Origin of the sequence: Soonwooa sp. (assembly GCF_032062245.1) — a bacterium.
Taxonomy (GTDB): Bacteria; Bacteroidota; Bacteroidia; order Flavobacteriales; family Weeksellaceae; genus Soonwooa.
Genome location: NZ_DAMBQF010000004.1, coordinates 1 through 57,671, shown reverse-complemented (window position 1 = coordinate 57,671; position 57,671 = coordinate 1). Strand labels below are relative to the sequence as shown.

The following is a 57,671-nucleotide window of genomic DNA, read 5'->3' as shown; positions in this document are numbered from 1 at the left end:
TTTTAGTCAACTTATCAATATCGAGCGACTACTCAACAGTACTGGGCGTTCGGTTTACTTGGAAGATGAAGAGCAATTGGACGCTGTGACCGCGCTTTCAGGAAGTGGACCTGCTTATTTTTATTACATTATCGATGCGATGATAAAAGCAGGAATGGAAATGGGCATCGAAGAAAATCTTTCGAAACTTTTTGTTAAACAAACGATGTTGGGCGCTTATCACCTTATCAACACTTCGGACAGAAGTTTGGAAGATTTAATAAAAGATGTAGCATCCAAAGGCGGTACGACAGAAGCTGCACTCAAAAGCTTTAACGAAAATGAATTAAAATCTAGTATTGAAAAAGGAATTTTAGCCGCCAAAAAACGCTCGAAAGAACTTAATGCTTAACAACAAAAATCCGCTCAAGAAAATTCATTAATAAAAATCCAAGACTCATCCCAATTGAGTTAAGGATAATATCATCGATATCAAAAACACCGAGCCTTGTAAAATATTGCAAGGCTTCAACAATGATTAAAACGAATAAAAAACTAAGAATCAAGGTTTTGAAATCGTAAAATTTTGGGAAAATCCAAGCTAAAAATCCGAAGGGTAAAAACATCAAAAAATTCCCGAGGATGTTGATGAGAATATCTTTTAAAAAAAATGAATTCTCAACAAATTGTATCGTCGACGCCAGCGGTGTTAATCTTACAATGTTAATCGACATCACTTCTCGACCAAAGCCCAAAAACATAAAGTACAACAACAAAATCGTGTACGGAATGATGAGAATTCGATAAGTTGTTTTTAAAAGTTTGAGCATTACTTTTTAAAGATAAAATAAACTGCGAGAATCAAAAAACCAAAACCGATAAGATGATTCGTGCGAAGTGTTTCATTTTTAAAAACGAAAATAGCAAATACTGTAAAAACACTTAACGAGATAACTTCCTGTATTACTTTCAGTTGCCAAAGATTAAAAGGACCGCCATTTTCTTTAAAACCCATTCTGTTTGCAGGAACTTGTAAAACATATTCGAAAAAAGCAATGCCCCAACTTATCAAAATAATGCTGATAAGACCGAGGTTTTGAGACCAATTCATGTCTTTAAATTTGAGATGTCCGTACCACGCCAAAGTCATGAAAGTGTTGGACAAAATCAAAAGTCCAATTGTTAAGATTACTTTTCCCATAAACGTTTAAATATCATTGCAAAAATAAAGTTTAGAAGATTATATTATCGTATTTTTGAGTCAAATTTTAGCAATGAAGTATATCATCCTAAGTTTAATTTCCGCGTTATTATTTTGTGTATCTTGGCCAACTTACGGCGTACCTTATTTTATATTTTTCGCATTTGTACCTTTACTTCTTGTCGAACATGAGATTTCAAAATTTAGTAAAATAAAACATAAATCTTGGGCAGTTTTCGGCTTATCCTATTTGGTATTCATCATTTGGAATATCGTCACAACTGGTTGGCTGTACAACTCACTAAATCCCGATGGGAGCCATTCTATGATGGCTGTTGTTTTCCCAGTTGTTGTCAATTCTTTGTTGATGTCGTTGACGTTTCAGTTTTATCATTGGTATAAAAAAAGTCAAGGGACTTATTTTGGATTGGTATTTTTCGTGGCGATTTGGATGGTTTTTGAAAAATTCCATTTGAGTTGGGAATTGACTTGGCCTTGGTTAAATCTCGGAAATGTTTTTGCTGATCAACATCAATTTATCCAATGGTATGACACTTTAGGCGCAACTGGCGGCAGTCTTTGGATTTTGCTAATTAACGTTTTAGCCTTTTACACCATCAGAATTTGGGAAGCTGGTAGACAACGAAAATCTTTAATTATTAATAGTTCTTTGGTTGTTGGATTGACGGTTTTCCCGATGTTGATTTCGTACTTGATGTATATTAATTACGAAGAAAAACCTGTCGGAAGCGTTAATGTAGCGATGTTGCAGCCCGACCTCGATCCGTACCACGAAAAATATGAAAAAGATAGCGTTGCGATTGTGTCTGAATTGTTGAGTATTGCAGGACAACATTCGGTGCTGAAGGATAGTCGCGATCCAGATAAAATCGATATTTATCTCGCTCCCGAAACGTCATTTCCTGGCTACGGAAGCATCAGCGAACGTGGCTTTCATAATAGTTTGTTGATTAATGACATCAAATCATTTTTAGCACAACATCCCAAAACTTTGTTTATGGGAGGCGCTTCGACTTATTATATTTATCAAAACGAAGAAGAAAAAAATCAAAAATCGAAAACTGCAAGTTTCGTTGAAGGACGTAATTTTTGGGTTGATGATTATAATTCGGCGGTGCAAATTATCCCAAATCAAAATGTTGAAGTCTACCATAAAGGCAAATTAGTGCCCGGTGTCGAGATTTTCCCTTACATAAATGTCTTAAAACCAGTTCTCGGTAATGCGATGTTAAATATGGGTGGAACTGTTAGCTCTCTTGGTATTGATAAAGAACGAAAAGTATTTGCAAATCCTTTTAACAAAGCGAAATTAGGGCCTGTTATTTGTTATGAAAGCATCTATGGCGAATTCACTAATGATTACATTAAAAAAGGCGCAAACCTACTAGCCATCGTTACCAACGACTCTTGGTGGGGTTATTCACAAGGTCATAAGCAGTTGTTGGCTTATGCTAAACTTCGTGCTATTGAGACACGTCGAGAGATTGTCCGTTCTGCAAACAGCGGAACTAGTGCCCATATCAACGCACGCGGTGACATTGTTGACGAACTTCCGTATGGTGCGCAAGGCGCTTTAACTGCGCAAGCAAATCTTTTGGAAGGCGAAACTTTCTATGTGAGAACAGGCGATTTGTGGTCGCGAATTTGCATGTTTGTTGTTGGGTTTTTGATTTGTTTTATTCCTGGAAGAAAATATCTGAATCGTAAATAAAACACCTTGGCCATTCAAGATTTTATCACACAAATTTGGGCTAAATCGACTGGTCGACAACTCAGTTCTCCAGAAGATGATTGGTTGCCTGGACCGACTGGCGATTCGGAGTTCCAAATAAATTATGCTGACAAAATGGCAAAAGAAGACAATTTGTATTTGGACGAAAACAGTCTAGAATCAGGATTATTGGAAGATGATCTCTTTTTTAAAACAGAATCTGATTTAAAAATTGATCCTAAGATTTTAGATTTTTACCAAAAAACATCCAATTATAATTTTGGAATCGAAGCTAGCTGGAATCCTTTTTTTAAAGTCTTTTCGAATCTACTTCAACAGCTTTTTAGCAATCGATTGCAACAGCTTAATTTGCCATCAAAATCTGCTGACCTCAACACCAGTTTTATTAGTAGCATTTTGAAACTTAAAAACGATTCCGACGACAGAACGGTTTGGACCATTTGGAATCGTAAATCCGCAAAAACCAAAAAGTTAATTTTTTCTGGAATTTATACGTTTTGTAAAATTAAAAACAAGGATTTTTTCAAAATCATTTTTCCGTTACCGCATGGTAATGTAAGTGTTCTTTTGGAAAAAGAAATTTTAAAAGATGGAAGTTTGGTTTTAAAATCGAATGGAAAATAATTTGGAGAGTCTGGTTTTTATTTTGTTTTAAAAGATAAAAAAGACCATTTCTATGGACTATTTGTAAAGACGATGCACGAGCGATTAGATTTAAAATTTAATAAAGACAAACTGCAAATCGACGCTTTACAACAATTTTCTATTTGGGGAATTACTTTTTTAAAACTGAAATATACGATTGAGGAGAAAGTGAATAAGTCTTGTTTTTAACCAAAAAAGTTTTGATTTAATAAAAAAAATAAAATAAAACCACAAAAGTTTTTTAAAATTCAGAAAAAATATAGAAAAATTTAAGACTAAAATTTACTTAAAAGTGTTCCAACGTGGGATAATTGCTAATAATCCTAATCCAACGAAGAAAAATAATACACTGACATCCGAATATAAAAATGTTGACAAAAAGTAATTGTGTATTAAAAAATGGGCAACCATGAATATCGGAAACGCATAAACGCCAATCTTTTTCCACATCGCGATAAGCACCAGACTAAGCAATACCAATGCATCTACAACTAAAACGATATAAAAATACCAAGTCGGGATATTAATGTCTTTATGTTGGGTAAACTCGGCTAAGTCGGTATTAATAGACAAATAAAAATGTAACGCAAGGAATATTAAAATTCCGTAAAAAAATCTGTTTGAAGCCCAGCTTTTATCGTATGTTGTCGTCGTCTCGTTCATGCTATAAAGATAAAAAGGGCATTTGAATAAACAAAGCCCTTTTCATTAAGTTTTGGATGATAAAAATTATATCGATACTGCGTTGATCAATCTGTTTTTGTCACTTAGGTATTCTTCCATCGAAATCATACTTTCAGTTCTCATAACATCTTGGATATCATCAATTTGATATATAATACGCTTAGCATCTTCCGTATTTTTTGCTCTTACTTTACAAAAGATATTGTATTTTCCAGAGATAACACTTGCTTCAACAACATTCGGAATTAAAGAAAGTTCTTTAAGAACATCTTGCGTTCTGTTAGATTTTGTTAAAAGGATACCTATAAAAGCTGTAAAGTGGTAATCTAATTTGCCGTAATCGATATTAAGAGACGAACCCAAAATAATCCCTGCATCTTCCATCTTCTTCACTCTCACGTGGATTGTACCCGCAGAAACGTCCATTTGCTTAGCAATTTCCGTAAACGGCATTCTCGTGTTTTCTACCAAAAAATCTAATATTTTTTTATCGATCTCGTCTAGTTGGTAATTCATAACTATTTAAATATTGTATTGTTAAAAATTCTAAGAATCTTTTGCAAATTTATAAAAAATCATTAAAATAAAAAAAACACGAAATAACATTAACAAGATTTAACGCACTTTCACAATTTTTCTACTAAAAATTTATTTAATCGTATCTTTTTTTAAAGAATCAATTTTAATGACTTGATTTTTATCATCTTTTTTGTTTGCATTTTTTTCTTTTCTTTCATTCTTAAATAAGTATTTGAAAGAATCGAAACTCTTACTATACACTACCCCAACACCATAACTTTGGTTAAGTCCCGCCGAAGCGACACCAACGCCAATATTTGATGGTTTAGAATAGGCTCTTAACAATCGCGAACCGTTATTACTTTTACTCCAGTCATATTCGATAATACCTTCCCCCGAAAGGAAGTTATTGGTAGAAGCATTGTCTGATCTAGCCACAGGAATCCCCAGACCAGTTTTTATTTTAACCCTTGGTGAAAGTGCAAAACTCACACTTGTATTAACACGGTCACCAGTATTAGATCCTGCATCACCTTGGATGTATCCTAAGTCAATTTGGTAGACATTACTAATGGTGTTAAGTACAGAACCCAATTGTTTGAACAACATATTGTAACCTGCATTTTCCCCTATTCTGCCTATATTGATATCAAAACCTGCAGCATTAGAAACGTTAAAACTATTCATAGCAAGGATAGATCCGAACTGAACAATCTTTTCGCTTTCGTCAGACATCTTGCTTGCTAAAGCTTCTTTAACTTGCGAGGAAACATCTGGCGCACCAACCCCGAAAGCAATTTGTGGCTTGGTTAGCGTACCTGTGATATCGGCGGTCAACTGTACATTAATCGGTTGAAGACTTAATCCCAGATATTCACCAGCATTGGTCACGGTTCTCATATAATTGGCCGTAATTCCTAAATCTGGCGTCATCGGATTACCATCCCAACGGATGCTACTACCTTTTGCAATTTGGAAGGTTCTACTAAGAATCGCTTTTGATACGAAAGTTCCGTTGTCTACGATGTAGGTTCCGTTGATACCTACGTTTCCGTTACGCTCCATTCGGAAACGTAAAGGATTTGCGTCACCACGAACGCTGATATCACCAACGTCATCACCAACCAACACATTAACTGTTGTGCCTTTATCTACAACAAGGTTAAAATCGATTAGCATATTAGCGCCACTTTTTTTCTTTTCTTCAACGGCAATTACCCCAGCTTCGTCACGTTTCAAAAATCTTAACATTTTGAATTCTTCAACATGAGAAGTAGAATTACTATTAAATGTAAAATTACTCATGTTAAGCGCTTTCATCCTTGGTGTTGTAATCTCCAAGCCAGAAACTGGTCCTGACACATACAAGTCACCTTGCGCATAGACTCTTCCCCAGAAAAGATCGTTATCATCTTGCGTACTATTTAACACTAAAAGATTATCTGCTTCCAAGATTAAGTTGATCGCCATCGAAGATAAAGTCTCAAACTGGATCATCCCCGAGATACGTCCTTTAGAATTGGCGCGACCATCGTTAACTTCAACACTGTTGATAAGCGCTTGTCCACGCGATAGGTTGATAACTGTATCCGCAAATTTATAATCTACACCAGTAAACAAAAGCTTAAGCCCGAAACCTTTTAAAGCAATATCGCCACTATAATCTAAATCTGCCAAAGTCCCAGAAATTTTAAGATCTCCCGACGCTTTTCCTCGGAAATTTCCAAAAATTGATTTTACAAATTGTTGTGCAAAACGAAGATCAAAGTCGTTCATCTCGGCAGTCATATCTAGCGTTGGTGATTTGGTATTATTGTCTACAGTACCTGTTACATGTAAATTATTACTACCAAACAATTCGCTAGATTTTGCTTGTATATCGATATCCAAAACATTAGGACGAGTGCTCTTGGTCGCATTAATAACGAAATTACCCATCGCTTCACCATTCATAAAGATATCTTCAACTTTAAGATCTATTAAAGGCTCAAGGTTTTTATCATTCATTTTGATCTTGATAGATCCGTTAGCTGTCCCTTTAATATCAAGATTATTATCGCTGTCGCCAGATGACGTTAGCGCCAGAATTTTACCAATGTCAAAATTGCTAACCTCAGCATCAGCATCGAAATCTTTAGCTGATCTAAAAATAGCATCTTTCACCAACAACGAGCTGTCATCGGAATAAACCCTCAGATTATGAACCTGAAAATCTTTCTCCTTCAATCGATAAGTTATCGAATGGTCTAACTCTGGACTGGTATCAATACTCCAAGCGACATTATTAATTTTAACCTCAGTCGGCTCAAATCTAAAGACATAATCGCCACGAGGATTGGTCGTTTGGTTAAGATTGACTGCGTACTCCTTTAATTTATCATCTGCTTCTTCATCCAAAGTCCCTAACTTGAAATGAGTTGCAATATGAAGTTTTTGATTATTCTCGTTATTGGCTTTTAATTGTAAATCCTTAATAACATTTTTATTGTATTCAGCTCTTTTAACAGAAGCCAAAACTTGTTGTTCAAGATTTGCGGTATTAACTCGAAGTCGAAGGCTGTCGACCATCGCGCTATCAATTGTTTTTTTAAGTTCGGGTTTGTAATGTTCGTCGGTTTCAGCTAAGAATTTTTCAGCTTCGGTAAGCTCTTCTTGCTTGGTCATTATGTATTTGATGTACGGCGCATCAGCATCCAATACCAAATCATTAGTTGAACCTTGGTAATTCCCTTTAACTATAGCACCTTGCGGAATTTTCAGTTCGGGCATAAAGAATGCAACCAAACCTTGTTTAACATCGAAATCAAAATTAAAATATTGACCGTTGTAAGTCTTACGTGGTGGATTACCAACCAAAATTTTATTAATACTATTGGTCACCATCTTGCCAATATCCTCAAGGTTGAAACGCCCTTCTACTCTACCATTAACAGCTCCTGGAGCATCCACAGAGACAATGCGATTCCCGTTTTCGAAAAAGGCTTTGATATCCGACGTTGGTAATACCAATTTTTGTTTTGATGATACTAAAGTCAAATTTTTAACATTAGCATCTAGGTTAAGATCATTAAGATCTGTCATGGCAATTTTTCCATCGATATAACCGCTGACACTATTCATATCACCAGCCGCAACACCAAAATGTTTAAGATCTACATATTGTAAATCTGCGATGATATCCGCTTTTAACCGTTTGGTAGAAAAATCAACTAGACCTTTAACTTTAGCTTTCGCATGTGGATCATTAACGTTTACCAAGCCGTTGTATGTTTTACGATCTAGAACACCGTCCAGCACAACATTTGTGATATTTTTCCCCATCAACTCAATACGAGCAATCTCGGATTTAGTACGCAAATGCATGGTGTTGATATCAAAACTTCGTCCATCCACATTGAATTTCCCAGTCACTAAACCAACTTGTTTATTCTTTGTAAATGCTGTAACATTAAGATCTTTGACATCGAAGTAACCACTATAACGAGGTGTTTTTGTGCTATAATCTGTTAAATAAAAATTCTTGATTTTCGCTTGTCCAATTCCTGTAATCGCTTCACCATTAGCATAGATTTCTTCAGGTTTTGCACTTATTGCGCCTTTGTATTTTAAACGTCCAAAATCGTCAGCAATATTTCCTAAACTTTTAGCAATAAAACTCGGCAACATCGCTTTAAGACCTTTATAAGTCATATCTGCGTCGAGTTGATCACTTTCTACAAGAAATTTCTTATTAAGAACTTCAGATATTTTTAAACTTTTAGAATGTAAATTGACATCCTGTGAGCGCACTTGGAAGTTTTGCAAATGCATCTTATTAAGCGGTCCAGTCATTGTCCCCGACATATTAATCGGTGTATAATTATCCCAATTGGTAACAAAATAACTCAGGTCATAACCACTCAATTGACTTCCTGGTTTAAACTCTAAGTCCCAATTAACTTTATCGCCAAAGTCTGCAAAACCTGTTTTGGGATCAAGATTAAGCGTTACGCCACCCATTAATAAAGAATGATCGGTATTAAAAACTAAATCAGCTAATTTTAAATGTTTTTTTGTGATTTCGAAATTGGTTGAAAATTGATCAATAATATGCTCTTTCCCCCAACGTTTAGTAATTAAAGAGAACTTTCCAATATCGGCTTTAACATCCGAACCATCAATGTTCACCTCTTTAGAATGAAGATAAATATTACGAGCATCTAACCAACGACCTTCTTCACCAGGATGATTTTCGTTAACGATACTTGCCTTACCGTTGATGATATCGATCACCATTTTCATCTTGAACTTTTTGTTCGGATTAGATGGCTTATCACTACTAAAATTATCTACATAACGTATAAAATTACTAATGCTATCGCCTTTGTAAGTGATAACCTTGATGTCAGGTTCGACTAAAGATACTTTATTAAACTTCAGATCGCTTGTATTAAACGCCAAAGCAAACCAATCCGAATTCGCTTGAATTTCTTTAGCTTTCACGAATTCAAAATCCTTGTAATCGTTCATTCTAACGCCCTTCAATCGGACATCACCAAAGAAGTTAACGTCTACATCATCGATTTTAAGTTTCATTTTAAAATCGTTGTTCAGAAGTTCTATTGCTTGACTAGCAATATAACGTTTGGTAACAGGAAGATTAATTGCGATAAAAATCAACAGTACAAGTCCGAGTATCGTTAAAATAAGGTAAAGAGGAATTCTTACCCAAAGCGAACTTTTATGCTTCTTGATAACCTGCTCCGTTTTTTCCGGATTTGGTTGATTTGTGTTTTGTTTATTTTCTAACTTTGCCATTCTTATGAGCGAAACAATTATTTTAGGAATTGAGTCATCTTGCGACGACACTTCTGCTGCAATTATCAAAGGAAATCAAATTTTATCCAACATTGCTGCCAACCAAACTATTCATAATGAATATGGTGGCGTTGTGCCGGAGTTGGCTTCCAGAGCGCATCAGCAAAACATAATTCCAGTGGTTACAAAGTCTTTTTCAAAAGCAAATATACAACAAAATGATATTTGCGCCATAGGTTTTACACGAGGACCAGGACTTTTGGGTTCACTTTTGGTCGGAACGTCCTTTGCTAAGTCTTTAGCAATGAGTCTTAATGTGCCTTTAATAGAGGTTAACCACCTACAAGCGCACATCTTGGCGCACTTTATCGAAGATGCCAATCCACAACCGCCGAAATTTCCATTTTTGTGTTTGACGGTTAGTGGCGGACATACGATGATCGTTTTGGTGAAGGATTATTTCGATATGGAAATCATCGGAAAAACTATTGACGATGCGGCTGGCGAAGCTTTTGATAAAATCGGAAAAATATTTGATCTCGATTATCCTGCAGGACCAATTATTGATAAACTTGCAAAAGAGGGAAATCCCAATGCTTTCCAATTTAACAAGCCAAAACTAGAGAATTACGATTATTCTTTTAGCGGTATTAAAACTTCGGTTTTATATTTTATTCAAAAAGAGGTTAACAAAAACCCGAATTTTATTCAAGATAATTTAAAAGATCTTTGTGCATCGATTCAAAAAGCGATTATTGAAATCTTAATGAAGAAATTGGAGAAAGCAGCAAAAGACCTTAACATCACAGAAGTTGCGATTGCTGGTGGCGTATCTGCAAATTCGGCTTTGCGCGAAGCAATGCAAGCGAATCATGAAAGACTAGGTTGGAACATCTACATCCCAAAATTTGAATACACAACGGACAACGCTGCGATGATCGCGATGGTTGCTAAGCTCAAATACGAACGTGGCGAATTCACGGATCTTCGTACAACCGCAACGTCAAAGTATGATTTGTAAGATTTTAGAAATTTGATTAAATAAAAAACACCATAAAATGAAACTTTTCTACGGCGACATATTTCCTAAAATAAAAATCAACGAAGAAGAACAGCAACACATCACAAAAGTGCTTCGTATAAAAGAAGGTGAAGAAATCTACTTGACGGATGGATTGGGAAATTTAGCTTTTGGAACTTTAAAAGTAGAAGGTAAAAAAGCCAGTTTGGATGTTATCGAAATTAAAGAAAAACAAACCGAGTTTTCGCCGAAACTTCATATTGCCATTGCACCAACTAAAAATATTGACCGCATCGAATTCTTTATTGAAAAGGCGACGGAAATGGGCATTTCGGAGATTACACTCATCAACACTGAAAAAACTGAGCGTAAAAATCTTAATATCGACAAACTTAGAAAGCAAAGTATTGCAGCGTCTAAACAGAGTTTGAGATTTCACTTCCCAATTGTAAATGATTTGACGAAGTTTTCTGATTTTATAAAAACTTTAAATCCTGAAACAACTTTCGTTGCCCATTGTCACGAAAATTTAGAAAGAATGGATTTAACGACAATCCAAAATTCTAATTTACAAGAACTTACATTTCTTATTGGTCCAGAAGGTGACTTCTCGGAAAGAGAAATCCAAATGCTGGCTGACAACAACATCAAAGCGGTTAGCCTTGGTCAACAAAGACTTCGAACCGAAACTGCTGGTGTTTTCGTTGCCGCTTGGAATTACTCTCTTATGTAATTTACAAGTTATTTTTAAGATATTGTTCTAAAATCTGTGGTCCGCTTTTAATAGAATTAACCGCCCAATTAATCTTAGTTTCGAGAAGTTTATCACCTGTCAATTTGTAGTCAATATTAGACTTTATTAATTTTTGTTTTAGATCGTACATACAGATTGCAGCAGCAACAGACACATTAAAACTTTGTGTAAAACCATACATTGGGATGGCTAAAGTTTCGTCTGAAAAATCCAAAAGTTCGTCTGTGGTGCCTTGCCATTCTGTCCCGAAAACCAAAGCCAAAGGCTCGTTAGGTTGATAATCGGGAAGCATCGTCGCATTACGCTCCGGCGACACCGCTACGATCTTATAACCGCGATCTCTGACTTTCTCTAATGATGAAATTTCGCGAGGCATTTTTTCAACTTGCACCCAAGTGTCTGCGCCTTTTGTAACACGAAGATTGGGATCAAAGATATTTTCTTTTTCTAAAGCGACAACTTTATGAAATCCACACGCCTCCACCGAACGAAGAATTGCAGCGGCATTCCTGAACTGATAAACATCCTCAACAACTGGCAAAATAAAATCGGAACTTTCGGCTGAAAAGTGCTCAATTTTTTGAAGGCGTTCGTCTGTTAAAAACCGTTGTAAATACTGATAAGTCGCTTCTAAATTCATCATGCAAAAATAGGATTTTTTAATATTAAAATTAAACCAAAAAAAAGCGAAACCTTTCGATTTCGCTTTTAATATAAATAGTTAAGACTATTTCTTATTTTTTTGTTGTTGCTTTTGTTGCTCTTGCGCTTGCTCCATCATCTCTCTCATACGTTTTTGGAAACGGCCTTCAGGTTTTGGTGCTTTTTGCTTGTTCTCTTGGATCTGAGCATGAATTTTCTTCTCATCCAAAATCACATATTTAATCACCAAAATGATAATGATGTTAATCGCGTTTGATACAAAATAATACCAAGAAAGACCAGATGCAGATGTATTCAAGAAGAATAAGAATGTAACTGGGAAAATGTACATTAACACCTTCATATTCGGCATCCCTTCTTGTTGTGGTTGTTGCATGTTACCAGCTGTCATCATCGTATAGATCAAAATAACAATTGTACACGCCAATGCGAAAATACTTAAATGATCTCCTAAGAAAGGAATACTAAATGGTAATTTAATTAAATCATCATAAGCTGTTAAATCTTCCGCAAACCAGAAACTTTTCCCACGAAGATCAATCATATTCGGGAAGAAACGGAACAAAGCATAGAACAACGGAACCTGCACCAAGGCTGGAAGACATCCCGCCAATTGGTTAACGCCGGCTTTTCGATAGACCGCCATTGTCTCTTGCTGTTTCTTCATTGGGTCAGCATCTTTGTACTTTTTATTAACCTCGTCAATCTCTGGACGAATCACTTTCATCATTGCACTCAACTTATGCTGCTTGTACATAACTGGCGAAAGTATTAATTTAACAATAATCGTCATGATAAAAATCGCCCAACCTGCTGCAATTCCCCAAGATGAAATTAAGTTATACATCGGCATGAAAACATGTCTGTTAAGTGATCCAATAAATGACCAACCTAATGGCAAAATTTCATCAAAGTTTTTATTGTAAGATTTTAATAAAGGTAAATCTAATGGCATAAAATACCACGCGAAATCTTGATTAAATTCACCACCTGTAAAGGCAACTTGACCATCGTAATTGAATTTTTTAAGATATTCACCCGTTTCGATGTTGTCTTGATAACCTTTGGATTGCGTAAAACCATGTTGCGCTTCGATAACCGCTGCGAAGAATTGTTGTTTAACACCAATCCAGTTAAGCGTTTCTTTAGTTTCGTCCATTTCAGAACGTGCATCGTAATCATAAGCTTTATAATTGTCAAAAGCATAAGCAAATTCTGTATGTGTTTGCTCCTGGGCACGACCTTTTTCAGACTCTCTAATGTTGTAATTCCATTTGAAAGTCGCATTTTTATCCGAAGTTAAATTCGCTAAACCTTGTGTTCTTACTTTAAAATCTAAAGTATATTTTGGACTTAATGTATAGATAAACTGAATCGTCGCACCACTAAGTTGGCTTGTCAATGTTACAGTATTTCCTGCTACGCTTGGTGTAAATACTAGATCTTTTGTATTAACAATTTTGCCAGATTTATCTTTAAACTCAAAACCATATTCAGCATTTTTGTTACTGAAAAGGTAAAGAGGTTTGTTTTTATTTTTGCCGTCGTAAGCGTGGTACTGGTTAAGTCTAACAGAAGACACTTGTCCACCGAGGCTAGAAAACTCTAGGCTAAGCTCATCATTTTTAAGATTAACTTTTTGTATAGCGTTGGGCGTAACATTTGCGTTAAGCTCGGTTGCAGCATTAGCTTTAGCCGCCGTTGTTTGCTCAGTTTTTTTAGCTTGATTGGCGATGTTCTCCTGTTCTGTTGAGGCTTGTCTATTTTGGAAATAGAGCATAAAACCTATCAAAAGTAGAGAGAGTACACCGAAGCTAATTAGCTGATTTTTGTCCAGTCCGTTGTTCTGTTGCATTAGTAATAATTTGAAAATTCTGAATTCGAAATCCGAAAATTTCTAGCTCTTTTTAATTAAATTTTAAGAGGACAAAAATAAGATTTATTTTTCAGATAACTACTTTTAGCTGACTAATCTTTATCATCCTGATAATAAGACGAATGACCTAAAAAAAATACTTTAGGTCACTCGTTAATTTTATTTCTTTTTCTTGCTTGCTGCTGTTATCAGCGCTTTGAATAATGGATGCGGTGTTGCGACCGTCGACTTATATTCTGGATGATATTGGACACCAACATAGAAAGGATGCTCTTTTAACTCGATGGTTTCGGCAAGTCCCGTTTCAGGATTTTGACCAGAGATGATCATATCTTTATCCTCGAATTCTTTTTTGTAATCAGAATTGAATTCATAACGGTGTCTGTGTCTTTCAAAAATTGTTTTAGCACCGTAGATTTCAGCTAATTTAGAATTCGGTTTCAAGGCACACTTCCAAGCGCCAAGACGCATTGTTCCGCCTTTGTCAACAACATTTTTCTGTTCTTCCATAATCGAAATAACCGGATCAACTGTCGCTGTATCAAATTCTGTACTATTAGCTTTTGCATGTCCAAGAACGTTACGAGCAAATTCAATAGTCATAATCTGCATTCCCAAACAAATTCCTAAAGTCGGAATATTGTTAACACGTGCATATTCTGCTGCTAAAATCTTCCCTTCGATGCCGCGATCGCCAAAACCTGGAGCAATCAACACACCATCGATATCTTTAAAAGCTTCTTGTAAATTGTCTTCCGTTAAGTCGCCACTGTAGACCCACTTAACATTAACATCGGTTTCCAAATCTGCACCAGCGTGGATAAAAGCTTCTGCAATTGATTTGTAAGAATCTTGAAGTGATACATACTTCCCAACCAAAGCAATGTTAACGCTTCGTTTTGGGTTTTTATATTTTTTAAGGAAAGTTTTCCAATCCTTAAGGTCTGCTTCTTTATTATAAGGAAGATTTAATTCTTTTAGAACAACCTCATCGAAGTTTTGTTTTTGTAAATCGACTGGCACTTCATAAATCGTGTCCATATCTTTACATTCGATAACATTTTCTAAAGCAACGTTACAGAATTGCGCCAACTTTGCACGCAAATCTTTCGGGATTTTGTGCTCTGTACGACATACCAAAACATCTGCCTGGATGCCGCTTTCCATCAATTGACGAACAGAATGCTGCGATGGTTTTGTTTTTAACTCACCACTGGCAGCCAAATAAGGTAACAATGTTAAATGAATCACCATCGAATTGTTTTTGCCCAACTCCCATTGCAATTGTCGCACACTTTCGATGTATGGCAAAGATTCGATATCTCCTACTGTTCCACCAATTTCAGTGATGATGATATCGTAATTTTTCTTTGCTAAAATTTTAACACGACGTTTAATCTCGTTGGTGATGTGCGGAATAACTTGCACCGTTTTACCAAGAAACTCGCCACGACGTTCTTTTTCTATAACAGTTTGATAGATTTTACCTGTTGTCACCGAGTTGTTTTGACTTGTTTGGCTATCAAGAAAACGCTCGTAGTGACCAAGGTCAAGATCGGTTTCGGCACCGTCTTCCGTCACATAACATTCGCCATGCTCATACGGATTAAGTGTTCCGGGATCTATATTAATGTAAGGATCAAGTTTTTGGATAGTAACGCTAAAACCTCGTGATTTCAACAAAAGTCCCAAAGAAGCAGAGACAATTCCTTTACCCAGTGAAGAAGTAACACCGCCTGTTACAAAGATGTACTTCGTTTCTTTTTTACTCATTAGATTAGGTTTGTGCAAAGTTAAAGCATACGGACTAGAAAAGCAATTTTAGACTTCTTAAATATTTAATAATTTTAGAGTCAGTTTAGAATTTTAATGAAGTTTTTTAGTCTTACTTCTAAACAGTCTTTGCTAAATTTTGATGCTCTTTCACTCTAATTTTTCATTTCATATTTTTGATTTAGCCCGCTAAACCTTTAAATATGAATCAAAAAATATATCTCAAAATAGCTATGAAAATTTTAGCAATAAAATTTAAACAGACTCTTTGTAATGTCTTACTTTAGCCACAAATTTTAAAAGATGAATTTTGACATCCAATCGGACAAAATAATTTCCGAAAGCTTTCTTAATATTGGAAAAATGACTTTTCTAGAAGCTGCACATTTTGTTCAAAATATGGATTATAAAAGGAATCTTGACAAAAATAATATGCTTGCAGTTCTTAATGATAATTTTGGAACTTGTAGCACTAAACATGCTTTGTTAAAACGTTTGGCGGACGAAAATCAAAAATTCGACTTTCAATTAATTTTAGGAATTTTTAAAATGAACGCTGACAATGCGCCACAAATTAAAGAAGTCTTGGAGCAACATCAACTCGATTACATTCCTGAAGCGCACAATTATCTAAAATTGAATCATCAAATTCTTGACTTTACAAGTCGAACTTGGCGTAAAGAAAACTTTGAATCTCAACTTTTAAAAGAAATCGAAATTCAGCCTGAGCAAATCACACATTTTAAAGTTAAATACCATCAAAACTTCCTAAAAGATTGGCTCGACCAACATCCCGAAATCCCCTATTCTATGGACGAAATTTGGAAAATTCGCGAAGATTGTATTTTGGCTTTATCAAAATAAAGAAACCTGCCAACTAGCAGGTTTTATATTTTAATGAATATGTTTTTCAGCATGGTAAGAACTGCGCACCAGTGGCGAGCTTTCTACATGGCGGAAGCCTAATTCTTTTGCAAAAGCACCAAACTCATCAAACTCTGCTGGCGTGATAAATCTTTTTACTGGCAAATGCTTTTTAGTAGGTTGCAAATATTGTCCCAAAGTAATCACATCAACATTAGCGTTTCTGATGTCTTCAATGGTTTGGAAAACTTCATCTTTAGTTTCGCCAAGACCAAGCATAACACCTGTTTTGGTGCGGCGTTGTCCAGCTTCTTTCAGATAATGCAAAACATCCAAACTTCTCTCATATTTCGCTTGGATACGCACTTCGCGCGTTAGACGTTTCACGGTTTCCATATTGTGCGAAATAACTTCGGGCGCAACCTCCACCAATCTGTCCAAATGTTTTGTAATCCCTTGAAAATCCGGAATCAAAGTCTCCATGGTAGTTCCGGGAGAAATACGACGAACAGCATTCACCGTTTCGCCCCAAAGAATTGAACCCATATCTTTAAGATCATCGCGATCAACAGACGTCAAAACCGCATGTTTAATCTTCATCAATTTGATAGAACGCGCAACTTTCTCAGGTTCGTCCCAGTTAACATCCAAAGGCTTTCCAGTTTTAACACCGCAAAAACCACAAGAACGTGTACAGATATTTCCTAAAATCATAAAAGTCGCCGTCCCTTCGCCCCAACATTCACCCATATTTGGGCAACTTCCACTTTGACAAATGGTATTCAATTTATATTTATCAACCAAGTTTCTTAGCTCGCGATAATTTTTACCAGTTGGCAATTTTACGCGAATCCATTTTGGTTTTTGTGTTGTGGTATCTGTCGTTAATACATCGTTACTCATTATACAACTCGTTACTTTTTAATAATTCTGCCAACACTTTTTTAGCCCGCATAATGCGCACTTTGGTGTTGGCAACTGATAGGTTAAGCTCTTCAGCTATTTCTTTAATACTTTTCTCCTCAAAAAATCGAAGTCTAATAATATCCTGATAATTGACATCCATCGAAGCCACAATTTTTAGAATCTCGTCATTTTCTTCCTCCGATATCAAAAGCTCTTCTGGTGATTTTGCAAAGTGATTTTTAACCTCATCCAAAGAGTCGCTAGCATCGGTATTTTCGCGACTTTTCTTTCTCCAAAAATCAATAACCGTATTTTGAGCAATGGTCAAAATCCAAGTTTTGAACTGAAAATTAGGATCGTACATATCCAACTTTGACAAGACTTTCGAAAAAACGTGAACGGTAATTTCGTCGGCGTCATTTTCGTCCTGAACTTTCTTCATCACAAAAGAAAAAACATCCACCCAAAAGAGATTAATCAAATGCGTTTGCGCTTTTTGATCTTTATCTTTGGCTTTCTTTACTAATTCTATTAATGCTTCTTTTTTCATTTAGAGATAAGCAAAGATACGAATTAATACTTCTAAAAAAATGATATGGTATTGATAGATTGAGACAATGATTCGACGTTTTTAATTGAGTTTTGAAATCAGAATTTATCTTAATTTAATAAATCATTTTTTCGTTTTTAATATATTGTTGATAAGCTTGCTCGTGGCGTTCTTTTTTGTTCCATTTGTATTGATGCGTCCAATAAGCAACTTTCATGGATAGAATTCCTAATCCTGCACCAAACAAAACATCAGAGATATAATGTTTGTTATTCACCATTCTAAAAACGCCAACTGTACTTGCAACGCCGTAAGCTGCATACGGCATCCACGGAAAACGACCTTTATATTCTTCGCTCAAAAAAGTCGCTGCTGCAAAAGCTTGCGCTGTATGGCCTGACGGAAAAGATTGACTGTTAGAACTGTCAGGTCGATTCTCGTGAATAAGACTTTTCATTACGAAAACGGAGCCTAAAGTGAGAACTTCTCCTTTCAAAAGAATTGCTGTTCGGTTACCCAAATCAGTTTTAGATTTAACACCGAAAGCATCCAAAGCATAAGCTGTAACAATCGGCGAAAATTGTAAAAAATCATCCAAGTGTGAGGTGAAATTTAATAAATGTTCATTCCGTTCTTCAACGATTTCACTATTGAGGGATTCTAAACCTTTACTACCAAAAGCAACACCAGCAAGCATCAAACCAGCTGGTACGTATAATTTTTTGATTTTTAAACTTTGTCTATCACTTGGTAACGAGTTCGTTTCTTTAGCAAAATCCAAACTATCAACTTGTTGTGCAAAAGCAAGATTAATACAACAAAAAATCAGTATTAAAATCTTAATTCTTCTTATCATCGGACGCATTAATTAATAAACAAATTTAGTTTTCATTTTTAAATAAAACTTTGAAACAATCATGAAAATTATTTTTGAAAATGAATTTTAATACTATTTTAATATAAGAAGATTTAAAATTAACAACTGTTTAATAATCATTATTTTACAAGAAATAAAACTATAGGAAATCATTTATTTTAAATCAAAAAATTCACAATTCTCAATAATAAATTCGAATAGGGCTTTTGGATGATTTAATTAGCTTTTTTTTAACACCAAATAGACATGAATTTCATTAATTTTGTAGGATTTTTAAATCACTAAAAAACGACTTATGAAATTTTATAAATATCAAGGAACCGGCAACGATTTTGTCATGATTGACAACCGTAACCTGAGTTTCCCAAAAGAAAACACAAAACTCGTTGAACAGCTGTGTGACAGACGTTTTGGGATCGGTGGCGACGGACTTATTTTGTTAGAAAATGATGAGCAATACGACTTCAAAATGGTGTATTACAACTCTGACGGTAACGAAAGCACAATGTGTGGTAACGGCGGAAGATGCATCGTGGCATTCGCGCATTTCTTGGATATTTTTGAAGATAAAACAAAATTTGACGCGATCGACGGCATGCACGAAGCGGAAATAAAAAACGGTGTTGTCAAACTAAAAATGATAGATGTCGAAAAAATTTTTGCTGACGAAGAGGATTTTGTGTTAAACACTGGATCTCCGCACTACATAAAATATGTTGACGATGTCGAAAATTATGATGTTTATCATAACGGTAACAAAATCAGAAATAATGAGACTTACCACAAAGAAGGCATCAATGTTAATTTCGTGACGGAACTTCCTGAAAACAAGTTATTTGTAAGAACTTATGAGCGCGGTGTTGAAGACGAAACTTTCAGCTGTGGAACGGGTGTTACCGCAGCGGCTTTAACTTTTATGAAAAAGAAACATCTAACCTCTGTGCCCGTTAAAGTGCTTGGCGGCAATTTGAAAATTTATGCCGAAGAAGACAATGGTGCTTTCAAAAATATTTGGTTAGAAGGTCCAGCAAAACAAGTTTTTATAGGAACAATAGAAATCTAAATTGTATATGAAAAAAATAGTAGCAATCATTTTCATCGCAATTCTTGCAATTGGTGCTTATTTTGGGTTTAGATTTTATTCCAAAAATTACGGTAACAACGTTGCTAAAGAAGGGTTTGTTTTAATCCCTCACAATGCACCGATGAAGCAAGTGATGGATTCTATTCGTCCGTATTTATCAAATGTTGAAAGTTTTGAAGCGGTTGCTAATGACAAAGCTTTAGCGGAAAACATCAAAGCTGGTCGCTACGAAATAAAATCTGGCACCAACAACTCTGACCTTGTCAATATGATTAAAGCTGGTAACCAAACACCAAATAATTTTAGAATTAAAGATTTTGATGACGTGTATCAAATGATTGGTCGCGTTAGCAGAAAAACGGAATTAGATTCTGCACGTTTTGCAAAAGACCTAAATGCAATAGCCGTTGAGAAAGGTTTTAACAATGCTGAAGATCTTAAGAAATTCTTTTTTAATGACACTTATCAATTCTTTTGGACAGTGACGCCTAAAGAGTTTTTTGACAAATTTAATACAGATTATAACGAATTTTGGAATGCCGATCGTGTTGCAAAAGAAAAACAATCGGGCTTGTCAAGAGACCAAATTTATGCTTTAGCTTCTATCGTTTATAAAGAATCTGGTGGTAAAAAAGATGAGCAAAAAACAATTGCTGGACTTTATCTTAACCGTTACAAAAAAGGCATGAAATTGCAAAGTGATCCAACCGTAATCTATGCGATTAACAAAGCGAGCAATTTTACAAAACAGATAAAACGCGTCTATTATAAAGATCTAAGAGCGCCATCGCCTTACAACACTTACGCCAATGCGGGAATTCCTCCAGGTCCGATTTGTATTGTTGACAAAAACTCTTTGGACGCGGTTCTTAATGCAGAACAAAATAATTACATCTATATGTGTGCGGATCCAGCGAAGTTTGGGTTTCACAAATTCACGGATAATGATGTAGAGCACGCTAAAAATGCAAAAGCCTACCAAGATTGGCTGAATGCAAAACAGATAAAATAATCCTTCTTGAGTCAAAATTTGATTCAGAAAAAAAAGAAATTATGATAAAAACAGAAATCAGAAACATTATTCAGAGAAGAACTTTAGGACTTGTGTTTGTCCTTGGAGCAGCCTCTATGGCATTTGCACAACAGCAACCAAGCGCAACGCAACAAAAATTTTCTGTCACGGGTAATGTCCAAGACAATGCGAAAAGCGGAATTGGCTACGCCTCGTTAACATTCAAAAACAAACAAACAACGCAACTAAGCGATGCAGTTCTGGCGGATGTGAATGGTAATTTTAAAATCGAATTAGCTGCAGGAAGTTACGACGTAACAATCGAAGCTATTGATTTTAAAACTAAAACACAAACAATTCAGATTGCTAAATCAGGTGCGATTCCTGCTTTTGTGATCCAAGGAAATGAAGTAGCAAATCTTGATCAAACAACGCAAATACAAGGTGTTGTTATTACTGCTGCTGCCCCAAAAGCTTACAAAGTTGAGCTTGATAAAAAGACGTACGATCCTTCGCAAGATATCGTTAGCAAAGGCGGAAACTTGCAAGATGTATTATCTAATGTACCTTCAGTTTCTGTAGATACGGACGGAACGGTATCAATGAGAGGAAATTCTAACGTTAAGTTTTTAATTAATGGTAAACCTTCTTCTCTTTTAGGAATTGATGATGGCGCCAATGCTTTGCAATCTATCCCAGCCGATCAAATCGAGAAAATTGAAGTGATCACCAACCCATCTTCAAAATTTGAAGCATCGGGAACTGCAGGTATCTTGAATATCATTCTTAAAAAAGATAAAAAAATAGGCTTCAATGGTACTGTAACTGGTACATTAGGTTATTTACCGAGAACCAATCTTAATGCTAACCTTAACTGGAGAAAAGGCAACTGGACTTGGTATGTTAATGGTGGCGGTGGTTATCAAAAAAATGAAAGTTCTAGTAAGAATTACATGACGAGAAAAGATAATCCTTCAACATGGGATTATACTAAAAACTCTTTCACACAAATTTCTAACCAAGATGGTGAAACCAAAAGAGAGGGCGACAACTACAATTTAACAGCTGGTGTTGTACATGATTTATCAGATAAAACGACGATTAACCTTTCTGGGATGATTAGAAGTTTTAATAATGATAGTAATACGTTAAATAATTACGCTGAAAAAACTTACTCTTCTGCAAGTAGCTTTGACAATTTTTTAAGAAATCGTAACAGCTTTGGAAATAACAAAAATTTTGCAACGCAGTTAGATTTCGGAGTTGATCAGAAACTTGATGATAACGGACAATTATTAACAGTTTCTGCTAGCTACCAAACCAACAAAAGTGACGGAACAAACCAAATTGTACAAAACACTTTTAAAAATCAAATTCTACAAACAACTGGTAACTCCATCAATAATGTAGATACAGATTCTAAATCTGACACCTTCATTGGTAAGTTAGATTACGAACTTCCAATTGGGGATCACTCTAAGTTAGAAGCGGGTGCGCGTTATGATTACAATAAAAACACTTACGATTATTTTGTTAATCAAAGTGATGATGGTGGCGCTTATTACACAAGATATGACTTCACGAGTAATACCGTTTACTCTGAAAATATTTTAGGAATTTACGCACAGTTCAAGAGTAAAATTGGTGAAAAATTTGGTTATCAATTAGGTTTAAGAAGCGAAACTTCAAAAATCGACATCAACTTTTTAAGTCATGATTTAATAACTGGTGCGCCAATCCAAAATCCTGAGGTTAAAAAAGATTACACGAAGTTATTCCCAAGTGTTTTCTTAAGTTATGATATCGCAAAAGGCAATCAGGTTTTATTAAATTATTCTAGAAGAATCCAGAGACCAAGGGCTTTCACGATGATTCCGTTCATGTCGTTTGACGATGACAGAAACTACTTCCGTGGTAACCCAAATCTTAACCCAACTTACGAAAACTCTTTCGAGCTAGGTTATGCAATTACTAAAAAGAAATTCACGATTAACCCAACTTTGTATTATAAAAAATCTGAGGATGAAGTTAACCGTTTCCAATATTTAGATGACAAAGGTGCGATTAACACAATGCCTTTCAACGTTGGTACAGAAACTAATTATGGTCTTGACCTTAACGGAACTTACGATCCATTCTCATGGTGGAAAATGATGTTGTCTGCAGATTTGTATGGTTACAATAATACGGGTAACATGAAACTTAACGGAAAGTACATGGACTTTTCGGGTGATGGCTTCTCTTACAGATTAAGATTAAACACAACATTTAGACCAACTAAAACTTTTAGTTTCCAAGTGCAATCGTTCTACAGAGGTGCTGAAAAAACTGTTATGAATAACCGTAAAGCAATGTATGGCGTTGACTTTGGAGCAACACAAACACTTTGGAAAGGTAATGGTACTTTAGCCTTCAACATTAGAGATATTTTCAATACGAGAAGAATGAAGAACTACACCAATACGGAGGATTTCGTAAGAGATATGGAAATGCAATGGCAACCAAGACAGTTTAGCTTATCATTGACTTACCGTTTCAAACAAGGAGAAAAGGTTGAACAACCTAAAAAGAAAAAAGACATCAACAGCAACTACGATGGTGGTGACGACCAAAGCCCAATGTAATATTTGTGGACTTTATATATAAATTAAAAACTGCTTTCGGGCAGTTTTTTTTTATGATTAAAACTAGGCTTTAGGCTTTAGGCTTTAGGCTTTAGGCTTTAGGCAAAATTAATTCATAATTCATAATTCATAATTCATAATTCATAACTAAAATTTAAAAACAAAAAAGCCACATCTTGCGACGTGGCTTTTATTGTCAGATAAAATCTGTGGATTATTTACCTCCGAAAGACTTATCTTTAATTCTTGCTTTTTTACCTCTAAGATTACGGAAGTAGTAGATTCTAGCTCTTCTAACTCTACCTTCTCTGTTAACTTCAATTTTTTGAAGTGCAGGCATGTTGATTGGGAAAACTCTCTCTACACCAACATCTCCACTCATTTTTCTGATAGTAAATGTTTTAGTAGCACCAGTTCCTCTCAATTGGATAACAACTCCTTTGAAGAACTGAGTTCTTGTTTTTTGACCTTCCTTAATTTCGTAATAAACAGTGATTGTATCACCAGCTTTGAAACTTGGGAAATCTTTTTTGTCAATGTACTTCTCTTGTACGTACTTAATTAAATCCATTATTTATAAAATAAAATAATTCAAAGTCAAGCAACTTACACGTCTATCGTCAGAGGTTGGTTAACAGATTGCAAAATTAGTAATTTTTATTAATCCCACAATAGTATTTTTAAAATTTTATTTAAGTTTAAACAACAAATTGTCAAGCACTTATCAAAGCTCGTATTTATACTTATTTTCCAAAATTTGATTTAATACCAACTAAAAGTCGAACAATTAAGAATTTTTTATATTTTATAATGTATAGTATCTAAAATCTTATCACTATTTTTGCCAGATGTTAAAAAAGCTATTAGAACTTACTGTTTTGGCAATGCTCGCTTCTTGTGGAAAAGAGGTTATGCCCAAGCCAAGCGGCGATTTGAGGTTAGAATATCCCAAACCTCGCTATCAGACCTTTAATAGTGCATGTCCATTTCAGTTTGATTATTCGGATTTTGCGGTGATACAAGATGCTAAAAAACCTTGTTGGTACAACATCAACTACAAAGGGATGAAGGCAAAAATCTTCATCACATATCTTCCGATAACCAGCGACTTCCAAACCCATCTAAAGGAAGCAGAAAGAATGGTGTACGAACATACAATAAAAGCTACAGCAATCAACACCAAAAGTTTTGCTTATCCAGAAAAGAAAGTTTATGGTAATTTTTACGAATTGCAAGGGCAGACGGCGTCTAACATTCAGTTTTATGTAACGGACAGCACGAAGCATTTTTTAACAGGAAATTTGTATTTCAACACTCGCCCAAAGCCAGATTCTTTGGCGCCAGCGATAGATTATATTAAAAAAGATATGCTCCATTTGATTGACACATTCGAGTGGAAAAAATAAAATTTAACTTAAAATAAAGACCTATAGATATGAAATTACTAGCAGTAGGAACAGTAGCATTTGATGCCATCGAAACACCATTTGGAAAAACAGACAAAATCCTAGGAGGAGCAGCAACTTACATTGGACTTGCAGCTTCAGCTTTGGAGGCAGAAGTTGGATTGGTTTCTGTAATTGGTGGCGACTTTCCGCAAGGCTATTTGGATATGTTAACATCAAAAAACATCAATATCGATGGTGTAGAAATCATTAAAGAAGGGAAAACTTTCTTCTGGAGCGGAAAATACCATAACGATCTTAACTCTCGTGACACCTTAGTGACAGAACTAAATGTTTTAGAAAATTTTGATCCAAAAATCCCTGCAAGTTTTGCTGATGCTGATGTTTTAATGTTAGGAAATCTTCATCCAGCGGTACAGTTAGCAGTTTTGGAAAGAATGAGCCAACGACCAAAAATGGTGATCCTAGACACAATGAATTTCTGGATGGATCTTACTTGGGATCTCTTGATGGAAGTTATTGCTAAAACGGATGTTATCACAATTAACGATGAAGAAGCTAGACAACTTTCGGGTGAATATTCTTTGGTAAAAGCAGCTCAAAAAATCCATGCTTTAGGTCCAAAATTCGTGATTATTAAAAAAGGTGAGCACGGCGCATTATTGTTCCACGAAGGGAAAATATTTGCAATTCCGGCTTTACCATTAGAAGAAGTTTTTGATCCAACAGGTGCTGGTGACACCTTCGCAGGTGGACTTGCAGCTTACATCACAAAAACTGGAGATTTCAGTTTTGCAAATCTTAAAAACGCCCTTATCGTAGGAAGTGCAATGGCATCCTTCACGGTAGAAAAATTCGGAACTGTACGTCTAGAAGATGTTACTAAAGAAGAGTTGAAAGGTCGTATCAACCAATTCCGTGAGTTAACAACTTTCGAATTGACAATGTAAAATGATTGTTTTCGAACATCAAAACAATATTTAATAATGAAGAAGAGCCTTTTTGTATTAGTAGCTTTGGCAACACAGCATGTATTTGGTCAAAGTCTTGTGGTTGGCGAACAAAGTATCACACTTAAAGATTTTAAAGAAAAGTATAAATACGGATTAGAAAACACAGGCGTTGATGCGACCATCAACTCAACGGTAGAATTCATGCTTTTGCAACAATTGGCAAAAGAGAAAAAAGCGGATACGATTACATCTTTTCGTAATGCTGTGGCGATGCGCGTTCGTGATCTTAAAGAGACCAAATTAATCCCAAGTGCGATTCTAGACCCAATCGTTGCTAACTATGTTAAAGCCAATCAAAACGAATATCGAATTTTGGTTTTCAATGTTATTAAAGAAGAAGGCGACACCAACAATTACGATCAAATTTATAAAGACGTAAAAGCGGGTACAACCAAAATGGAAGACGCGATTTTGACGTATGTTAAAAATCCAGTCCCAGCATCTTTCGTAAAAGCTGGTACACTTGACAACGAGCTTTTCAGCGAAATCGAAAAAACACCAATCGGTAGTTATACAAAGCTTTTCAGCGCAAACGGAAGTGTTGTTTTTGCTAAAGTTTTGGACAAAAGACCAAGTCTTGGCTATATTACTTTTGGGACTATCTCTTATCCAAATGATTTTAACACCGATGAGTCTAAGGCTAAAATATATTCAGCTTTAAAATCGGGTAAAAAATTCGAAGATGTTACTAAAGAATTAGGTTCTACCGACCACGAAAGAAAAGCGGGTGGACTTGTATTTGGCTCCCCTATTCTTCCTGACGAAGTTTATGCTCAGTTCAAAGGGAAAACAAAAGGTTATTACACCACAGAACCTGTTAAAATTGATAACAAATATTTTATTTTCAACATTTATAATATTGAACCTTATCAATTAACGGCTGACAATAAAGAGTTTTTTATACGTGAAGTTAAAAACAGTACATACGCAAATCAGGTGACTGACGAAGTCCTAAAAAGCATTATGGTGGCACCCAACTATAAAGAATATGCGGATCTTGCGACGATTAAGAAAAGTTATGCAGATTTCAAAGCTTTTAAAAACCAGTCGGCGCCACTTTTCCAGTACAAAACAAAAACAGAAAAATACTCTGACCTAAAGAATTTTATTGAGAAAAACTACAAAGATCTTGACAAAATAACACCTAAAGAATGGTCAGCATTAATCGATTATCACATCGACAATTCTGTGTACAGTGCATTTGCAGAAGAGTTTACAGAACGCCCTGAGATTAAAAAAGAACTTGATGATCTTCGTCAAAACTTATATTCGCAATGGATTTTTGATGATTATCTAAAAGCTGAAATCAACAAAGATGTTGCAAAACAAAAAGCTTACTACGAAAGCCATAAAGACCAATACAAATGGGAAAAAAGTGCTAAAAGTCGTGTAGCAATTATTTCGGATCCTAAGCTAGTTTCGGAGGTTAAAAAAGAAATGTCTGATACTAAAAAGTGGGAAGCTCTTAAAGCTAAATATGATAAAAAACTTAGTGATAAGAACAAAATATTAGTAAGCTTCGAAGAAGGAAAAGTACCATCAACAGCGGAAGTTTTCACAGAATATAAAGTGCCTTACGAAAAGGGAATTCATCAAACTAAAGTTAAAGACCGCGACGTTATTGTTGCAGTGGACGAACTTTTACCAGAAGAAACCATGACCTTCGAAGAAGCGCAAGACACTGTGAAAGATGCGATGACAGAGGCTATGTTGCAAGAGACGCTTGCCAATCAAAAAAAGAAAGTTAAAGTGGAGATTCAACCTGGTTTTGTTGAAGATTTAAAGAAGACTTTTAAGAAATAATTATAATAAAAGATTGACTACAATCCATTTATAATACTATTTTTGCAAACAAATTTTACACAAAAAATAATGTTAAATAATTTTAAAGCGGTTTTTATTTTGTTAGCCTTGGTTCTTTTCAGCACCAAAATTAATGCTCAAATAAAGCCTGGACAGTTCTTAGATGGTATTGCTGCGGTTATCGGTGACGAAATTGTATTAGAATCTGACATCGAAGAACAAGCCAACTACGCACAACAGCAAGGGACTAAAGTTGCAGATAAGTGTGAATTTTTATCCAGCATCGTTAATAACAAAATCATTATCTACGAAGCAAAAAGAGATACTGTTATCGAAAATCGTTCGGCGCAGATCAAAGATATGGCACTACAAAAGTATAACCAAATCTTGTCTCAGTTCCCAGATGAAAAGACGATGTTGGGCATGTACAAATTCCGTACAGGATATGAAATGCGTAACGCTATCGAAAAAATTGACTCTGACCAATATTACGGACAACAAAAATATGCGAGAATTACTGACAAAACAGACGTTACACCTAACGAAGTGACGGATTTTTTCAACCAATTCAAATTTCAATTACCGCAAGTTAAAGACGAAGTTGTATTGGGTAAAATCAGTATTTTCCCAAAGTTAACGGAAGCTCACAAGCAAGAATTAATTGATAAACTTAACAAGATCAAAAAAGATGTCGAAGCTGGTGAATCTTTCGAAACACAAGCAAGAATCTACTCCGAGGATGAAGGTTCGGCTTCTAACGGTGGACTTTACAAAGCCATTAACAAAGGTCAAATGGTAAAGCCTTTCGAAGCGGCTGCGCTTAACCTGCAAGATGGTGAACTGTCAGATCCAGTAGAATCAGAGTTTGGTTTCCATTTAATTCAATTGATTAAAAGAACTGGTAACAAATACGATGCGAGACATATTTTGTTAAAAGCAACGCCAACCAAGGAAGAAATTGCTGCAACTAAAAAACAGTTGGAAGATATTCGTCAGCAGATTTTGGATAAGAAAATGACTTTCAAAGATGCAGCTTACAAGTATTCTGACGATAAGTCAACCAAATTTAATGCAGGTGTTATGCAATCTCAAGATGGTGGTGACAAAATCGAAAAACTTCACCTAGATCCTACCATTTCTTATCAAATTGCAGGTCTTAACAAAGACGATATTACGGAGCCTTTCGAAGAAACTGTTAATAGAAAACAAGCTGTATCTATCGTAAGTGTTAATGACATTATCGACGCACATACTTTAGACCTTAATACGGATTACGAAAGAGTTAAAGACTATGCTCTTAACAAAAAGAAAGGCGAAATAGTTGACAAATGGGTGAAATCTAAAATCCCAAATATCTTTATTTCAATTGATGATAAATACAACGATTGCAAAATAAAAGATTCGCTTACTAAAAAGAAGTAATTTTTATTAAAAATATAAAACCTCACTAGCAACAGTGAGGTTTTTTTTGTTTAAAAGCGAAGTCTGTCCAAAAATAAATACTTATCTTTAATGCTATTAATTTCAAAAAATGAAGAAAATAACGATTGGTGTAATCGCATTCTGCGGATTGCTAGTTAGTAATCATGCAGTAGCGCAAACAAACGGAGCTGCAAAAACTCCCGTTTCTAATAGTCCAAAACAATATCAAGAAGCAGGCATCGACCTGTCGATGATGGACAAATCTGTCAGACCTCAAGATGATTTTTTCAGTTACGTTAATGGTAACTGGGTAAAAACTGCCAAAATCCCTGCGGATAAAGCTAGTTGGGGTTCTTTTAACGAACTTCGTGAGAAAACAGACGAAGCATCGTTAGACATTCTTAATCACATTTTAACAGACAAATTTACGACTGGTACCGAAGGTAAAAAAATCCAAGATCTTTACGCATCTTATATGGATCTAAAGAAAAGAGATGCTGACGGTCTTAAGCCTATCCAAGCAGATTTTAAGAAAATTGATGCCATCAAAAATCTTAAAGATTTGCAATCATATCTTGACCAAGCGACCAAATATGGAGACAATCCGTTATACGATTGGCGCGTTGGTCCAGACCTTAAAGATTCTAAAAACAATGCCATTTATCTTGGTGCTGCAGATCTTGGTTTAGGAAAAGATTATTATCAAAAAGAAAACGAAGCCAACACAAAAACCTTAGCAGAATATCAAAAACATGTTACTGCTTTATTAAATGTTTTAGGAAATAAAAACAGTTCTGAAGTTGCAAAAAATATCGTTGATTTCGAAAAATCTTTGGCTAAATCTTATTTAACTTTAGAACAAGGTCGCGATGCTAACAAGCGTTATAACCCAAAGACAACTGCCGAATTATCAGCAATGGTTAAGAATGTTAACTTGCCAGAATATTTAAAAAATGTTGGTGTTAACACAGACCGCGTTATCATCGGAGAATTGGCTTACTATGAGAAGTTGGATAGTTTTATTAATGAAAAAAATCTTCCTTTACTAAAAGATTATATGAAGGTGAGATTGCTTTCTGGCAACGCTGGTGTTCTTAACCAAAACATGGACAAACTGAATTTCGATTTCTATAGCAAATATCTACAAGGCCAAGAAGAGCAACGTGCGCTTAACAAGCGTGGTCTGCAAATGATAAATGGTGTATTGGGAGAAGCTTTCGGAAAGTTGTATGTAGAAAAATACTTCCCAGAAGAAGCAAAAACACAAATGGAAGAGTTGATTGGTTACCTTGTAAAAAGCTACCAAAAGCATATTTCTGAGCTAGAATGGATGTCTGCAACAACCAAACAAAAAGCTTTGGAGAAGCTATCGAAATTCACTGTAAAAGTGGCTTATCCAGACAAATGGGAAGATTATTCTAAACTAAATATCGAAGGTCCAAATAAGATTTCTCTTTATGAAAATTTAAAAAATGTTTCTGCTTGGCGTTATTCCAAAAATTTAGAAAAAGTTGGAAAAGCAGTTGACAAAACAAAATGGGGCATGACACCACAAACGGTTAACGCGTACTACAGCCCATCTAACAACGAAATCGTTTTCCCAGCGGGGATTCTTCAGCCGCCTTTCTTTAACTTTAAAGCAGATCCAGCAGTTAATTTTGGTGGAATCGGTGCAGTTATTGGTCACGAAATCGGACATGGTTTTGATGATAGCGGTTCCAAATTTGATGGTGACGGAAACCTTAACAATTGGTGGACAGACGAAGATCGCAAAAATTTCGAAGCTGCTACTAAAAAATTAGGTGAGCAATACTCTAGCTACGAACCAGTACCCGGAACAAAAGTTAACGGAACTTTCACAATGGGAGAAAATATCGGTGATTTAGGAGGTGTTGCGGTAGCTTATGACGCTTTACAAATGTATCTTAAAGATAAGGGAAATCCGGGCTTAATAAGCGGTTACACGCAAGACCAAAGATTCTTCTTAAGCTGGGCAACGGTTTGGAGAACCAAATCAACAGAAAAATATTTAATCAATCAGGTTAAAACAGATCCACATTCGCCAGGAATGTACCGTGCTGTTGGGCCTTTGGTTAACGTTGATGCATTCTTCAAAGCTTTTGACATCAAAGAAGGTGATAAACATTATAAAAAACCAGAAGACAGAATTAAAATCTGGTAATAGAAAACTTACAACAAAGGCTATCCGATTTTGGATAGCCTTTTATTTTTGAATTTAGTTTAAACTAAAATTTTATTTAAATCTTTCAAAAGCAGCTCTTTCTAACATTTCGCGATCATCAGGGTGCGAAATATCGATTAAAGCTTTTGCACGTTGTTTTAGGTTTTTACCATACAAATAGGCAGTCCCAAATTCTGTACAAACATAATGCATGTGACCTCTAGTCGTCACTACGCCAGCACCTTCTTTTAAGAACGGAACAATTCTCGGAATTCCTTTTTTGGTACGAGAGCTTAAAGCCATAATTGGTTTCCCTCCTTCGCTAAGTGCAGCACCACGCATAAAGTCCATTTGTCCTCCAATGCCGCTGTATTGATAAGTCCCGATAGAGTCTGCACAAACTTGTCCTGTTAAGTCAATTTCGATTGCTGAGTTAATCGCATGCATCTTTTTGTTTTTCATGATATTGATTGGGAAATTAACATGCTGAACATCCAAAAATGCAATCGCTGGATTATCATCTACAAAATCATACAATTTTTTAGTCCCAAAACAAAAACTCGTTATACTTACATTATTATGAAAATCTTTGAATTTGTTGTTAATAACATCATTTTTGATAAGGTCGATAACGCCATCGCTCAACATTTCGGTATGTATTCCGAGATCTTTATGATTTCCTAAAGATTTAAGAACAGCATCAGGAATAGTCCCAATACCCATTTGGATTGTTGCCTTGTCATCGATAAGTTCTGCAACATATTTACCGATTTTGGCTTCTTCTTCTCCAGCTTTCGCACCATAATCAATGGTCATTAATTCCTCTTCATGCCAAACAAATTTATCGATTTTGCTAACGTGGACCATCCCGTCACCATGTGTTCTTGGCATTTTTGGATTAACCTGTGCTATAACAATTTTGGCAGTATCAACAGCAGATCTTGCTATATCAACCGAAGTTCCTAAAGTAACATAACCATGCTTATCTGGTGGCGACACAGTTATAATCGCAACATCCAAAGGCAAAATATTATTTTTAAATAAAATTGGAATTTCACTCAAAAAAATTGGAACAAAATCTCCTCTTTCCGAGTTAACAGCCTGCCGAACTGGTGTAGAGACAAATAAAGAATTTATTTTAAAACTTCCTTCATAACCGGGTTGTGCAATAGCAACATCACCTTGTTGAGTGATAGAAACCATTTCCACATTTTGTAGCCTGTGACTCTGTTTTGCCAATTCGTTTAACAAAAAGTTGGGTGTACATGCACTTCCGTGTGAAAAGATACGATCACCGCTTTTAACCACAGATACAGCCTCTTCCGCACTTACATAGTTTATCATAATTACTTTTACTTACTATTTAGTCGTATTATTTAAAATTAGCACTTTGTTAAAACATGAAAAAATGAGATTTGTCATGTAATCTAGCGAACATTCGCTATTCTAGCCAACTTGTCAAATACGATGGATCCTCAACCTTCATCGCTTCCTCTGTCAATAACAAAGGACGGAAAGGGTCAACCATTACGGCGTATTCATGCGTTTCTTTAACACCGATACTGCGTTCCATCGCGCCAGGATGTGGACCATGCACTATCCCACCAGGATGCAATGTAAAGTCCATCAAATCGATATGATTACGACTCATAAAATCGCCTTCGGTATAAAACAAAACCTCGTCCGAATCGATATTAGAATGGTTGTATGGCGCAGGAATTGCCAATGGATGGTAATCAAAAAGTCTCGCCACAAAGGAACAAACGACAAAATTGTGTGCCTCAAAAGTTTGATGTACCGGAGGCGGTTGGTGTACGCGGCCTGTAATAGGTTCGAAATTTTTAATGTTAAATTTGAACGGATAAAAGAAACCATCCCAGCCCACAACATCGAATGGATGCGTCGCATAGGTGATATCCCAAATCATGTCCTCTTTTTTAACCTTTATTAAAAACTCTCCTTTTTCGTCTTTTGGTGCGTAAAGTGTCGGTACAATAATATCGCGCTCACAGAAAGGCGAATGTTCTAACAATTGTCCGAACTCGTTTCTGTAACGTTTTGGTGTATAGATTGGCGAATTACTTTCTATGAAAAATAAAACATTGTTTTCGGTTTCAAATTCCATTTGATAGATTGTTCCGCGCGGTATAATCAAATAATCTCCAACCCCAAATTCTAAATCTCCAACAAAAGTTTTAAGAACACCTTTTCCTTCATGCACAAAAAACAACTCGTCCATATGGGCATTTTTATAAAAATATCCGGTAGATTTTCGAGGTTTGGCAAGTCCCATTTTTAGGTCATTGTTTAACATCAAAATCTTTCTGCTCTCCAAAAAATCATCTTCTGGCGTCACATCTTTCCCCTTAAACATTCTTGGTTGAATGTTTTTAGCCACTGCAATTTGTGGTGTTGCGTCCTTGTAAAGCTTCACTTCCTTTATCTGTGTAGGACGGTGGATGTGGTACAACAACGACGAAATCCCATGAAAACCTTCTGTCCCGAACAATTGCTCGTAATAGAAATTATCTTCTGGCGACTTAAAAACTGTATGTCTTTTCTGTGGAATATTTCCGGAGCTATGATATCTCATTTTTACTTTTCGCTTTTTTCAAATTTAATCATTTTCAAGCATTTCTTAAACATTAAAAATTTAGAATAAATTTTCTCACTCAAATATTTTTGTTAGATTTGTCTAACTTTAAAATAACATGGTCAAAACTTATTTAATTTTATCGCTTAGTTTATCCGCTTTTTCATATTCGCAAGAGCTTGATAGTTTGCAAATAGACAGTGATACAATAGCTGTAAGCTCAACTTTTAATTCAAAAAAAATAGAAGGTGTTAACATTATTAAACATCAAAGACCGCAAAAGAAAACGAATAGTATTATCCCAATAGAAGTCTATTCATCGGCTTTTTTACGAAAAAGTAATACTAACAACATTTTCGATTCGGTGGCGATGATTAACGGTGTCAAACCTCAACTTAACTGTGCAGTTTGTAACACTGGCGATATCCACATCAACGGTATGGAAGGTCCTTACACGCTCATACTTATCGACGGAATGCCAATTGTCAGCTCCTTATCAACCGTATACGGACTTAGCGGAATACCAAGCAATTTGGTTGATCGTATCGAAGTTATTAAAGGTCCAGCCGAAGCAACTTATGGCGCCGAAGCTATGGGTGGAATAATCAATATTATTACAAAAAATCCGTTGACATCACCAAAACTAAGCCTCGACTATTCCTCTTCATCGGATGCAGAACTGAATCTCGATCTAGCGACGAGTTTTAAAATTAATCCAAAAATATCGAGTCTACTGAGTCTCAACCATTTTTATTTTGGAAATCGAATTGATCTCAACAAAGACAACTTTACCGATACACCTTTACAACACAGAATTTCTGTTTTTAATAAATGGAATTTTAAACGAAAACTAAACAAAAAAGCAAGTCTAGGATTACGTTATTATTATGAAGACCGTTTCGGTGGCGAAATGGATTGGAACAAACAGAACCGTGGAAGTGACCAAATCTACGGTGAAAGCATCTACACCAACCGCCTGGAGGCTTTTGCGTTGTACGACTTACCAACTTCCGAAAACATCACAACCTTGTGGTCTTATAATTATCATCATCAAGATTCATATTACGGCGACACATCATTTTTGGCAGAACAACAAGTCTTTTTCGGTCAAATCCAATGGTTGAAAAAGTTAGGAAAACACCAATTAACTTCTGGCATTACAACAAAATTGACCTCTTATGACGACAATACTGTTGCTACAGAAACCAATCCAGCTACATCATCTTTACAAAACCGAAATCTTTACGGCGCCTTTCTACAAGACGAATGGCAAGTTTCGAAATCCAATGCTTTACTTCTCGCCTATCGACTAGATTATGATAATCAGCACGGCGCGATCCATTCGCCACGTTTGGCTTGGAAGTTTAATCCTAACGAAAACAACACTTTCCGAGCAAGTATCGGTAAAGGATTTCGTGTGGTACATGTTTTTACAGAAGATCATGCCGCTTTGACAGGTTCTCGTGACGTTGTAATTTCCGAAGACCTGAAACCCGAAGAATCCTACAACGCATTTTATAATTATCTAACTAAAATCCCGATTGGAGATTCTAAAATCAATATCGATATATCTGGTTTTTATTCTTATTTCACGAATAAAATTATCGGTGATTTTGATACAGATCCTGATAAAATTATTTTTACAAACTTGGCTGATCACGCCATTTCTAAAGGTTTGTCATTAAATATGGATCTACTTTGGTCTTCACCTTTAAAAATAAATCTAGGACTTACCTACATGGATGTTTATCAAAAATCGGACAGTGAGAAAATACAACAATTGCATGCTCCAAAATGGAGTGGCATCTATAATTTGAGTTATTATTTTCCAAATAATTGGATTGCTGATTTCACAGGACAATTTTATGGACCGATGCGTTTGCCGATTTTGGAAAACGATTTTCGACCAGAATATTCTCCGTTTTTTACATTGGCGAATATCCAAGTTAGGAAGCAATTCAAGCATTTTGAAATCTATGCTGGTGTAAAAAACCTTTTGAACTTCCGACCAAAAAATCCAATTATGCGTCCAAATGATCCGTTCGACCAACAGATTGATGATCCCGCAAATAACCCAAACCATTATACTTTTGATACAACTTATGGTTATGCGCCGATGCAAGGCATCCGAAGTTTTATCGGTGCGAAATGGGAATTAAAATCAAAAAAGTTTTAAATTTAGGTTTTATTAAAAATCATGTCTAAGAAAACAAATGCTGTACGGATTTTAGAATCGCAAAATATCAACTTCGAACTTCAAGAATACGAGGTTGACGAAAACGACCTCAGCGCCGAACATGTCGCAGAATCCTTAGGAATTTCGGCGGAGAAAATTTATAAAACTTTAATTCTGAAAGGTCAAAAAGATCCATTTTTGGTGGCCGTCATTCCAGGTGATGCGCAGCTGGATTTCAAGAAGTTAGCAAAAGCTTCGGGGAACAAAAACTGCGAAATGCTTCCTCTTAAAGATTTATTGACTACAACTGGTTATATCCGAGGTGGTTGCTCGCCAATTGGCATGAAAAAAGCTTTCCCAACTTATATAGAAGAAATAGCAACTCTGGAAAACGAAATCATCATAAGCGCTGGCAAACGTGGTTTGCAAATTATTCTGGATCCAAAGGATTTACAAATTGTAACCGAAGCTAACTTTGCGGATTTGTGTAGTTAAATTATTCAGAACTGATATAAATTATTAAAAGGCTTTCAGGGTTTTGAACCCTGAAAGTCTTCTTGTCTTACAACACAACATCCCGCGTGAGGGATCGACATGGAAATCCTTTGGCTTGGCGTGAGGCGGCGGAGCGTAGCGGAGCCGTCCGAGCGCCAAGCTCAAAGATTGCAACAAAGAGCCCGACCCGAGGATTTTGGCAAAAGAAAACCTCATAGGCTTCTAAAAACCTATGAGGTTTGGCAAAGGAAAAATACGAGGGACACGCCCAAATAATTATTCTTTTAAATTTTATTTTGTTAAATCAAGCCCTCCAAAATTACCAGAACTCATCATCAAAAAGACGCCATCTTTCTTGTCCAAAGTCGCCCAATAATGATGAAGATCTTCGGCATTGGTGAAAACTTTTAAGTTTTCATTTTTGAATTTTTCTTTGATAAAATCTGGAGAAATGGCTTCCATTCTTTTAATTTTCAAAGCGTCTTCCGAATAAAAAACCACCGCATTGTCCAATCCGTCCATCGCATGGTCGTACTGTTCCAAGAAAATCGGGTTAAGACTAGAATAGGTGTGAAGCTCTAAAAATCCGTTTTTGGTTTTGTTAGGAAATTGCTCTACAAAGGCTTTAACAGCGGCTTTCACCTTGCTCGGTGCATGCGCAAAATCTTTGTATAAAATGCCGCCATCTGGACGTTCAACTTTTTCTAAACGCTTGGACGCACCTTTGAAACTCATGATCGCTTCATAGAATTCTTCTTCCATAATGCCCAGTTGCTGGCAAATATGTCGAGCGCCTTCAAGATTTAGCAAATTATGTGCTCCAAAAATCGACAACGGAATATAGCCCATTTCGGTTTTTAAATAGACTGTATCGTCAACAATCTCGTAGTCTGGCGTCTTGTAAGGGATTTTTCTGAAATAATTTTCTGCAGATTCTACAACTTTTACAACCTCAGCATCTTCTTCGTTATAAACTAAAACACCACCAGGCGTTATACTTGCCACAAATTTTCTGAACTGATCAACATAATCATCAAAGGTTTTGAAAACGTTGATGTGATCCCATGCAATTCCAGAAATCAATGCGATATTGGGTTGATACAACAAAAATTTAGACCTTGGATCAAGCGTTGAAGACAAATATTCGTCGCCTTCCAAAATCATAAAATCGTTATCCTCAGTGATTTTCACCATACAATCGAAACCTTCCAACTGTGCACCAACCATATAATCGATGTCCTTTTTATTAAAATTAAGAACATGTAAAATCATTGATGTAATGGTCGTTTTGCCGTGAGAACCGCCAATAACAACTCGTGTTTTCTGTTTGGATTGCTCGTACAAAAATTCTGGATACGAATATATTTTGATACCTAATTCTTTCGCTTTTGCTAATTCTGGATTGTCAGCGTGCGCGTGCATTCCTAAAATAACAGCATCGATATCAGATGTTATTTTTTCTGGAAACCAACCCAACTCAGCAGGAAGAATCTCTTTCTTTTCTAGTCTAGAACGCGATGGTTCAAAAATAGCGTCGTCGGAACCTGTTACTTGATATCCTTTATCTTTAAGCGCAATCGCCAAATTGTGCATCGCACTACCTCCGATTGCAATAAAATGCGTTTTCAATTCAATTTTAATTTGAAACAAAAGTACTAAAAATTAGTCTAGACATTCTCATTTAAATCTATTTTACTGAGTTGAAGAGCAGATTTAGCACCTGTTTTTCGACCAATATTTTTGCGATGGGTATCAACAGTAAAGACACTTAGTTTTAATAATTCTGCAATTTCGCGGCTACTTTTCCCGTCGATGATGAGTTTTATGATTTCAACTTCGCGTTGACTTAATTGCTTTTTCTGAAAAAATTTAGCATTAATACTACTTGGGAAATATTCTTCACCTTTTAGAATCTGATTAATTGCTGCTTGTAAATCTTCATTTTCAAAAGATTTCGGAATAAAACCGTTGACTCCTATTTTTTTCAACTTTTCTATTACGGTCAAATCTTCGTTCATGCTAACCACCAAAATCGGAATACTAGAGTATAAATTTTTAATTTTTAAAGCGGCATCTAGCCCATTTAACTCAGGCATATTAATATCCAAAATAATAAATGTTGGATGACAAGAGTTAAGTTTTTGAAGTAACTCCCGTCCATTACTTGCAGTGGCAATGACTTCGCCTAACTGATGCTCTTTGATAATATCGCTAATACCCTTGACGAGAATAGGATGGTCATCGGCGATTATAAATTGAGTTTTCATGATGTTATTTACTTTATTGGTATGCTGATGATAAATATACTACCATCTTTATTGCTTTCGATGTTAATGTTGCCTTTAAGATAATTGACGCGACTTTTTACAGATCTTATTCCGATTCCTGAAAAATCCGAATCTAGATTAAAACCAATTCCGTTATCTTCCACTGTTATTTCGAGATGTTTGTCTTCATAATAAATTTGACAGTTGATCTCTGTACATTCAGAATGTTTTATCGCATTGTCGACAAGTGCGGTAATCATCCTATAAGTGTGCAAACGCTCTGTTTGTGATAGTTTTGCACCTTCGATATTTTCCTGAAATCCAAATCTGATATTCGGAAACTGTCTTTGATATTGTTCGAACTTATTTGTCAACAAATCATTAATCTTGCTATCTTCTATAAAAGCTGGCATTAATTGATGGCTAATATTCCTCAGGTCTTCATAAATATTTTTCATTTGTCTTAAAATATCAGATTTAACATCCTCTTGAATTGGTTTTTTAGATTCAAAAATATTCTGAATATATAATTTCAATCCAGATAAATGACTTCCGACACCGTCATGAATTTCTTGTGCAATCTCTTTACGTTCTTCTTCTTGTAAATTAAGCATCATTTTGGAGAGCTTCTGGTTTTCAACACTTTTCACTTCAAACTGCTTCCTATTCTCTCGACTTTGTTTAACAATTATTACTATAAAAATGGCTGTTAAAAGAGAAACTTCCACCATCATACCAACCAAAATATTTCCTGGCTGAAAGTAGAATAACTGCATTTGCCATATGGCATCTAGCATATAATTGATAAATGCTATTAAAATAAAAAGTGATGCTACTAGAAAATAGATACTATTCTTATCGCCTTTAATGCTTTGATAAATTATTGAAACGAACACCAAAATTGATACAAGCAATAATAAACTATCAGAAAAAATGGAAAACTCGTATGCGATTGTGTCTTGTACATTAAAAAAAACACACAATAAAAATTGAATCACAACCGTAACAATAATCAAATTCCTGCAGAAAAAAAGAACCCTGTATAATCTAGGAAAATTCCTTTTTTGATCTGTAAACAACTGAAAAACTTTGATACAAAAAATCAACGAAACCAGCAGCCAATACATCTTTGGAAAATTTAACAAAAAATGATAAAGCCACTTTGGCAGCAGTAGAACATCTACAATATTCTCATTAAGTGTAAACAAAATAATGCTGAAAACATAGAAACCATGCCATAAATGCACCTCTTGTTTTAAGATAAAAAAAAGAAAAATATTAAACAGACACATAAAACTAAAATATCCCAAAAATTGCCCAACTGTCATGGCATAATTTTGCTCCCAAAATAACATATCTTCTACCGTTGTAACGTCCGACAAAAAATAGATTTGATTAGCATTTGTAATATTAATTTTAGCCAGAATTTTTTTGAATTCTTTTGGTTTTAGAGTAAAAGGTAGACACAAAGCACGGGAGTCAAAGGGTCTTTCATCAATCATTTGCTCTGGTGAAACTTGAGCTAATAGTCTCGCATTCTTAGCTTTCGTTATGTCATAAAAATCGACCTTGAAATTGTTATTGTAAAAACTCCAAACCAATTGCAAATCTTTTTCGCTTACATTTTTAATAGGAAGGACAAACCAAAAGTCTGATCTTGTATATCTACTGTTGAATACTCGATATTCTTTCTTTTTTCTAAACTGATGATTGCGCTCTAACTTCAAAACTTCTTCTAGAGAAAGCTTTTGAGACTTATCCTCAAAAAAACTCACATAGTCAGCCATCTGCTCCCAGTTAGCACCTTTTATTAAAAAAGTGTCACGAGACTTTTGCTGTCCGAAGAAAAACGAACAACTGATAACTAAAAAAAATATGAAAAATCGACTATACGAGAACATATGTAAATCTAAACATATATTCACACATGCAACATACCGAATATTAGGTATTTCCATTAATAAAAAAACCTGCGAAAATTTCGTAGGTTTTTGATTTATTAGACTTTAGGATCGTCTTTTGCTTTCCGCGCTTTTAGTTCTTCATCGTACTCGTGGAGTAGGTTATGTTCGGGCGTTTGCTCAATTGCGACCATAATTTTGTCAAGAATTTCTGCAGGTGATTCGTTGTCGTAATCGATGTCTAAAGCAGGTTTAAACTCCAAAGTTGGCTTAGTCCCCGTGACTTTTATTTTCAAACCTTTTTTATCGAAAGCTCTACGAAAACCGTTTATTTTTATCGGAATAACAATAGGTCTTTGATTTTTCACCAATTTAGCGGTTCCTTTTCTCCCTTGCGCAAAAGCGGAAGTTGTTCCTTGTGGAAAAGTAATTACCCAACCATTATCCAAGGCTTTCATGATGTTTTCAACTTCGCTCATATCAACCATTCGGTTAACATTTTGCCCTTCGGCACGCCAAGTTCTTTTAACGGTCACCGCACCTGCAATTTTAAAAATTCTGGCAAGAAGTCCTTTGTTCATCGTTTCTTCCGCAGCAACATAATAGAAGTCAACTTTGGGATTTAACAGATAAATTGGATTTTTGATGGTGTTAAGATATCCGTTATTAACAGAACAAAAGGCATGATACATTGCAGCAACATCCGCAAAGTAAGTTTGGTGATTCGACACAAAAAGCACATTGGTTTTTGGTAGATCAACAAGGTTTTCGGAACCTGTAATTTTTAGTTTATTAAAACCATTAAAACGGCGATAAGACACCAAACCTAATATAAAAATTATAAAACGTTTGAGGACATAGATATTCCCAAAAGAGTCTGTAAAAATATTTTTTTTCGCCATTTTTTGCAGTTATAACTCAGCGCTGGTCTGATTTTTTTCGAAGCGCAAATTTAAACATTTTTCAATAACAAGCTAAACTCACTCAAAATCATTGAGGTCGCACCCCAAATAAGATAACCATTAAAATCGATAACAGGAACGTCATATCCTCTGCTGGTCGCCATTGTCATCATTTTTGGTTTGTCTGGCAACGCCAATAAAGAACTCACCGGAAACTCGATTAACTCCGCAGCTTCGCTCTCTTGTAAAATGAAAGTTGGATCTTTTTTAGTAAACGAAATAAATGGGTGGACATAAAAATTGCTCGGCGGAATATAAATCGGAGAAATCTCACGAATAATTCTGATATAATGCGGATCAATACCCATTTCTTCTGAGGTTTCGCGTTTCGCAGTATCAGCAAAATTAAGGTCTTGCTCTTCCCGCTTTCCTCCTGGCAAAGATATTTGTCCACTATGGCGATCGTGCTCATTTTCGCTACGTACCATCAATGGGAAATGCCACTCATCATTTTTTAAGTACAACAAAATATTAACCGCCGCAAACTTAGGATTCTTGGTCAAAATATCATCGTAAGAAAACAATGGTCGGTAAGCTGGCGAATAGATACAATGTGCATCTTCGCCCTTTAAATCAGCATTTTTTAGATTTATTAATAAATCTTTTCCAAACTTTCGCATGTCTCAAATTTAATCAAATAATAAACAAATCAAAAGCTTAAAATTTAACTTTTTAAAGAAATTTATTTATAAACTTAAAGGAATTCCTGAATAGAAATCTAACAATTTTTGACTAAATAAGTAATTGAATTTCGCTTGTGCAACGCTTCCTTGTGCATTTGCATAATTATTTCTAGCAATATTGAGATCATAGATGCTTGTACGACCAGCTTCATAACTTTTTTCTGCAAAATCTAAAGCCAACTTGGTGCTTTTCTCAGCTTCTACAGATGTTAAAAAAGTTTGATAGTTAGCATCCGCGTCGAAAGCTGCTTTTTGCACATTTTGTTTAACATCCAGTTTTTGTTGGTCAAGATTATTTTTTGCGATGTCTTGGTTGATTTTGGATTGCTCTACCTGAAGTTTCGTTATGCCTTTATTAAAAATCGGAATGTTCGCAGAAATCCCAACTTGTTGACCAAAATTATCTTTGTATTGTTGGAAAAAACCATGCTCTTTAATTGGCGTACCATCTGGATTAATCCCAACTGTGTTGGTTGCCAAAGAATTGAAATAAAACGAACCAACTCCTCCATTAGCTGTAATCGTCGGCCAGAAAGCAGTTTTAACAACTTCAGTTTGGGCTTCCGAAGATTTGATACGGCTTTCAGCAGCTTTTATCTGAGGTTGATTTCCGTAGGCTTTATCCAAAACTTGCTCGACACCCAAATCTGGCGCTTGTAGATCAAATAGTAGTGGAACATCAGCGACATCAAATTCTTTATAATCGGTCAACATCAATAGTTGGGCAAGTGCAAAACGACTTCTATCACGATTAACTTCCGCCACTTTTAGATTTTGTTTTTCTCTAGCTAAAGCAGCGTCAGCTTCTGCCAAGATCGTTTGTGCAGTTGTCCCAACATCTGTCGTTATTTTCGCTCGATCACGCAATTTTTGTGCATTTTGCAAAGCGCTTTGCGAAATTTTTACAATTTCTTTATTTAATAAAATACTTAAATATTGTTGTGCAATTTGTAACGAGATATTGTTCTGAATCGTTTCCACATCAAACTGCGAAGCTTCTAGATCAAACTGAACTTTTCGAATATTCTTTTCTAAACGCCCATTGTTAAATACCAAAATATTAGCACCGACATTCGCATTGTTATTAAAATTATCATTACGTTGCGACACTCCAAATACATCTTGGCTTTGTCCGAAAGTCGCCGTATTAGAAATACTTCCGCTAACACTCGGTAAATATTCTTTTTTTGCAATCCTTAAATTCGATTCTTGTACTTTTTTATTGTAAGAATTTTGGATGACCTGAAGATTGCTTTTTGCTGCATAGTCCACACATTCTTGCAATGTCCAAATCTTTTGACCATAACCGAAAACGCCAAAACAAATTACCGAAGCTGCTAATACATTACGAATTGTCATAATAATAGTTTATACACAATAAGACTCAAGAATTGATAATTTGTTACGCAATAATTAAAAAAAATATATTTTTTGAAAATAATTGTAACTTTTTAACAATCTCAATTACCTATTAGAATATAAGCCGAGAATATGTCGAATTTAATTTTAAAAATTGAAGAACTCAACAAATCCTATGATATTGGTAAGAGCAAACTACATGTTCTGAAAGGTATCAACCTGAATATTTCGGAAGGTGAGTTTGTATCGATTATGGGTTCTTCTGGTTCGGGAAAATCTACGTTATTAAATATTATCGGTATTCTCGACGAAGCCGACACTGGTATTTATGAACTAGATGGCGTCCCCATCAAACATTTGACAGAAAGTCGCGCAGCAGAATATCGAAGCAAATTTTTAGGATTTATATTTCAATCCTTTAATTTGATTAATTATAAAACAGCAGTCGAAAATGTTGCTCTTCCATTATATTATCAAGGTGTTGGTCGTAAAGAAAGAAGCCAAAAAGCTTTAGAATATCTCGAAAAAGTTGGACTTAGACAATGGGCAAACCATTTACCAAGCGAAATGTCGGGAGGACAAAAACAACGTGTTGCAATTGCTCGCGCTCTAATCACCGAACCTAAACTTATCTTGGCGGATGAACCCACTGGTGCATTAGATTCGCAGACGACGCATGATATTATGAAGCTTTTGCAAGACATTAACAACGAAGGAAAAACGATTGTTGTCGTAACCCACGAACCTGATGTTGCTGCACAAACCAAACGTAATGTTGTCTTAAAAGATGGTAAAATCGAAAGCGATGATTTTATTAAACAAATCGTTTTATAAGAATTAAAATTAAATAACTAAAGTAATATGTTTGACATAGACCGTTGGCAGGAGATATTTAGTTCCATTCGTAGTAATGTGTTACGGACGGTGCTTTCTGGCTTTACTGTAGCTTTGGGATTATTTATTTTCATTGTTCTTTTCGGTATTGGTAATGGGCTTAACAACTCTTTTGCACAGGCTTTTACAAGAGATGCGGCTAATCTTATCATGGTTTTTACGGGTCGTACCTCAGAAGCTTACGCTGGATTACAATCTAACAGGACAATTACACTTGACAATAAAGATTTTGACGATATCGAGAAAAATTCAAAAGGTAGAAGCGAATATGCGTCGCCTCGCTACACTGCCAATTGGATGGTAAAATACGGTCGCGAAAGTGGAACTTATCAAATACAAGGTGTTAATCCTGATGAAAAATTTTTGGAAAACCGAAATATGATGGAAGGTCGTTACATAACACCAATGGATATCGATCGCAAAGCTTATGTAACATCCATCGGGCGAATGGTTCAGCGTGACCTTATCAAAGATGGAAGCCCAATCGGGAAAATGATTCAGATTAATGGGACGATGTTTCGCGTTGTTGGTGTCTTTTCTGACGCAGGTGGCGACTGGGACGAGCGTCATGTAGTTGTACCGCTTTCGACTTTGCAACAGATGAAAAAAGGATCTGACAGTTTGAGTACCATCATGTTATCCTATGATCAAAAAATGTCTCCTGATCAAGCCATAAAATACGGTGACGAAATTGAGAAAAAAATAAAAGAGCGTCATAGCATTTCGCCTAATGACAAGCAAGCGGTGGTTGTGAGAAACAATGCTAAAAACAATCAAGAATCTTTTATGTTTATGTTCGTTATCTCGGCGGTTGTAGGATTCATAGGGCTTGGGACACTTTTAGCAGGAATTATCGGCATTAGCAACATCATGGTGTACATCGTTAAAGAACGTACTAAAGAAATCGGAATCCGAAAAGCGATTGGCGCCAAACCAGCAGGGATTGTGGCTCTTATTCTTCAAGAAAGTATTGTGATTACGGTAATTTCGGGATTGATAGGCGTTGGCGTTGGTGTTTTAACATTAAAATTAATCGGCGATAGTTTGGAAGATTATTTCATCACCGATCCATCTGTCGGTTTGGGATTAATATCTACTGCATTTTTCTGTTTGATTTTTGCAGGTGCAATTGCCGGATTTATCCCTGCATATCGAGCTTCTAAGATTAAACCTATTGAAGCTCTAAGAGCAGAATAATTTTTTTTTTAAATAAAAATAAAATCGAATTTTTAAATGTAATATCTCATGAGACTGGCATTTAAAATTTAATAATAAAAACAAAAAGCTTCGACCACAGAATGAAAATTTTATTCAGTTTAGATACATGGCAGGAGATTTATTATTCTTTGAGTAATAATAAACTTCGGACATTCCTCACCATGATTGGCGTAGGTTGGGGCATGTTTTTGTACGTCAGTCTTTTGGGTGCTGCAAAAGGTATGGAAAACGGTTTTAACAAAGCTTTTGCGGGATTTGCTACCAATTCTATTTTCCTTTGGGCGCAGAACACTACCATTCCGTTCGATGGTTTTCCGAAAGGTAGAACGATGAAACTTCACCTTAAAGACATTGAACTTTTAAAATCAAAAATCACAGAAATCGATTATATTTCACCGCAAAGTGCCCGTGGAAATTTTGGAAATCCACCCGAGCAAATCTCTAGAAATGGCAAGTCGGCAACTTATGTATTGACTGGTGACTTTCCTGTAGGGAATTTAATCTCGCAGAAAAAATTACTTTTCGGACGATACATCAACGATGCCGATGTGTCGAGCAGCAAAAATGTTGCGGTAATTGGTGAAGAGATTTATAAAAATTTTTTTGATGCTAATAAGAACGAAAACCCAATCGGCAAATCGGTTAACATCAAAGGTATGTTTTTCACGGTGATTGGTGTGTTCCGTGTCGGGAAATCTGGCGGTCCTCTAGAAAGCGATCAATCTGCTTATATCCCATTCAGTACGTATAACAAAATGTACAATGCGGGCGATGTTGTCGACTTTTTTGCCATTGTTAGTAAACCTGATGCTGATGTAAAAATCGTTGAAAATCTAGCTAAAGACGAGCTTAAAAAAGAATATCACGCTTCACCAGAAGATACCAATGCTTACGGAAGCTTTAACCTTGGTGAAGCTTTCAAAAAGTTGACAGGCTTCTTAACTGGAATGCAATTTTTGACCATCGTTGTCGGAACTTTGACGATTTTGGCGGGGGTTATTGCGATTTCAAATATCCTTTTAATTACCGTTAAAGAACGTACTAAAGAAATCGGAATCCGTCGAGCTTTAGGTGCAAAACCAAGCGAAGTCCGTAACCAAATTTTGTTAGAAAGTGTTGTCATCACTTTATCATCGGGACTTATCGGATTTTTGTTCGGAATTTTCCTCTTAATGGGACTCGATTTGGCCACGAAAAACAACGATACTTTCCCATTTTATAACCCAACGGTTGATTACAGTAATGTATTTTCGGCATTAGCTATTATGTTAATTTTAGGCTTGTTAATTGGGATGATTCCTGCACAACGAGCTGTTAAAATACGACCAATCGAAGCCTTAAGAACCGAATAATTTTTAAATAAATAAACTATTATAATGAAAAAAAAGTTCAACATCAAAAAGATTCTTTACATCCTATTTGGACTTCTTGTCTTTGCAGCTTTGGCGATGGGCATTAGCTATCTTATTAAATCGAATTCTGCGGAAAAAGAACTTTTCTTAACGAGGAAACCATCGATATCGACGCTTGAAGATAAAGTAATGGCGACAGGTAAAATTGTTCCACGCGAAGAAATCGAGATTAAACCCAATATGTCGGGAATTATCACCGCTATCGAAGTTGAAGAAGGCGACAAAGTGGTTGCTGGTCAACTTTTAGCAACTTTGAGAATTATCCCAACGGTGTCTGACGTTAATGGCGCCATGCAAGATATAAACAACGCACAGATTCAGGTTAAAAATGCGCAAATCAACGCATCGAATCAACAGAAACAATTTGCGATGCAAGACAAATTGTACAAGCAAGGTGTGATTTCTAAACAAGAATATATCACGGCGCAACAACAATATGAGTCGACAGTTCAGCAACAAAAAATTGCAAATCAGCAACTGAATGCGGCTCAAAAAAGATTACAAATTGTAAAAACAGGAGCAACACCAGAATTGCAAGGTATGGCAACAACGCAGATTCGCGCAAAAGCGGCAGGAACGGTTTTAGAAATTCCTGTGAAAGTTGGTAGCCAAGTTATCGAAGCTAATGCTTTTAACCCTGGGACAACGATTTGTTCGATTGCAGATCTGGGTTCATTAATCTTCCAAGGGACAATTGATGAAGCACAAGCTGGGAAACTAAAAGAAGGTATGGACATGAACATCGTGATTGGTGCCCTTCAAAACAAGTCTTTTCCTGGTAAGTTAACGCTGATTGCACCGAAAGGCAAGGAAGAAACCGGTACGATAAAATTTGCTGTAGAAGGCGATGTTTACAACAAAACTAACGAATACATCCGTGCTGGTTTTAGTGCGAATGGTGAGGTTGTATTGAGCAGTCAAAAGAATGCATTATTATTGGACGAATCCTTGATCCAGTATGAAAAAGTAAACAATGTTGACAAATCTTTTGTTGAAGTAAAACAGCCCAATGGAAGCTTCAAAAAAGTCTATGTTAAACTTGGCGCAAGTGATGGCGTGAATGTTCAGATCCTTTCTGGTATTGATAAAAATGCAGAAGTTAAAGTTTGGAATCCTTCCGACAAAGACAAAGAAGAACTTAAAGAAAAGAAAAAATAAACTTCAGTTTTTATAAAGAAAAAAGCGACTTCTCTTGAAGTCGCTTTTTTTATTTTGTAATGATTAAATAGATTTTAAATTCCCTCAACATCTTCCGCACTTTCCGAATCGCGCGATTGATTATTATACAACAAAGCATAGTAGCCATTCAAAGCCAAAAGCTCGTCGTGTTTGCCTTCTTCTACTATTTTACCTTTTTCCATCACGATAATTTTGTCCGCTTTTTCGATGGTCGAAAGTCGGTGTGCGATGATAATTGACGTTCTGTTTTGCGTAATTTTTTCGGTGGCACGTTGTATTAATTTTTCACTTTCGTGGTCAATGGAAGACGTCGCTTCATCAAGAATTAAAAGTTTAGGATCCGACAAATAAGCTCTTAAAAACGATAAAAGCTGACGTTGTCCTAACGAAATGGAAGAACCTCTTTCGCTCACCACATAATCGTATCCACCAGGAAGACTTTCGATAAAATCGTGGACTTCAATATCTTTTGCCACTTTTTTTATCTGTTCCAAAGTAATGCTTTCGTCGCCCAACGTCAAGTTTTCAAAAATAGAACCGTGAAACAAAAACACATCTTGCAACACCACACCAATATGACTTCTAAGATTGTATAGTTCGTAATCTCGGATTTCGATATCATCTAGTAAAATCGCACCAGAATTAATATCGTACAAACGCGTTAGCAAACTAATAATCGTGGATTTTCCCGCGCCAGTCGCGCCAACAATAGCAACGGTTTCGCCAGGATTAACTTTAAAACTTATCCCTTTTAAAACCTCTTGTTTTTCATCATAAGAGAAATGAACATTTTTAAATTCAATTTGTCCAGCGAATTCGTGTTTAATAATTTTACCATCATTCGGCATTGCATTGGTCTCGTCCATCACGCCTAGCACACGTTCTGCACCAACCAAACCTCGTTGGATGTTGTTAAAGCGGTCCGCAATCTGTCTCAACGGACGAATCAACATATTGATAAACTGAATAAATGCGATAATAACCCCAGCTTTAACCTCGATAAAACCGCCATAAAAAAGAATAAATCCGATAAACAAGGACGAAATTAATTCAACAACCGGAAAGAATAAGGAGAAGATAAAAACCGTCCTCAATAAAGCTGCTTTCAGTTGAATATTAATATCATCAAATTTCTTAAACTCCGCTTCCTGACGATTAAAAACCTGAATAATCGACATCCCCGAAAGTCGCTCTTGCACAAAACTATTCTGGATGGCAGTCCAACTTCTTTCGTCACCAAATGCTTTCTTCAATCGTTTTTGGAAAAACCTCGTGATAACGACCATCAACGGCAAAATCACCAACGAAATATAACTTAGTTCCACATTCACTTGGAACATCATAACCAGCACAAAAACCAATCTAAGAATGTCTCCGAAAACCATCAAAAATCCATCGGTATAGACCACAGCAATGGTTTCGACATCGCCAACGGCGCGCGTTACCAACTGTCCCAAAGCCGTTTTGTCAAAGAAAGAAGTTTTGAAATAAATCAGCTTATTGTATAATCGCTCACGAATATCTCTGATGACATTCTGCGAAATAAAATTCGAAAAATAAACAAGGAAAAAATTCAACAACATTTCCGCAATCACTAATCCGATAAGGATGTAAACATGCTTCATCATCAAGCCTGTATCTTTCAGGCGTGTAATGTCGTTGTCGACAATTTCCATCGTTAAATAGGGACGATAAGTCGACACCAACGATAGCAAAATGGAGATAATCAATGTCAAAATAAACCATGACCGGAACTTCATCCCAATCATAAAAAGTCGTTTGACAATCTGCCAAGTATTTTGTTTTTCCATTCTTTAATCTAAAAAATCATAGCCAACATCTACTAAAAATAATCCGTGCGCAGGCGCTGATGTTCCCGCAGAATTGCGATGTTGCTCTGTAATAACGCGATGCATATCTTCGGGTTTCAACTTCCCATCGCCAACTTCTATCATCGTCCCAACAATTGCTCGAACCATATTTCTAAGAAAACGATCCGCCGAAACTGTAAATTTCAACAAACTTCCGTTTTGTTCCCAATTCGCTTGATAGATTTTACAAATATTGGTTTTGTTATCGGTATGTAATTTCGCAAAACTCGTAAAATCCGAATATTCAAAAAGGATTTTGCAAGCTTCATTCATTGCGTCAACATCTAATTTTTTGCGCCAAAGCTGCCACGCCAAATCTTTCGTAAACGGATCTTTCTCGGTTGAAATAAAGTAATTGTAAGTTCTGTAAGTCGCACTAAATCTTGCGTGCGAATCATTCTCAACTTCAAAAATTCTTTTGATAGCGATGCTCTCAGGCAAAAAGCTATTGAGTCGATGTACAAGATTGTCCATCAATTCGCCTTCGAAATCAAAATGTGCAAATATCTTTTTGGCGTGTACACCGGTGTCCGTTCTGCCTGCGCCAGTCGTTTTTATTGGTTCTCGCAATAAGGTTGACAAAGCTTTTTCCAAAACTTCTTGTACCGAAATTTGGTTGGGTTGTACCTGATAACCAAAGTATGGTGCGCCATCGTAAGCAAATTCTATAAAGTATCGCATCGGGTGCAAATTTCCTGATTTTTTTTCAATTAACCTTAACTTTTTGGGCGTTCCTTTTTTGCCCAATCTTTAGCCCTCGCAAAAAAGTCGGGCTGTCCGCTCTATCTTTAGGCTTGTCGCTCGGACGGCTCCGCTACGCTCCGCCGCCTCACTCCAACCCCAAAGGATGCCGCTTCCATCCCTAACGCAAAATTCGTGGTACAAGACAAGAAGGCTTTCAGGGTTCAGAACCCTGAAAGCCTTTTTAATACAGACATTTCTGCTTTTTAAAAATATCGAAAAAAATCAATTTTCAAAACTCAAGAAAAAACAAGACCTTTGCTGTATGAAAAGGATTTTGTTGCTTTCTGACAGTCACTCTTACATCGATGATCGGATTATATCTTACGCCAAAGACGTGGACGAAGTTTGGCATGCTGGCGACTTTGGAAGTATGCAAGTCATTGAAGAACTCGAAAAACTAAAACCACTTCGAGGCGTCTACGGCAACATCGACGAAGCCAAAATCCGAACAATCTTCCCAGAAGTTAATAGCTTTATGTGTGAAGATGTTAAAGTCTTGATGATCCACATTGGAGGCTATCCTAACAAATATACGCCACTTGCCAAAAAACATATTGCTGAAGAACAACCACAATTATTCATTTCTGGACATTCGCATATTTTGAAGGCGATGTATGACGAAAAAAATAAATTATTGCATCTTAATCCAGGTGCTTGTGGCAAGCAAGGTTGGCACAAAGTCCGCACGATGATGCGCTTCTCAATCGTCGGAACAGAAATCAAAGATTTAGAAATTATAGAACTCGGACCAAAATGAAAATCGGAGACGCAGTAAGTATTTTGGATGACGATTTTCGTGGGCACATAACATCGGTTAAACCTAATGGTTACGATGTAAAAGACGAATTTGGATTTGTTTATTTCTTTCCAAAAGACAAAGTTTTGCTTTTAGATAAAAGTCTTTATGATGACATCAAAGTTTCTGTAAAAAAGGAAAACACAAAACCAGTTTCCAAAAAGCATAAAAAAGAAGCATTTCGAATCGATTTACATTTCGAAAATCTTGTCAAAAATCCGCACGACTACGAATCTTTTGAACGACTGATGATTCAGAGAGAAAAGCTTCTAGAATCAATCGAGTTTTGTCGAAAACACAAGCTAAAACGTATGATAATCATCCACGGAATTGGCGATGGTGTTTTACAAAATATGGTGTATGATGTTATCCGCGGTTTAGCCGATGTAGAATATGACGACGACGGATTCTTCTACCATCAATCTGGCAGTATCGAACTTATTTTTAAATAATTCAAAAAATTAATTCATGGTGACATCATCTGGAGAGTTTGCGAAAATTAGGAAATCGCCACCAAGATTTTGCATAATATCGCGCCAAAGACCTTTATCATTCGGGAAAGTATAGTCAAGGTTATAGACATCAACCACTGTCCAGTATTTATTTTTGATTTCGGTTTCTAATTGCATACCACCCCAACCCGAATATCCTGCAAATACTTTCATTTGATTAACTTCCAAATCGTCTTCAACAATTGCAGCAACCACTTTTTGGATATCTTCGGTTACATAAAAATCATCACCGATAGAACTAAAATCTTCAGTCACAGGTTTTCCTTTAATAATAAAGAAAATACGGTCACGCTCCACAGGTCCACCATCATAGACTTCCACTTCAAAACCAAAAATCTCATTTAGCTTATCACTCATCAACTTGTTCTTTTTGTTGAGGATAAGTCCAAACGCACCATGCATGTCATGCTCGAGTAGCAACACCACAGAGCGCGAAAATATATCACCCGATGCGTCAGGCGTTGAGATTAAAAGTTTACCTTTGTAAGAGTTATTCATAACTCAAAACTAAGTAAAATATAATTTTTTAGCAATAATTTTTGAATCAATTGCTATTCAAATATTAATAATTCGATTATGGAAGACCTCCATCAACACAGAAAATCTTACGAGAAAGCAGAACTTACAGAAGACCAAATCCGCGATAATCCTATTGAGCAATTCCGTGATTGGTATTTGGATGCCGAAGAAAATCCTTTGGTGGTAGAAGCCAACGCAATGGCAATTTCAACTGTTGAGGCAGACGGTTGTCCACGTACAAGAATGGTTCTGTTAAAGGCTTACAACGAAAATGGCTTTATATTTTACACCAATTACGGTAGTCGCAAAGGTCAAGCGATAGAAGCGACACACAAGGCTTGTTTGCATTTCTTTTGGCCAAGCTTGGAACGTCAAATTATCATTAAAGCCAATCTCGAAAAAATTGCTCCAAATCTTAGTGACGGTTACTTTCATTCGCGACCAAGAGGAAGTCAAATCGGCGCTTTGGTTTCGCCGCAAAGTCAGGAAATTCCGAACCGTGAATATTTAGAAAATAAACTTCACAATCTAGAAAAAGAATTGGACGGTAAGGAAATTCCAAGACCAGAAAATTGGGGTGGATATCTTGCAAAACCTTATGAAATCGAATTTTGGCAAGGTCGCCCTAATCGACTTCACGACAGAATAATCTACAACTTAGAAAACGAACTCGACTGGAATATTAAAAGATTAGCACCATAAGCTAGTCTTTTTTTATGGCAATCCCCTCGCCTAGCTTATCCCACAACTCGGGTCAGGCTGTCCGCTGTATCTTTTTTTATGATGATTTCACTGCGCTCAATCACCATAACAAAAGGATGCCGCTTCCATCCTTATTGCGCCTTTCACATAGTTTAACAATTTTTACAAGAAGTTAACAAGCCGATTCGGATTCTAATCTGCATATTTGTTTCTAAATAAATTAATATGAGAAAACTTTTAACATTAACAATCGCAGCCGCACTATTAATTGGATTATCTTTTACAGGATTAAACAAAAAAATAATTATTATTGATGCTGGACACGGCGGAACTGACAACGGCGCAACGCACAATGACCTTCAAGAAAAAGACATTGTTCTCAACATCGCTAAGAAGATTAAAGAACTTAACAAAGATGAAAACATCGAAATTTTATTGACACGTGATGGCGACAGTTATCCAAGTCTAGCTGATCGTTCTGGCTATGCCAACAAAGTGAAACCAGATTTATTGATCTCTCTTCACATGAATAAGGCTTTAAAAAACACTGATAAAAAAGGTGCAGAAATCTATTATCAAGACAACGAAAATTCTAAAAATATAGCAAGCCAACTAGCTACTTCTTTTGATAACTGCTTAACTAAACATCTTAATCTTCATATTTTAAGAGAAAGCACATCGCCAGCATTGTTACTAGAATTGGGTTTTATCTCAAATGAAGACGACAGAAACTACTACAGCAGCGAAAAAGGTCAAACTGAAACTGCTGAAAAAATCTTAAAGTTTGTTTCGCAAAAGTAATTGAGATTTTAGAACAAATAAAAAATGCTTCCGAATGATCAGAAGCATTTTTTTGTGTATTAATTTCTAGAAACTCGCTTTCCAAGCTTCTAGCATTTCTGTAAATCTTGTGGATTCAAAAGTTTTATTTCTAATTTTTGAAACGGTGTGTATTCCTTTTTCATCCGAAATCCTGATAATCTCATCCGATTTTTGAGATTCGAAAGCGATAACTTCAGCTTCTTCGATTTCTGCCAATTTGTTTTTATGAACGAAAGTTACAAAATTCTCCATCAATGGTGAAATATAAGCGCCTTCGGTCTGCTTCGGAACTTTAATCGTATTACCTTGTAAAAATAAAAGATTCCCGTAAATGCTTCTCGCAATACGTTTGTTCGGATTTAATAAAATCAAATCGTCCAAATCATTGTCTTTTGCGTAGATGCTTGCATAGATATTCTCTGGAGAATGCACACGAATGTTGCTCAACAAATTTGAATTGACATTGATTTCTTTAATCATATCCAACTCTATTGACGATTGGATAGACAAAGGATCTGCCATTCTTTTAACCTCGAAATAGAAAGATGTTGTCGCTTTTGGAAGATCGTCAGTATTATCTTGTTGACGATACACCATCAGGTTAATAATCGCATTCTGAACGTCTTTTTGTAAAACTTCTTTTTTAAATAGCTCCTGAAAAAACTCCAAGGTGTAAGACAACGGAATATTGAAACGCATTTTTCGCATCGACGCCATCAAAAAGAAATAAGATTCTTCTGACATTATCAACTCCGAATTTCGAACAAAAAATGACACCCAAACCGCATCTCCAAAAAGAAAAGCGCGGTTAACAGTCTGTAGATTGTCTTCTATATATTCTAACTTTTGCATCATAATAAAAAAACAATGAACGATAAAAATCGTCCATTATATAATAAGTTTGTTAGGCTGCTCCTAATTTTATTTTAAGGTTTTCTACGAGGTTTTCCCAGTATAGACGATTTTCTTCCTCGTCGCCATCGTCGCAGAAATCTGTAATATTAAGTGACAAATCTTCAGTAAGCTCGTCGATAACAATAGTCAACTCGAAGAAATATTTTGTCCCTTCGTCTTCTTCCCAACGAAAACGAACAAAACTCTCCGGCTTGTAACGGATTAATGTTGCTTTTTCTGCAGGTCCACCACCCCAGCTAAAATAAAAATCATCTCCTCGCTCAACCACTTCATCGGCAAACCATTCTGACAGACCTTCCGCACTTGCTAAATACTCGTACAATATCTCTGATAGACAGTGCATATTATATTCGTAATGAACTTTCGTTTTTGCCATAAATCGTATTTATAATCAGGGCGCAATATATAAATTAATTTCTTATTTGCAAATGCTTTATGTTACTGAAATATAAAAAAAATGACAAAAAAATATGTTTTTTGTCATCTATTCTTTAATTCTGTAAAACTTTGATTTAATAGTTTTTATCTAATTCTAAAACCTCATCGATAGCTTCCAAAATTATTTGGCATCCTTTCGTGATTTCTTCATTAGAAATCGTCAATGGTGGCGAAATTCTTAAAAACTCATTGCGATACAATTGCCAGAAAACTATCAAACCTTTTTCCATACAACGTTTGGCTACAGCAAGTGTAAAATCTGGCGTTCCTAAATCTACTGCCAACATCAAGCCTTTACCATTTACTTTTTTTATCTGTGGATGAACAAGCAATGTTCTGTAAAGTTGCTCCTTTTCATCTGTTAAAGTCATCAAACCACTTTCTAAAACCTCTTCTAAAGTTGCGAGACAAGCCGCCGCAATTAATGGATTTCCGCCAAACGTCGTGATATGTCCTAACTTTGGTGAGTGTGATAAACTTTCCATAATCTCGCGAGAACTCATAAACGCCCCAACAGGAACGCCACCGCCCATACCTTTGCCCATCACCAAAATATCTGGAACAATGCCATAATGCTCGAACGCGAATAATTTTCCAGTTCTACCAAATCCGGGCTGAATTTCATCCAAAATTAAAAGCGCTCCAACTTCTTCGCAACGCTTCTTTAAATTAATGAAATAATTTTCGGATGGTGTAATAAATCCTGCCGCACCTTGGATGGTTTCGACAACAACGCAAGCGGTTTTTTCTGTTATCTTTTCTAAATCTGATTGGTTGTCATATTCGATAAAGTCGATCATTGGTAACAAAGGACGGAATTCTCTTTTGTGAACTTCGTTACCTGCCACGCTCAATGCGCCATGCGTATTGCCATGATATGCATTTTTGAACGCGATGATTTCTTCTCTTCCTGTATATCTTTTTGCCAACTTTAATGCACCATCGATGGCTTCCGCACCACTATTAACCAGATATGTTACTTCTAAAGGTTCTGGTGTTGCTTCCGCTAAAAGTTGACAAAGTTTAACAGGTGCTTCTTGCGCATATTCGCCGTAGACCATTACATGAAGATATTTGTCGGCTTGGTCTTTAATAGCCTTTACAACTTTGGGATGAGAATGTCCCAATGTATTAGCCGAAACGCCCGCCACGAAATCTAAATAAGCTCTGCCATCTTTACCGTATATGTAACTTCCTTGTGCTCTTTCTACTTCGAAACCTGCTGCATAAGGCGTTGTCTGCGCCTGATATTTAAAAAAATTGTTTTTGATATCCATAGTCTTAATCATAAGTCTTTCGGATGCAAATTTACGACCTAGTTTCGGAATGGAAAACGAAGTTGTGGTTTTAATTCTATTATGTTTTTTTAACCACAAAAGATTTTAAAGTAAAATGCAGAATTTAGGTTTCGCATTGAGTTCAAAAAGGGATAATAGAAAATATACTTTTGAAAGAAGTTGGGTTGCGTCTTGGGAGCAGAATGTTAATAGAATTTTCTATGTGTAGAATTACAAGAATATTTGTTCGTCCTTTCTTCGATGTTTGTTCGTCCTTTGTTCGTCCATTGTTCGAAGGTGAAAAATTGTATTATTTGGATGTTTAAACATAAAAGAGTGAAAAAGAGTCACACATTTCGAAGATAAAGTTTAAGATTAAAACCTTCGTTTATAATCTTCAATGATAAATAACTTTTAATCGTTTTAGAATATTGTTTTTTGGATTCGAATATTAACTGGGAACACGAATCTGCGCCCCGATGTTCTATGTTAATCTGCAAATTTTTCAGGTTAAAATTTTTAATTTAT

At 35.9% G+C, this 57,671-nt stretch carries 51 protein-coding genes (1 of these 51 running past the window's edge); 25 read left to right on the top strand and 26 right to left on the bottom strand.

The window, feature by feature from the left end; all coding sequences use genetic code 11:
• Positions 1–391: the end of a pyrroline-5-carboxylate reductase gene (proC, locus tag RT037_RS03915; RefSeq protein WP_313028305.1), read on the top strand. The gene continues 413 nt to the left of window position 1, outside the view; only the last 391 of its 804 coding nucleotides appear in the window; its start codon lies off the left edge, out of view; its stop codon occupies positions 389–391.
• Here proC and RT037_RS03910 read toward each other — a convergent pair.
• Positions 381–809 (bottom strand): VanZ family protein, encoded by a 429-nt coding sequence (locus RT037_RS03910; protein ID WP_313028303.1) that lies wholly within the window; start codon positions 807–809, stop codon positions 381–383. The genes proC and RT037_RS03910 overlap by 11 nt on opposite strands.
• A complete protein-coding gene (locus tag RT037_RS03905; RefSeq protein ID WP_312323113.1) occupies positions 809–1,180 on the bottom strand; it encodes a DMT family protein in 372 nt (123 codons plus the stop codon). Before RT037_RS03905 ends, RT037_RS03910 begins: the two co-directional genes overlap by 1 nt.
• Positions 1,181–1,253: 73 nt before the next feature.
• Here RT037_RS03905 and lnt point away from each other — a divergent pair, with 73 nt between their 5' ends.
• Together lnt and RT037_RS03895 are read left to right on the top strand one after the other, a co-directional pair.
• Positions 1,254–2,912 (top strand): apolipoprotein N-acyltransferase, encoded by a 1,659-nt coding sequence (gene lnt, locus RT037_RS03900; protein WP_313028300.1) that lies wholly within the window; start codon positions 1,254–1,256, stop codon positions 2,910–2,912.
• Positions 2,913–2,918: 6 nt separating this feature from the next.
• Entirely contained in the window at positions 2,919–3,557 is a 639-nt protein-coding gene (locus RT037_RS03895) for a hypothetical protein (protein ID WP_312323115.1), read from the top strand.
• Positions 3,558–3,860: 303 nt separating this feature from the next.
• On the opposite strand, the gene RT037_RS03890 is transcribed toward RT037_RS03895, so the two are convergent.
• The 3 genes from RT037_RS03890 to RT037_RS03880 all read right to left on the bottom strand — a co-directional run bounded on the left by RT037_RS03890 (position 3,861) and on the right by RT037_RS03880 (position 9,578).
• A complete protein-coding gene (locus RT037_RS03890; protein ID WP_312323116.1) occupies positions 3,861–4,241 on the bottom strand; it encodes a hypothetical protein in 381 nt (126 codons plus the stop codon).
• Positions 4,242–4,307: 66 nt separating this feature from the next.
• Positions 4,308–4,778, bottom strand: coding sequence for an Lrp/AsnC family transcriptional regulator (locus tag RT037_RS03885; RefSeq protein WP_079666753.1), 471 nt, complete (start codon positions 4,776–4,778; stop codon positions 4,308–4,310).
• A 132-nt stretch (positions 4,779–4,910) separates the two neighbouring features.
• Entirely contained in the window at positions 4,911–9,578 is a 4,668-nt protein-coding gene (locus RT037_RS03880; protein WP_313028296.1) for a translocation/assembly module TamB, read from the bottom strand.
• 4 nt (positions 9,579–9,582) lie between these two features.
• On the opposite strand from RT037_RS03880, the gene tsaD reads away from it, so the two are divergent.
• Together tsaD and RT037_RS03870 are read left to right on the top strand one after the other, a co-directional pair.
• Positions 9,583–10,599, top strand: coding sequence for a tRNA (adenosine(37)-N6)-threonylcarbamoyltransferase complex transferase subunit TsaD (gene tsaD / locus RT037_RS03875; RefSeq protein WP_313028295.1), 1,017 nt, complete (start codon positions 9,583–9,585; stop codon positions 10,597–10,599).
• Positions 10,600–10,636: 37 nt separating this feature from the next.
• Positions 10,637–11,332, top strand: a complete 696-nt coding sequence (locus RT037_RS03870) for an RsmE family RNA methyltransferase (RefSeq protein WP_313028293.1) — start codon at positions 10,637–10,639, stop codon at positions 11,330–11,332.
• Between the two features lies 1 nt (position 11,333).
• Here the strand turns inward: RT037_RS03870 and RT037_RS03865 are convergent, their stop codons facing one another.
• From RT037_RS03865 to RT037_RS03855, 3 genes are all read right to left on the bottom strand, one after another.
• Entirely contained in the window at positions 11,334–11,996 is a 663-nt protein-coding gene (locus RT037_RS03865; protein ID WP_409529541.1) for a TrmH family RNA methyltransferase, read from the bottom strand.
• Between the two features lie 84 nt (positions 11,997–12,080).
• Positions 12,081–13,871, bottom strand: a complete 1,791-nt coding sequence (yidC, locus tag RT037_RS03860) for a membrane protein insertase YidC (protein ID WP_313028291.1) — start codon at positions 13,869–13,871, stop codon at positions 12,081–12,083.
• Positions 13,872–14,051: 180 nt separating this feature from the next.
• Positions 14,052–15,665, bottom strand: coding sequence for a CTP synthase (locus RT037_RS03855; RefSeq protein WP_313028290.1), 1,614 nt, complete (start codon positions 15,663–15,665; stop codon positions 14,052–14,054).
• A 303-nt stretch (positions 15,666–15,968) separates the two neighbouring features.
• Between RT037_RS03855 and RT037_RS03850 the strand changes: the two genes are divergently transcribed.
• Positions 15,969–16,529: a hypothetical protein gene (locus tag RT037_RS03850; protein ID WP_313028289.1), complete on the top strand. Its 561-nt coding sequence runs from the start codon at positions 15,969–15,971 to the stop codon at positions 16,527–16,529.
• A 30-nt stretch (positions 16,530–16,559) separates the two neighbouring features.
• Here RT037_RS03850 and lipA read toward each other — a convergent pair whose 3' ends face one another.
• The 3 genes from lipA to RT037_RS03835 all read right to left on the bottom strand — a co-directional run bounded on the left by lipA (position 16,560) and on the right by RT037_RS03835 (position 18,841).
• Complete coding sequence (gene lipA / locus RT037_RS03845) at positions 16,560–17,432, bottom strand: lipoyl synthase (RefSeq protein ID WP_313028287.1); 873 nt, start codon at positions 17,430–17,432, stop codon at positions 16,560–16,562.
• Positions 17,425–17,985, bottom strand: coding sequence for an RNA polymerase sigma factor (locus RT037_RS03840; protein ID WP_313028286.1), 561 nt, complete (start codon positions 17,983–17,985; stop codon positions 17,425–17,427). The genes lipA and RT037_RS03840 overlap by 8 nt, the downstream gene beginning before the upstream one ends.
• Before the next feature lie 115 nt (positions 17,986–18,100).
• Positions 18,101–18,841 (bottom strand): phosphatase PAP2 family protein, encoded by a 741-nt coding sequence (locus RT037_RS03835; protein WP_313028284.1) that lies wholly within the window; start codon positions 18,839–18,841, stop codon positions 18,101–18,103.
• Positions 18,842–19,157: 316 nt separating this feature from the next.
• On the opposite strand from RT037_RS03835, the gene dapF reads away from it, so the two are divergent.
• The 3 genes from dapF to RT037_RS03820 are packed head-to-tail and all read left to right on the top strand — an operon-like array spanning position 19,158 to position 23,582.
• Complete coding sequence (gene dapF, locus RT037_RS03830) at positions 19,158–19,925, top strand: diaminopimelate epimerase (RefSeq protein ID WP_312322955.1); 768 nt, start codon at positions 19,158–19,160, stop codon at positions 19,923–19,925.
• 7 nt (positions 19,926–19,932) lie between these two features.
• Positions 19,933–20,958 carry an endolytic transglycosylase MltG gene (gene mltG, locus RT037_RS03825; RefSeq protein ID WP_313028283.1) on the top strand — a complete coding sequence of 342 codons (1,026 nt, stop codon included), beginning with the start codon at positions 19,933–19,935 and terminating at the stop codon, positions 20,956–20,958.
• Between the two features lie 41 nt (positions 20,959–20,999).
• A complete protein-coding gene (locus tag RT037_RS03820; protein ID WP_313028282.1) occupies positions 21,000–23,582 on the top strand; it encodes a TonB-dependent receptor domain-containing protein in 2,583 nt (860 codons plus the stop codon).
• A 214-nt stretch (positions 23,583–23,796) separates the two neighbouring features.
• Here the strand turns inward: RT037_RS03820 and rplS are convergent, their stop codons facing one another.
• Positions 23,797–24,153 carry a 50S ribosomal protein L19 gene (gene rplS, locus RT037_RS03815; protein WP_079666161.1) on the bottom strand — a complete coding sequence of 119 codons (357 nt, stop codon included), beginning with the start codon at positions 24,151–24,153 and terminating at the stop codon, positions 23,797–23,799.
• A 277-nt stretch (positions 24,154–24,430) separates the two neighbouring features.
• On the opposite strand from rplS, the gene gldD reads away from it, so the two are divergent.
• The 5 genes from gldD (at position 24,431) to RT037_RS03790 (ending at position 31,408) form a co-directional block, all read left to right on the top strand.
• Positions 24,431–24,988, top strand: coding sequence for a gliding motility lipoprotein GldD (gene gldD, locus RT037_RS03810; protein WP_313028280.1), 558 nt, complete (start codon positions 24,431–24,433; stop codon positions 24,986–24,988).
• A 29-nt stretch (positions 24,989–25,017) separates the two neighbouring features.
• The gene (locus RT037_RS03805) at positions 25,018–25,938 is read left to right on the top strand and encodes a PfkB family carbohydrate kinase (RefSeq protein ID WP_313028278.1); all 921 of its coding nucleotides are present in this window, start codon (positions 25,018–25,020) and stop codon (positions 25,936–25,938) included.
• Between the two features lie 36 nt (positions 25,939–25,974).
• Positions 25,975–27,804: a peptidylprolyl isomerase gene (locus tag RT037_RS03800; RefSeq protein WP_313028277.1), complete on the top strand. Its 1,830-nt coding sequence runs from the start codon at positions 25,975–25,977 to the stop codon at positions 27,802–27,804.
• Between the two features lie 69 nt (positions 27,805–27,873).
• Positions 27,874–29,226: a peptidylprolyl isomerase gene (locus RT037_RS03795; protein WP_313028275.1), complete on the top strand. Its 1,353-nt coding sequence runs from the start codon at positions 27,874–27,876 to the stop codon at positions 29,224–29,226.
• Between the two features lie 109 nt (positions 29,227–29,335).
• On the top strand, positions 29,336–31,408 hold the full coding sequence (locus RT037_RS03790) for a M13 family metallopeptidase (protein WP_313028274.1): 2,073 nt from the start codon (positions 29,336–29,338) through the stop codon (positions 31,406–31,408).
• 72 nt (positions 31,409–31,480) lie between these two features.
• On the opposite strand, the gene RT037_RS03785 is transcribed toward RT037_RS03790, so the two are convergent.
• Together RT037_RS03785 and RT037_RS03780 are read right to left on the bottom strand one after the other, a co-directional pair.
• Positions 31,481–32,752, bottom strand: coding sequence for an acetyl-CoA hydrolase/transferase C-terminal domain-containing protein (locus RT037_RS03785; RefSeq protein ID WP_313028272.1), 1,272 nt, complete (start codon positions 32,750–32,752; stop codon positions 31,481–31,483).
• A 97-nt stretch (positions 32,753–32,849) separates the two neighbouring features.
• Positions 32,850–34,001 (bottom strand): homogentisate 1,2-dioxygenase, encoded by a 1,152-nt coding sequence (locus RT037_RS03780; RefSeq protein ID WP_313028271.1) that lies wholly within the window; start codon positions 33,999–34,001, stop codon positions 32,850–32,852.
• A 118-nt stretch (positions 34,002–34,119) separates the two neighbouring features.
• On the opposite strand from RT037_RS03780, the gene RT037_RS03775 reads away from it, so the two are divergent.
• Together RT037_RS03775 and ybaK are read left to right on the top strand one after the other, a co-directional pair.
• Positions 34,120–36,177, top strand: coding sequence for a TonB-dependent receptor domain-containing protein (locus tag RT037_RS03775; protein WP_313028268.1), 2,058 nt, complete (start codon positions 34,120–34,122; stop codon positions 36,175–36,177).
• Positions 36,178–36,198: 21 nt separating this feature from the next.
• The gene (gene ybaK / locus RT037_RS03770) at positions 36,199–36,672 is read left to right on the top strand and encodes a Cys-tRNA(Pro) deacylase (protein WP_312322764.1); all 474 of its coding nucleotides are present in this window, start codon (positions 36,199–36,201) and stop codon (positions 36,670–36,672) included.
• Positions 36,673–36,963: 291 nt separating this feature from the next.
• Here the strand turns inward: ybaK and murC are convergent, their stop codons facing one another.
• The 6 genes from murC to RT037_RS03740 form a co-directional block, all read right to left on the bottom strand.
• Positions 36,964–38,301 (bottom strand): Mur ligase family protein, encoded by a 1,338-nt coding sequence (gene murC, locus RT037_RS03765; RefSeq protein WP_312322763.1) that lies wholly within the window; start codon positions 38,299–38,301, stop codon positions 36,964–36,966.
• Positions 38,302–38,339: 38 nt separating this feature from the next.
• Entirely contained in the window at positions 38,340–38,939 is a 600-nt protein-coding gene (locus RT037_RS03760; protein WP_312322762.1) for a response regulator transcription factor, read from the bottom strand.
• A gap of 8 nt (positions 38,940–38,947) precedes the next feature.
• On the bottom strand, positions 38,948–40,897 hold the full coding sequence (locus tag RT037_RS03755; RefSeq protein ID WP_313028264.1) for a 7TM diverse intracellular signaling domain-containing protein: 1,950 nt from the start codon (positions 40,895–40,897) through the stop codon (positions 38,948–38,950).
• A 41-nt stretch (positions 40,898–40,938) separates the two neighbouring features.
• A complete protein-coding gene (locus RT037_RS03750) occupies positions 40,939–41,742 on the bottom strand; it encodes a lysophospholipid acyltransferase family protein (protein WP_313028263.1) in 804 nt (267 codons plus the stop codon).
• A 50-nt stretch (positions 41,743–41,792) separates the two neighbouring features.
• Positions 41,793–42,422: a CoA pyrophosphatase gene (locus RT037_RS03745; RefSeq protein ID WP_312323120.1), complete on the bottom strand. Its 630-nt coding sequence runs from the start codon at positions 42,420–42,422 to the stop codon at positions 41,793–41,795.
• A gap of 66 nt (positions 42,423–42,488) precedes the next feature.
• Positions 42,489–43,844 carry a TolC family protein gene (locus RT037_RS03740; protein WP_313028262.1) on the bottom strand — a complete coding sequence of 452 codons (1,356 nt, stop codon included), beginning with the start codon at positions 43,842–43,844 and terminating at the stop codon, positions 42,489–42,491.
• A 144-nt stretch (positions 43,845–43,988) separates the two neighbouring features.
• Here RT037_RS03740 and RT037_RS03735 point away from each other — a divergent pair, with 144 nt between their 5' ends.
• The 4 genes from RT037_RS03735 (at position 43,989) to RT037_RS03720 (ending at position 48,526) form a co-directional block, all read left to right on the top strand.
• Positions 43,989–44,678 (top strand): ABC transporter ATP-binding protein, encoded by a 690-nt coding sequence (locus RT037_RS03735; protein ID WP_312323130.1) that lies wholly within the window; start codon positions 43,989–43,991, stop codon positions 44,676–44,678.
• Positions 44,679–44,705: 27 nt separating this feature from the next.
• Positions 44,706–45,935, top strand: coding sequence for an ABC transporter permease (locus tag RT037_RS03730; protein WP_312323124.1), 1,230 nt, complete (start codon positions 44,706–44,708; stop codon positions 45,933–45,935).
• A gap of 101 nt (positions 45,936–46,036) precedes the next feature.
• Entirely contained in the window at positions 46,037–47,308 is a 1,272-nt protein-coding gene (locus RT037_RS03725; RefSeq protein WP_313028261.1) for an ABC transporter permease, read from the top strand.
• Between the two features lie 24 nt (positions 47,309–47,332).
• On the top strand, positions 47,333–48,526 hold the full coding sequence (locus tag RT037_RS03720; RefSeq protein WP_313028259.1) for an efflux RND transporter periplasmic adaptor subunit: 1,194 nt from the start codon (positions 47,333–47,335) through the stop codon (positions 48,524–48,526).
• A gap of 74 nt (positions 48,527–48,600) precedes the next feature.
• On the opposite strand, the gene RT037_RS03715 is transcribed toward RT037_RS03720, so the two are convergent.
• Together RT037_RS03715 and truA are read right to left on the bottom strand one after the other, a co-directional pair.
• Positions 48,601–50,358 carry an ABC transporter ATP-binding protein gene (locus RT037_RS03715; RefSeq protein ID WP_313028257.1) on the bottom strand — a complete coding sequence of 586 codons (1,758 nt, stop codon included), beginning with the start codon at positions 50,356–50,358 and terminating at the stop codon, positions 48,601–48,603.
• A 3-nt stretch (positions 50,359–50,361) separates the two neighbouring features.
• The gene (gene truA, locus RT037_RS03710; protein WP_313028254.1) at positions 50,362–51,099 is read right to left on the bottom strand and encodes a tRNA pseudouridine(38-40) synthase TruA; all 738 of its coding nucleotides are present in this window, start codon (positions 51,097–51,099) and stop codon (positions 50,362–50,364) included.
• Between the two features lie 325 nt (positions 51,100–51,424).
• On the opposite strand from truA, the gene RT037_RS03705 reads away from it, so the two are divergent.
• Both RT037_RS03705 and RT037_RS03700 read left to right on the top strand, forming a co-directional pair.
• Complete coding sequence (locus RT037_RS03705; protein WP_312323640.1) at positions 51,425–51,919, top strand: metallophosphoesterase family protein; 495 nt, start codon at positions 51,425–51,427, stop codon at positions 51,917–51,919.
• Positions 51,916–52,410 (top strand): DNA mismatch repair protein, encoded by a 495-nt coding sequence (locus tag RT037_RS03700; RefSeq protein WP_312323641.1) that lies wholly within the window; start codon positions 51,916–51,918, stop codon positions 52,408–52,410. The genes RT037_RS03705 and RT037_RS03700 overlap by 4 nt, the downstream gene beginning before the upstream one ends.
• Before the next feature lie 9 nt (positions 52,411–52,419).
• On the opposite strand, the gene RT037_RS03695 is transcribed toward RT037_RS03700, so the two are convergent.
• Complete coding sequence (locus tag RT037_RS03695) at positions 52,420–52,968, bottom strand: YqgE/AlgH family protein (RefSeq protein ID WP_312323642.1); 549 nt, start codon at positions 52,966–52,968, stop codon at positions 52,420–52,422.
• Between the two features lie 78 nt (positions 52,969–53,046).
• Here RT037_RS03695 and pdxH point away from each other — a divergent pair, with 78 nt between their 5' ends.
• Both pdxH and RT037_RS03685 read left to right on the top strand, forming a co-directional pair.
• Positions 53,047–53,691: a pyridoxamine 5'-phosphate oxidase gene (gene pdxH, locus RT037_RS03690; protein WP_312323643.1), complete on the top strand. Its 645-nt coding sequence runs from the start codon at positions 53,047–53,049 to the stop codon at positions 53,689–53,691.
• Positions 53,692–53,916: 225 nt separating this feature from the next.
• Entirely contained in the window at positions 53,917–54,492 is a 576-nt protein-coding gene (locus RT037_RS03685; RefSeq protein ID WP_312323644.1) for an N-acetylmuramoyl-L-alanine amidase, read from the top strand.
• Positions 54,493–54,558: 66 nt separating this feature from the next.
• On the opposite strand, the gene RT037_RS03680 is transcribed toward RT037_RS03685, so the two are convergent.
• The 3 genes from RT037_RS03680 to RT037_RS03670 form a co-directional block, all read right to left on the bottom strand.
• Positions 54,559–55,365, bottom strand: a complete 807-nt coding sequence (locus RT037_RS03680; protein ID WP_313028430.1) for an aminotransferase class IV — start codon at positions 55,363–55,365, stop codon at positions 54,559–54,561.
• 52 nt (positions 55,366–55,417) lie between these two features.
• Positions 55,418–55,804 (bottom strand): START-like domain-containing protein, encoded by a 387-nt coding sequence (locus tag RT037_RS03675; protein ID WP_079668351.1) that lies wholly within the window; start codon positions 55,802–55,804, stop codon positions 55,418–55,420.
• A gap of 136 nt (positions 55,805–55,940) precedes the next feature.
• On the bottom strand, positions 55,941–57,137 hold the full coding sequence (locus tag RT037_RS03670; protein ID WP_313028429.1) for an aspartate aminotransferase family protein: 1,197 nt from the start codon (positions 57,135–57,137) through the stop codon (positions 55,941–55,943).
• A gap of 176 nt (positions 57,138–57,313) precedes the next feature.
• Here RT037_RS03670 and RT037_RS03665 point away from each other — a divergent pair, with 176 nt between their 5' ends.
• Entirely contained in the window at positions 57,314–57,469 is a 156-nt protein-coding gene (locus RT037_RS03665; protein ID WP_313028251.1) for a hypothetical protein, read from the top strand.
• Positions 57,470–57,671: the final 202 nt, after the last annotated feature.

Excerpts from the sequence above, each read along its gene's own strand:
- RT037_RS03910 (WP_313028303.1), bottom strand. The coding sequence starts at position 809 with ATGCTCAAACTTTTAAAAACAACTTATCGAATTCTCATCATTCCGTAC.
- RT037_RS03905 (WP_312323113.1), bottom strand. The coding sequence starts at position 1,180 with ATGGGAAAAGTAATCTTAACAATTGGACTTTTGATTTTGTCCAACACT.
- lnt (WP_313028300.1), top strand. The coding sequence starts at position 1,254 with ATGAAGTATATCATCCTAAGTTTAATTTCCGCGTTATTATTTTGTGTA.
- RT037_RS03890 (WP_312323116.1), bottom strand. The coding sequence starts at position 4,241 with ATGAACGAGACGACGACAACATACGATAAAAGCTGGGCTTCAAACAGA.
- RT037_RS03885 (WP_079666753.1), bottom strand. The coding sequence starts at position 4,778 with ATGAATTACCAACTAGACGAGATCGATAAAAAAATATTAGATTTTTTG.
- RT037_RS03880 (WP_313028296.1), bottom strand. The coding sequence starts at position 9,578 with ATGGCAAAGTTAGAAAATAAACAAAACACAAATCAACCAAATCCGGAA.
- tsaD (WP_313028295.1), top strand. The coding sequence starts at position 9,583 with ATGAGCGAAACAATTATTTTAGGAATTGAGTCATCTTGCGACGACACT.
- RT037_RS03870 (WP_313028293.1), top strand. The coding sequence starts at position 10,637 with ATGAAACTTTTCTACGGCGACATATTTCCTAAAATAAAAATCAACGAA.
- RT037_RS03865 (WP_409529541.1), bottom strand. The coding sequence starts at position 11,996 with ATGATGAATTTAGAAGCGACTTATCAGTATTTACAACGGTTTTTAACA.
- yidC (WP_313028291.1), bottom strand. The coding sequence starts at position 13,871 with ATGCAACAGAACAACGGACTGGACAAAAATCAGCTAATTAGCTTCGGT.
- RT037_RS03855 (WP_313028290.1), bottom strand. The coding sequence starts at position 15,665 with ATGAGTAAAAAAGAAACGAAGTACATCTTTGTAACAGGCGGTGTTACT.
- RT037_RS03850 (WP_313028289.1), top strand. The coding sequence starts at position 15,969 with ATGAATTTTGACATCCAATCGGACAAAATAATTTCCGAAAGCTTTCTT.
- lipA (WP_313028287.1), bottom strand. The coding sequence starts at position 17,432 with ATGAGTAACGATGTATTAACGACAGATACCACAACACAAAAACCAAAA.
- RT037_RS03840 (WP_313028286.1), bottom strand. The coding sequence starts at position 17,985 with ATGAAAAAAGAAGCATTAATAGAATTAGTAAAGAAAGCCAAAGATAAA.
- RT037_RS03835 (WP_313028284.1), bottom strand. The coding sequence starts at position 18,841 with ATGATAAGAAGAATTAAGATTTTAATACTGATTTTTTGTTGTATTAAT.
- dapF (WP_312322955.1), top strand. The coding sequence starts at position 19,158 with ATGAAATTTTATAAATATCAAGGAACCGGCAACGATTTTGTCATGATT.
- mltG (WP_313028283.1), top strand. The coding sequence starts at position 19,933 with ATGAAAAAAATAGTAGCAATCATTTTCATCGCAATTCTTGCAATTGGT.
- RT037_RS03820 (WP_313028282.1), top strand. The coding sequence starts at position 21,000 with ATGATAAAAACAGAAATCAGAAACATTATTCAGAGAAGAACTTTAGGA.
- rplS (WP_079666161.1), bottom strand. The coding sequence starts at position 24,153 with ATGGATTTAATTAAGTACGTACAAGAGAAGTACATTGACAAAAAAGAT.
- gldD (WP_313028280.1), top strand. The coding sequence starts at position 24,431 with ATGTTAAAAAAGCTATTAGAACTTACTGTTTTGGCAATGCTCGCTTCT.
- RT037_RS03805 (WP_313028278.1), top strand. The coding sequence starts at position 25,018 with ATGAAATTACTAGCAGTAGGAACAGTAGCATTTGATGCCATCGAAACA.
- RT037_RS03800 (WP_313028277.1), top strand. The coding sequence starts at position 25,975 with ATGAAGAAGAGCCTTTTTGTATTAGTAGCTTTGGCAACACAGCATGTA.
- RT037_RS03795 (WP_313028275.1), top strand. The coding sequence starts at position 27,874 with ATGTTAAATAATTTTAAAGCGGTTTTTATTTTGTTAGCCTTGGTTCTT.
- RT037_RS03790 (WP_313028274.1), top strand. The coding sequence starts at position 29,336 with ATGAAGAAAATAACGATTGGTGTAATCGCATTCTGCGGATTGCTAGTT.
- RT037_RS03785 (WP_313028272.1), bottom strand. The coding sequence starts at position 32,752 with ATGATAAACTATGTAAGTGCGGAAGAGGCTGTATCTGTGGTTAAAAGC.
- RT037_RS03780 (WP_313028271.1), bottom strand. The coding sequence starts at position 34,001 with ATGAGATATCATAGCTCCGGAAATATTCCACAGAAAAGACATACAGTT.
- RT037_RS03775 (WP_313028268.1), top strand. The coding sequence starts at position 34,120 with ATGGTCAAAACTTATTTAATTTTATCGCTTAGTTTATCCGCTTTTTCA.
- ybaK (WP_312322764.1), top strand. The coding sequence starts at position 36,199 with ATGTCTAAGAAAACAAATGCTGTACGGATTTTAGAATCGCAAAATATC.
- RT037_RS03760 (WP_312322762.1), bottom strand. The coding sequence starts at position 38,939 with ATGAAAACTCAATTTATAATCGCCGATGACCATCCTATTCTCGTCAAG.
- RT037_RS03755 (WP_313028264.1), bottom strand. The coding sequence starts at position 40,897 with ATGGAAATACCTAATATTCGGTATGTTGCATGTGTGAATATATGTTTA.
- RT037_RS03750 (WP_313028263.1), bottom strand. The coding sequence starts at position 41,742 with ATGGCGAAAAAAAATATTTTTACAGACTCTTTTGGGAATATCTATGTC.
- RT037_RS03745 (WP_312323120.1), bottom strand. The coding sequence starts at position 42,422 with ATGCGAAAGTTTGGAAAAGATTTATTAATAAATCTAAAAAATGCTGAT.
- RT037_RS03740 (WP_313028262.1), bottom strand. The coding sequence starts at position 43,844 with ATGACAATTCGTAATGTATTAGCAGCTTCGGTAATTTGTTTTGGCGTT.
- RT037_RS03730 (WP_312323124.1), top strand. The coding sequence starts at position 44,706 with ATGTTTGACATAGACCGTTGGCAGGAGATATTTAGTTCCATTCGTAGT.
- RT037_RS03725 (WP_313028261.1), top strand. The coding sequence starts at position 46,037 with ATGAAAATTTTATTCAGTTTAGATACATGGCAGGAGATTTATTATTCT.
- RT037_RS03720 (WP_313028259.1), top strand. The coding sequence starts at position 47,333 with ATGAAAAAAAAGTTCAACATCAAAAAGATTCTTTACATCCTATTTGGA.
- RT037_RS03715 (WP_313028257.1), bottom strand. The coding sequence starts at position 50,358 with ATGGAAAAACAAAATACTTGGCAGATTGTCAAACGACTTTTTATGATT.
- truA (WP_313028254.1), bottom strand. The coding sequence starts at position 51,099 with ATGCGATACTTTATAGAATTTGCTTACGATGGCGCACCATACTTTGGT.
- RT037_RS03705 (WP_312323640.1), top strand. The coding sequence starts at position 51,425 with ATGAAAAGGATTTTGTTGCTTTCTGACAGTCACTCTTACATCGATGAT.
- RT037_RS03700 (WP_312323641.1), top strand. The coding sequence starts at position 51,916 with ATGAAAATCGGAGACGCAGTAAGTATTTTGGATGACGATTTTCGTGGG.
- RT037_RS03695 (WP_312323642.1), bottom strand. The coding sequence starts at position 52,968 with ATGAATAACTCTTACAAAGGTAAACTTTTAATCTCAACGCCTGACGCA.
- pdxH (WP_312323643.1), top strand. The coding sequence starts at position 53,047 with ATGGAAGACCTCCATCAACACAGAAAATCTTACGAGAAAGCAGAACTT.
- RT037_RS03685 (WP_312323644.1), top strand. The coding sequence starts at position 53,917 with ATGAGAAAACTTTTAACATTAACAATCGCAGCCGCACTATTAATTGGA.
- RT037_RS03680 (WP_313028430.1), bottom strand. The coding sequence starts at position 55,365 with ATGCAAAAGTTAGAATATATAGAAGACAATCTACAGACTGTTAACCGC.
- RT037_RS03675 (WP_079668351.1), bottom strand. The coding sequence starts at position 55,804 with ATGGCAAAAACGAAAGTTCATTACGAATATAATATGCACTGTCTATCA.